The organism is Polaribacter sp. 2305UL8-11 (assembly GCF_058147165.1).
Genome location: NZ_JBYVJW010000008.1, coordinates 57,672 through 115,342 on the forward strand (window position 1 = coordinate 57,672; position 57,671 = coordinate 115,342).

The window sequence follows — 57,671 nt, forward strand, 5'->3', positions numbered from 1 at the left end:
ACATACTGCAGATGATGCTGGTGTAAATGGTCCAGATGCAGTTTTTGGCTGGGGATTGTTAAATACCAAAAAAGCTGCTGAAACTATTACTAAAAAAGGAAATCAAGCTAAAATAGAAGAATTAACATTAACCTCTGGTCAATCATACACTATTAATGTAGATTCTGATGGAACTAGTCCTTTATTAGCTTCTATTTCTTGGACAGATAGACCAGGTACAGCAAATACAACTGTTAATTCTACTACACCAGTTTTAGTAAACGATTTAGACATTAGAGTTTCTAAATCTGGCACTACATATTTACCTTATGAATTAACTGGAGCAACTACAAATGCAAAAAGAGATAATAACGTAGATCCTTTTGAAAGAGTAGATGTTGCAAATGCATCAGGAACATATACAATTACAGTTACTCACAAAGGAACTTTAACAGGAGGTAGTCAAAATTATTCTTTAATTGTAACAGGAATTACTGGAGCTCCAATAGTTTGTAATGCAACAGTTCCAACAGGAGTTGGTAGTACTAATGTTACTTCTTCAAGCGCATCTATAAATTGGTCTGCTGTAACAAATGCAACTTATGATGTTAGATATAAAGCAATATCTTCATCTTCTTGGACTACAAATGCTGTTACAACAACTTCTACAGTATTAAATGGTTTAGCAGCTTCAACTACTTACGAGGTTCAAGTAAGAAGCAAATGTGCTAGCGGAAATTCTAATTATAGTTCCTCTATAAACTTTACAACTCCTGCTGTTCAGGTAAGTTACTGTACATCAACTGGAAACACCTCTTATGCAACAGGAATAACAAGAGTTGTATTTGGTAGCATAAATAATGCAGATGGACCTGCAAAAAATGTAGGTTATGAAGATTTTACAAGTTTAAGTACTACAGTAAATCAATCTGCATCAGAAAACCTTACTGTAAGTGTAAACACTGATGGTAATTATAGAGTAGATGCTTTTGCTTGGATAGACTGGAATCAAGATGGCGATTTTACAGATAGTGGAGAAGCTTACGATTTAGGAAATATAAGTAACGTATCTAATGGTGCTCTACCAGTAAAAGCAATTTCAATTCCTTCTAATGCAAAATTAGGGAATACTAGAATGAGAGTATCTGCAAGATATAATGCAAACCCAACTTCTTGTTTAACAAATTTTGATGGTGAAGTAGAAGATTATACAATAAATGTTACTGCTACAACTGCAGACACAACTCCACCAACTGCACCAAGCAGTTTAGTTACTTCTAATGTTGCACAAACTACTTTAACTTTAAATTGGTCTGCATCTACAGATAATGTTGCAGTTACTGGATATGATGTTTACCAAGGAGCCACAAAATTAGGAAGTACTGCAAACACTTCTGTTAATATTACTGGATTAACAGCTGCAACAGCATATTCTTTTTCTGTAAAAGCAAAAGATGCTGCTGGTAATGTATCTACTTCTAGTAATGTTGTAAATGTTACCACTTTACAAAATGCGGTTTCTTACTGTGCATCTAAAGGATCTAGAGTTACTTATGAATGGATAGATTATGTATCTTTTGGTGGTATGACAAATTCTACTGGCGCAAATGGAGGTTATGGAGATTTTACATCAAAAGTTGCGAATGTTGCTAGAGGAAGTGTAAATCAATTGGTAGTAAGTGCTGGTTTTGCAAGTACAGCTTATAATGAGCATTTTACAGTTTGGATTGATTATAATAATGATGGAGACTTTACAGATAGTGGAGAAAAAATCGTTACTGGTAATTCTAGTAGTTCAGGAAACAGAACTGCAAACATTACAATTCCTTCTAATGCAACTTTAGGTCAAACAAGAATGCGTGTTTCTATGAAATACAATGCTGCATCAACTTCTTGTGAGTCTTTTGGAGATGGTGAAGTAGAAGATTATACCGTAAATATTACCTCTTCTTCTTCTAATTTAAATACTATTTTTGCTAGTGCTACAGGAGAAAGAATTACAAATAAGCAAGTTTTAGATTTAGTTGCTTTTCCAAACCCTGCAGAAAACTTTATTCAAGTTAAATTAAACTCTAAAGCAGACAATTTAACTTACAAAATTTTAAATATGCTAGGACAAGTTGTTAAAAAAGGAAGTTTAAACAAAAACAACATTAATGTTTCGACTTTTAAATCTGGTATTTATCTTTTAGAAGTTTATGATGGTCAGAAATCAATAAAAACTAAAATTATTAAAAAGTAATTTTTATTTAGTTAACAATAGTAGGTCTTAATAAATAGATTAAGGCCTACTTTTAGTCTTATTCAATTAAAAAATTATCTTAATAATTAAATGATTACAAAAACTCAAGTTAACACTTGGGTTTTTTGTTTCTTTGTAAAAAATACAATAGTGAATTATTTATCAGTAGAAAATATCTCTAAAGCTTATGGAGAACGTATATTATTTGAAGACATTTCTTTTGGAATAAACAAAGACCAAAAAGTAGCTTTTGTTGCCAAAAATGGAAGTGGAAAAACATCTATTTTAAATATAATTGCTGGTTTAGATGTACCAGATTCTGGGCAAGTTGTTAGTAGAAAAGGGATTTCTATTGCTTATTTAGCGCAAAAAGATGACATAAATCCAGATTTAACGATTGAAGAAACCATTTTTGCAACTGATAACAAAATATTATCCATTGTAAACCAATATGAAAAGGCCTTAAAAAACCCTGATGATGCAGATGCTTATCAAATTGCTTTTGAGCAGATGGAGCAATATAATGCTTGGGATTTTGAAACGCAATACAAACAAATTCTATCAAAATTAAAATTAGAAGACTTAACCCTTAAAGTTGGAAAACTCTCTGGAGGACAAAAAAAACGCCTTTCTTTAGCTATTGTTTTAATTAACAAACCAGATTTACTAATACTAGATGAACCTACCAATCATCTTGATTTAGAAATGATAGAATGGTTAGAAGCTTTTTTTGCTAAAGAAAAAATAACCCTTTTTATGGTTACTCACGATCGTTATTTTTTAGAACGCGTGTGTAATGAAATTTTAGAATTAGACGAAGGAAAAATATACAAATACAAAGGTAATTATTCATATTATTTACAGAATAAAGAAGAGCGATTAGCTTTAGAAGCAACCAATTTAGGCAAAGCTAAAAGTTTGTTTAAAAAAGAATTAGAATGGATGCGAAAGCAACCCAAAGCAAGAACTACAAAATCAAAATCAAGAATTGACGACTTTTATCAAATTAAAGAAAAAGCGCATCAACGTAGAAAAGATCATCAAGTTCAGTTAGAAATTAACATGGAACGTTTAGGAAGCAAAATTTTAGAGCTTCATAAAGTGTATAAATCTTTTGGAGATTTAAAGATTTTAGATGGTTTTGATTATGTTTTTAAACGTGGAGAACGTATTGGAATTATTGGAAAAAACGGAACAGGCAAATCTTCTTTTTTAAACATTATTACCCAAACTGCTCCTGTAGATGCTGGAAAAGTAATTTTAGGTGAAACTGTAAAATTCGGATATTATACACAAGCAGGAATAGAAATAAAAGAAGGGCAAAAAGTAATAGAGGTTGTTAAAGAATTTGGAGAAGAAATTCCTCTGACAAAAGGTAGAAGAATCTCTGCTTCACAATTATTAGAACGATTTTTGTTTGATAAAAAGAAACAATACGATTTTGTTGAAAAATTGTCTGGAGGAGAGCAAAAACGTTTGTATTTGTGTGCTGTTTTAATTCAGAATCCTAATTTTTTGATTTTAGATGAACCCACTAACGATTTAGATGTGGTTACCTTAAATGTATTGGAAAATTTCTTGTTAGATTATCCAGGAAACTTAATCGTAGTTTCTCACGATCGTTATTTTATGGACAAAATTGTAGATGCTCTTTTTGTTTTTAGAGGCAATGGAGTTGTTGAAAACTTTCCTGGAAACTACTCTGATTTTAGAGCTTATGATAGTTCTGCACCCAAAGAAGATAAAAAGGAAAAGGTTGTTGAAAAAGTTGAAAAGAAAAAGACAACATATACTTTAAGTTTTAATGAAAAAAGAGAATTTGGTGCTTTGGAAGTAGAAATAGAGAGGCTACAAAAAAAGAAATTGAAAATAGAAAAACAATTTTTAAACGTAGAAATAGAGCCAGATGACATTGCAAAAAAATCTGAAGAATTACAGGAAATTATTGATACTTTAGAACAAAAGGAAGAACGTTGGTTAGAACTTTCTATGAAGTTAGAAGATTAAACCCTAACAATGTTTTCTTCTCTTAGTAATTCTTGATTGTTGAATCGTAATAAAATTTGCGCGACTGCAATTGTATCTTTTTCGCAATAAGTAACAATTCTTTCTATGTTTTTTTCTTGGTAATATACTTTGGCAACTTCACTCCCATCAATATCATCTTTTGGTGATGGAATTCCTAAAATAGATGTTAATAATTTAAGTGATGTATAATGTTTATAATTTCCAAAGTTCTAAGGTATCTAAATGTGGAACTTCCCAAGGTTTTTTACCAAATAAATTCAATTTTTTAGGCAATTCTATTTGATGAATTATCATTCTTCTTGCAATGAATGGGAAATCGAATTCTTTTCCATTATGAGCGCAAAGAATATTACTTTTTTTTGCAAAATGTTTGTCTAATAGAACTTTAAAATCTGTAAGAATTTTGTGCTCATCATCACCAAAAAACGAAGTAATTCTTAATTGTTTTTTCTTTTCAACATCAACAAAATAGCCAACAGAAATACAGATTATTTTTCCGAATTCTGCCCAAATTCCTGCACGTTCGTAAAATTCTTCTGCTGTGTAATCTTCTTTTCTTTGGTATTGAGTTTTTTTACTAAAAAGTTCTTGAGTTTCTTTTGAGGTTTGATTCCAATTTTCTTTTTGAGGCACAGTTTCTATATCCAAAAAAAGGATATCATTCATTTTTACACTTAAGTTCATGGCAATACATTTTCTTTTTCTTGATTTAAAGATAGTAAAAAAATAAAAAAAGCTCCGAATTTACTTCAGAGCTTTCAAAATATTTTGATTGGTAGTATTTAAAAATACTATCTAATTACTAATTTTTTTGTTGCAGTTTTACCATTTTCAGTAACTTTTAAAATGTAGATTCCTGCATTTATTCCAGCAACATCTATATTCTGCTTATTTCCTGAAAAACGGGTAGTTAATACGTTTTTACCCAAAACATTAAAAATTGAAATTTGTTTTTCGCTTGTACTATTACTAGAAATTGTGAAATTATTATTTGTAACAGGGTTTGGATAAGTTGCAAAACCTAAAATAGAATTATTACCTAAAGAAGCTGTTGCTCCACTAGGTGCTACTTGAGACCATTTAGTACCAATACGTAACTCATCAAAATCTATACTAGGCGTTTCAGAAGAACTATCTTGTCTTAAGATAAACCTTCCTAAAGAACTTGGCACATCATTACCTGAAACTAGAGAAGATGCTGTCATTGAAGGTGGTGTATCTGTTCCAAAAGATGCTGCATCTGGGTTAATCCATAATCTTGCTGAATCTGCAGTAAAATCATAAGCTATTACAACAAAAACTGGTTCTGCAATATTTGCAGAAATATTTCTTGGATACACAACTTTGCTTGCTGTTCCATTTGCACTTATACCAATTTGGTAAGTCAAACCTTCATTTAAACCACCTGCAGTTATATCTTTTAACCAAAGTCTAGTTCTAAAAGAGCCTCCAGGTTCTCCAAGAACTACAAAATAACCTCCATTAGCATTGGATTTAAAATTATCCATATTTGTTACTTGAAATAAAAATGATGCATAAATGGTTCCGCTATTTGTATCTGTAAAAGACCTATAAGGATCACTACCTGAACCTGAAAGTTTTACAAAACCACCTGTTGGATCAGGAAATTGATTAGAATTATAATAGTTCCCCAAAATTGGATTTCCAGCACCATCATCATTAGTAAATATGCTAATATCATTTGGAGTACTAGCAGTAGAAGCATCTTGCCAATCATTACTAGAAATCAATGTACTACCTGCAGTATAGTTAAATGTTTCTTCAATTGGAAAAGGAATACAGTTTGGACTGAAAAGTGTTCTTGTAAAGTCGCAAGAACTAGTTGCGTCTCCAACAATCTTAATTTCAGTATTTGTACCTTCTGTCATTCCTGTAAAAGTAATTGTACCTGATGAAGTTGTACTAGGATTATCTCCTCCTACAGTTACTCCTGCTGGAGCTGTAATTGTATATGTTACTCCAGTATTTCCATCATTAAAAGCAATACTACCACTATAACCATCTGTTCCTGTTGTTAAAGCATTACAAGTTGTATTTATTGCTCCTAACTGTAAATTACAAGGTAAACTTACAGAAAACATTACTGTATCTGTTACATTAGGTACAATAGGGTTTCCTGAATTATCTACAAGTTCCATAAATATTGTGTAAGAATTCCCTGGTGCAACAGTTATTGTTTCGTCATCTACATTAAATTTATCTGGTTGAGCTACTCCATTAATTTTCCATTTAATGTAACCATCACCTGTACCACTAGCTGCAACATTAAAGTTATTAACTCCTATTAAAAGGCTTACAGTCGTTGTTGCTGAAACTGTAGCTCCATCTTTTGGGGAAGATATAGTTAATGAAGGAGATGTAGATGCTGTAGTTTTATATGATTTAGCAGGAAAAGGAGAACTAGCAGTTGCATTAGTAGTTTCTCCATCTAAGGAATTTTTCCCACTAAAATTCCAATCAGCAGGGTCAAAAGTAGTAGTAGAAGATTTTCCATCTTTTCTGTATGCCCATCCATCTAAATATTCCCAAGGCTGATTTGTTCCATCAGTTCCAACTGCACCAAAAGCATCAACAGCTGTTCCATTCTTATACAATAAAATTGGATCATCTCCATTAACTGATAAAACCCCATTTTCATATGTAGGATCAAATCCTAAAAAATCTTTAAATCCAGTGGAGTTATTACCTGGTGAGGAAACATAAATAAAAGTACCTGCATTAACAGCATCTGCAGGAAAAGTATACTCTGCTGCTCCTCCAGAAGGGTTACCGTTTGTAACACTTTCTATTCCATATATACTTAAATCTGCAATATTGTTTACAACATAAAGCTCTAGTGCTTTAGGAGTTCCTCCACTTAACGGTCCATCAATAACTCCTGTAATAATTAAATCTTGCCCAAGAGATAAAAAACTAAAACATAGGGTTAGTAATAAAGTAAAAAAGTAATTTTTTTTCATATAATATTTGTTTAAAAAATTTGTTTTGTAAATATATAAAATATTTCACTTTTCTACTTGTATTGTAGACATTAATTAATCGTTAAATATATATAACTAGTTTTTAAACAGTTATTTATATATTTTTACTATTGTTATTTTAATGTTAAGTTAAATACCATAGATTAAATGATTGTTAAGTAATTAAAAAGGTTGCATAATAATCGCTATTTTTGATTTTCATTGTATATACAAATTCAATTATGAATAAAAGTGATATTAAAATTTTATTGGTTGATGATGAACCAGACATTTTAGAAATTGTGGGTTACAATTTAAAAAGTGAAGGTTATCAAGTTTTTACTGCAAAAAATGGCCAAGAAGCTATTAAATCTGCTAAAAAGAATATTCCGCATTTAATTTTATTAGATATTATGATGCCAGAAATGGACGGAATTGAAGCTTGTGAAAAAATTAGAAAAGTAAAATCTTTAGAAAATGTTATCATATCATTCTTAACAGCTAGAGGAGAAGATTACTCACAAGTTGCTGGTTTTGAAGCAGGTGCAGATGACTATATTACAAAACCAATTAAACCAAAAGTTTTAGTTAGCAAAGTAAAATCTTTACTAAGAAGGTTAAAATCGGAAAAACAAGTAGATGAAACCTTTACAATTGGAGATATTGTTATAGATAGAGATGAGTATGTAGTTTATAAAGCTGGTAATAAAATTTCGCTACCAAGAAAAGAATTTGAATTATTTTCTCTACTAACTTCTAAACCAGGAAAAGTATTTAAAAGAGAAATTATTTTAGACACTGTTTGGGGCAATGAGGTTGTTGTTGGTGGTAGAACTATAGATGTTCATATTAGAAAACTTAGAGAAAAAATAGGAGACGATCATTTTAAAACTGTAAAAGGGGTTGGCTATAAATTTGTTTTAGAAGGAGCAGATAAATAAATTTGCTTAAATGAAATTTAAAAAAACTTACTCTTACGCACTTTGGTCAGCAGTATATCTTACTCTATTATCTGTTGTTATAGCTACAATTTCTTATTTTTTTATTGTAGAACACTTAGGCATAAGTGCAGTAATTATTTCTATAATTGTTCTTTTTATCATTTCCTTTTTTATCATTCAGTACAGAGCAGAACATTTTATTTATAGGCGTTTAAAAAAGATTTATAAAGATATTTCTATTTTAGATGTAAACGATTTAAAAAGTGAGTCTGTAACCACAGATATTGAAATTCTGTCTAAACAAATGCAAAAATTTGTTGAAGGAAAAAGACTAGAAATAAAAAGCTTAACAGAAAGAGATTCTTTTAGAAGAGATTTTTTAGGAAACGTAGCTCACGAACTTAAAACACCTTTATTTACGGTTCAAGGTTATATTTTAACCTTATTAGAAGGTGCTGTAAACGACAAACAAATTAGAACAAAATATCTAGATAGAGCTAACAAAGGTGTAGAAAGATTGGTGGCAGTTATTAAAGATTTAGATATGATTGCTAAATTAGAAACCGAGGGTATGAAACTAAATAAGGAGGTTTTTAATATTCTTGAATTGATTCAAAATGTTTTTGATTTGTTCGAAATGAAGGCAAAGAAAAGAAACATTACTTTAAAATTTGATAAAATTTATGAGTTCCCAGTTTTTGTAAGAGCAGATATAGAAAAAATTGAGCAAGTTCTTATAAATTTAGTGGTAAACTCTATTAAATATGGTAAACCAAATGGAACTACATTTGTTGGAGTTGATTCTTACAATGACAAAAAATTTATTGTAAAGGTTATTGATAATGGAGAGGGAGTAAAACAACAACATCTCTCGCGTTTATTCGAACGTTTTTATAGAGTAGATCAAAGTAGATCTAGAGAGCAAGGAGGTTCTGGCTTAGGTTTATCAATTGTAAAACATATTGTAGAAGCACATAATGAAAAAATTCTTTTAAAAAGTGTTTACAGAGAAGGATCTGAATTTTCTTTTACGCTAGAAAAGGCTAAATAAGTCTGAGTTTATTTTTGTTTCTATTGATTTTAAACCTTTATAGTTTTCTATTTCTGATAATTTATCTACTGTAAAATCTACTTCATTACAAAAAGGAGCCATATTTTTTTGCGATAAATAGTTGGCTAAATACTCTTGTTCATTTTGATTTTTAGTTGGAATCAAAAAAACCTTTTTCTCTAGAACAGCCAAATCCATAATAGATGAATATCCACTTCTACAAACCACAATTTTAGATAGATTTATTGTTTTTTGCAATTCATTAGTAAGCATAAAATTAAAAACAGTAATATTCTTTTCTATCGATTTTTTTTGTTGCTTTTCTACTTTACCTTGAATTAAAACAACATTTTTATCGGATTTTAAAAATTCTTTCTTCAATTTTTTCTCAAGAAAGGTTCTGTTAGGCTCAGGTCCAGAAAGTAGCATTAAAACATCAATATTAGTATTTAAATTTTCTTTTTTAAATCTGCTTAAAACCCCAATATATTTTCTTTTTTTTATTTTTTTAGTTGATGATAGTTCTCCTGAAAACTCAGCATTTTTAGTGTCTGGAATCCAGCATTCATCAAACTTATTTATAATTTTTTGATGTATATAACTGGTTATAAAACTGGTAAAACCAGAAAGCACTTTTAATTGATGAGTAATATAAATAGAAGTGATTTGAGTACTTCTTACTCCAAATCTATTATCAGAAATAATACCAATAATATCTTTATTTTCACTTATAAAAGCTTCAATTATTTTTTGCTCCTTTTTTACAGCAGCTAAAATTTTTGGTGCCTGAATAAGTAAGTTCAGTTTTAAATTTTTACCATAACTAATGTTGTAAGAAGGTAATTCTAAACTTTCTAAATCTGGAAATTCTTTTTGTAAAAAAGCAAGCGAATTGCCATCGGAAGCAATTATTGGCGTAAAATTATTTTCTAACAAAGCATTTATAATTGGCACACATCTAGAAGAATGACCTAACCCCCAATTTAATGGTGCAACAATTATTTTACCTTTCATTATGTTAAATCAAAACCAATATCTTTTCTATAATTCATTTTATCGAAAGAAATTTTATCAATACTTCTGTACGATTTTGCCAAAGCTTCTTCAATAGTATCACCAAAAGAAGTAACTGCCATAACTCTACCTCCATTGGTTACAACTTGGTTGTTTTTTATGGTTGTACCTGCATGAAAAACGGTAGATTCATTAACAGTTTCGAACCCAGTTATTTCTTTATTTTTTTCATAAGATTCAGGGTATCCACCAGAAACTAACATGACTGTAGTTGCCGTTTTTGGAGTAACAACAAAACTTTTTTCATCTAAATTCTGATTGGCAACTCCATCAAACAAATCAAACAAATCTGAAGTTATTCTAGGTAAAACGACTTCCGTTTCTGGGTCTCCCATTCTAACATTATATTCTACTACAGATGGATTCCCATTATCGTTCATTAATCCAATAAAGATAAAACCTCTGTAGTCTATTCCGTCTTTTTGCAGACCAGCAATGGTTGGTTTTACCACCAATTTTTCCACTTTATCTAAAAAAGCATCGTCTGCAAATGGTACAGGAGAAATGGCTCCCATTCCACCCGTATTTAAACCAGTATCTCCTTCTCCAATTCTTTTATAGTCTTTGGCAGAAGGCAAGATTTTATAATTCTTACCATCTGTTAAAACAAATACAGACAATTCTATTCCTTTTAAAAACTCTTCTATTACCACTGTTGTAGAGGCTTCACCAAATTTTTTGTTTGAAACCATTTCCTCTAACTCTGCTTTTGCTTCTTCTAAAGAAAAAAGAATTAACACCCCTTTTCCAGCTGCTAAACCATCTGCTTTTAAAACATAAGGAGGCTCAAGAGTTTCTAAAAAAGAAAAACCATCTTTTAGGTTTTCTTTTGTAAAAGATTGATATCTAGCAGTAGGAACTCCGTGTTTTTGCATAAATTTTTTCGAAAAATCTTTGCTTCCTTCTAATAATGCTCCATCTTTTTTTGGTCCAATTACAGGAATATTTCTCAAATCTTCATCAGCTAAAAAGAAATCATGAACGCCAGCTACTAAAGGTGCTTCTGGTCCAACAACAACCATTTTAATGTTATTTTCTAACACCGTTTTTTTAATTGCATTAAAGCCTATTGGATTTATATTAATGTTTGTTGCAATTTTTTCTGTACCTGCATTTCCAGGAGCTACAAATAGTTGATTTACTTTATTACTTTCTGATAATTTTAATGCAAAAGCGTGTTCTCTACCTCCAGAACCTAAAATAAGAATGTTCATTGTTTGTTATGTTGTGTTGTTGTAAATGCAAATATATTTTAAATTCTCGACGAAACTAAATTCCCCACTTCAAAAAATATTTTATTGCAGAAGAAGTATGTCTAAAAAAAAGTTTTAAATTTTTTGATGATCCTTGTTTTAAAACATGTGTTATCTCTTCTTTTGGATAATAGAGTTTCTTTTTACCTAATTGATCAATTTTTTTACAGATATCTACATCTTCCATATACAAAAAGTAACGCTCGTCAAACCCCTGAAGTTTAATAAAATCATTGGTATTATAGAGATGAAAACAACCTGTTATATATTCTGCGTAAAATGCTTCATTTAAATTTTTATCTCTGTAAGTTCCTTTAAATATTTCTTTTTTAAAAAGTGGTTTTAAAAAGGCAAATCTCCTCGCTAAAAGTTCTGAAACAGATGGATATCTTCTACAGGAATATTGGTGTTTACCATTAGGAAATAGGACTTTAGGAGCAATCATTGCTACTTTTTTATCTTTTTCTAATTCATTAATTAAAGTTGTAATAATTTTAGGTTGAAAAGATACGTCTGGATTCAATATTAGATGATAGTTTGAGGTTTGTTTAATTTTACTAGTAACCTTATTGTGTGCAGAACCAAATCCAATATTCTCTTCTACTGGTATGTATTCTATTTTATCATCAACAAAAACGTACTCAAAGAATTTTGTAGGTGTGTTATCTATTAAATATAACTTTTTATCAAAAGATATATTTAAAAAGCAATCTATAGCCTTATGCAAATCTGATAAATTCTCTTTAAATAAGACTATTGAACCAGTAATAATAATTTTATCTTTCATTTAATAGGCTTTTTCTTCCTTTGAGAAAATATTAAAAAAAGTTTGAGCTATAATTTTGATATCCAAAAAAAACGACCAATTTTCTATGTAAAAAATATCTAATCGAACTCTGTTTTCTATATCCGATTTATTTTTGACTTCACCTCTAAAACCACTAATTTGAGCTAAGCCAGTAATACCAGGTTTTACAGAGTTTCTAACTAAATAATTATCTATTTCTTTAGTATATTTTTTTGTTTGTATGTTAATATGTGGTCTTGGTCCCACTATACTCATATCTCCTAATAAAACATTAAAAAATTGTGGTAGTTCGTCTAAGCTTGTTTTTCTTAAAAATGCTCCTATTTTAGTTACTCGTTTATCATTTTTAGAAGCTGAAACTATATCTGCATCTAAATTTTCTTTCATAGATCTTATTTTATAACAATAAAATTGTTTCCCATCTATACCATCTCTTTTTTGTTTAAAAAAGAAAGTACCCTTTGAATCTGTTTTTACAATAACCCAAAGTATTGGTAACAACCAAGATAATATTAACAAACAAATTATTAAAGAGAATAAAACATCAAAAAACCTTTTTAAAATATGTGTTTCTATTTTTTCAAAAGGCAGGGGTTTTGGTTTTAAAATGGGTATTGTACCAAAGTATTCCAAAATAAAGTCTTTGCTATAAATTGCTTTATTTTCTGGTAAAAGTCTTAAATCTAGCTGGTTTTGTTCTGAGAATTTTGTTATTTCTATTAATTTTTTTGGACTTATTTTAGCTGGGTCGCAATAGATTTCATCAATATTATTGTCTATAATATATTTAAAAGCTAAGTCTGAAGAACCTAAATAATGTTTAGACTTATATGCTTTATCTGAAAAAAAGCCATAAAATCTATAACCTAAATCGTTTTTTTGATGAAATAAATCATTTAATTTTTTAGCAGAACCTATTTCTCCTAAAAGCACAATATTTCTAAAGTTTTTTCCTTCTGATCTGTATTTTTTCAAAAGGTAAAAAATTAAGAATTTAATAAAAGTTACTGAACAAAATATTACTGTAAAAACTATAGATTGCTTACTAACAACAATACCTTCTTTAAATACACTAAAATAACTAAGATACGCTAAAGAAAATATAAAGAATTGAGATATTAAAAGAGTTACTAGTCTACTTACATGTGTGTATCTATATACGTTATAATATTTTGTATAATAAGAAATAAATAACCAAAAAATAGATATATATATTAATAGTGATATATTTAAGTTTTCTTTATCTGAAAGAAAAAAAACAATAATATTAATTAACAATAAATCTATAATGATAATTAGCGGTCTAATTAGTATGGATTTCTTCTCTTTCAAATACAGTATTTATTTCTTTTAATTAATAATAAGGAAATAGTTATAAAAAAAACCATTCCTCTTTGTCTCCATAAAAATGATTCTGTAATACAGACCACTAATATTAGAATTATAAAGGATAATAAAAAATTATTTTTATTAATAATTGCTTCTCTAAAAATTAAACTAAAAACAAGTAACAACAATACTAAACCAAAAACACCTAATTCTGAAAAAATTTGAATATATTGGTTGTGATAGTTATAATTTAAGAAACCAGGATATAAATTATATTCTTTGTATTTATTATTTAAATTAGTTTGGGAATTATCTAAACCAGACCCCAATAAATAAATATATTTATTTTCTTGTAAAATTTCTATAAATACTTTGGTCTGAAAAGTTCTAAGACCAAAGCCAGTCCAAAGATATACATGCCCAAAATCTTTTTTATTTAAAACTTCATTAATTTTTGTTTTCTCAAACTCTATTTGTATTCTTTTAGATAAATTACTAAAAGCCGCAATAAATAAAATAGTAATAATAGATATTAAAATAAAAGTCTTTAAACTTATTTTTTTAAATTTTCTTTTTTTTAAGAAATAAAAAAAAGAAGTTAAAATTGTTATTGAGATAACAATCTTAGAAGATAATAATATTAAAAAGAAACTTAATAAAACTAATTTAAATAAATCTAATTTTGATTTATTCTTTTCTCTAAGAAAAAAGCTTAATGCAAAACTTACAAAAACAGATAAATAAATTGCATTTATATTGTTTAAATTATTACTGAGCTTATGATAAAACAAATAAGTTATATCATTATTTTTTAATGCTAAAACAACACCATAAAAAACACAATAAATGCCACACAAGACTAAAAAGTTAGAAAAAAAAACTAGGATTTTCTCCTTATTAATTTGTTTTTTTGATAAAAAAATAAAAATTAAAGGAATAGCCAAATAAGGTAAAAAACGGACGATCCCATTTTTTGTGTTTTCTAAGTTATTCGTCCACATTAAGGAAAGTAAAGATAAAAAGTATATAGATATTAAAGTTATAGCAACTTTATTAAAATACATTTTCTTTTTAGATACCATAAACTCATAAACAGAAAATAAAAAAAATAAAAAAATAGAGATACTGTTAACTGCAAATCTTCCTAAAATAGAAACCAATATAAGTATTAAAAATACCTCTGTAGTTTTATATTTTTTTATTTTTTGAAAGACATTCTTTAAAATAGGAAAGATAGCTACCATTTATTTTATTAATATCGTACTCGTTATTTATTTTTCTTTTGTTATTTTCAATTTTAAGATTCTCTTTTTCTTTACTCTTAGAATTTAAATAAAAACTAACGTCTTCAGAGTCATAAAAATAATAAGCATTTTCTTTAAGAACTGCTTTGTTAAAGATATTATTGTGTGCTATTATTAGGCTACTTGAACCCATGGCTTCTAATAAAGACGGATTTGTACCTCCAACAGAATGACCATGAAAGTATAAGTTACAAAAAAACCTTAAGGAATTCAACTCACTCTTATTATAGATACTACCAAGAAAAATTATTTCTTTATTACCAAGAAATTTTTCTTTGAGTTTTTTTCCAAAATTATTACTTTCATAATTTCCTACTACTAAAAAAGGAATTTTTGATTTACTTTTTGCTACACCATCTAAAATAGTTTCTACGTTGTTTTCTGGTTCTATTCTTGCTATTAGCATGTTGTAGCTTAACTTTTCTACATTAAATTTCTTTAATGTATTCTCATCAACATCAGCAGAAATTTTACTGCCATAAGCAATAAATTTAGAATTCTTTTTATATTTATTATCTATATATTTTTTTATTCCTTCAGAATCAGAAACTAAATAATCGCTATGTTTTGCAGCTAATCTTTCTGCAAATAATAAAAACTTCCTGACAAAAAAAGTGTATTTACTTCTTTTCCATTCTAAACCATCCATATTGGTAATTATAAGTGGTTTTTTAGGAAATAAAAAAGACCAAATAGAGCTACTTGTGTAACCTAATTGTAAAATGATATCTAAATTTCTTTTTTTTGTGTCTAAAATACAATTCTTATCATAGATAAATTGACCAATAGTACCCATTTTATCTTCTGGATCTTTGCAATGGATGATGTTTACTCCTTTAAAATTAGTTTTTTTATATGGATGGTTTGAAGAATTATAAACATATACCTCACAATTATTTTGAACTAAATAAACTGCTAAATACTCTGCAAACTGCTCAAAACCTCCATAATGATTTGGAATACCTCTAGTTCCTATAATTCCTATTTTCATTTCTCAATCAATTTATTATTATTAAAATTTATAGAATATAACAGCACCCCTAAAATAAAGGCATAAGGTTCCATATTATTATAAATCCCAGTTACAATTAAAGAGCTAAATAAATAATGTATTGATAGACCTGCAATTAAATTAAATGATAATTTTTGAATTGATGATTTTTTTTTAGTATAACAAAATAAATACAATGAAATTAGAAAAAATAGATATATAATTACTCCGATAAATCCTGATTTAAAAAACAGTGTTACATAACCATTATGTAAAACTGGAATATATCTTATTTTCTTAATTCCTAATGGAGCTGCAAATTTTAAATCTACTAGAGAGCCAAAGCCTTTACCTATAAAATAGTTTGTAGGTGTAGTTATTTGGGATATTGCCATACTTGCTTCGTAAGCTCTCCAATGGTCCCATAAATTAGCATGATTTTTAGTATCTAACTTTTTATTTGGAGAAAAAATTTCTGCTGGTGCAATTTTCATTTTATATAAAAAAGATTCTATCCCAGGTTTTCCTCTTTCAAACTCTCTACTAAATAAATAAACGTAAAAAAGACTAAACACTGTTAAAACTAAAATACCGTATTTAATTGACTTTCTAGTTAACTTTAAATATCCATAAGAAGCTAATAATAATATCGTAAATGTAACAATCATAGTTCTAGACAGGTATAGCAAAAAGGAAAGTGTAAATATTAAAAAAGTTATTCTTTTTAATAGCCTATTCTTTATTATGTTTATATCGTTATTCTTTTTTGAAATGATAAGCATAACAATAGCAAAAACTTCAATTTCATTAGAAATACCTCCAATTCTTCTAATATCACTAACAGAAGCAGTATTAAAATTGGTAAATAGAAATACATTAAAAATATGCTGAACAGCAAACAATAAAGAGATAAAAACAATAATTTTAATTATAACTTCGAAATCGTTTATTTTTCTAGAAATTAAATAACCTGCTAAAATTGCCAAAATTGGTCTAGAAAAATAAGACAAATCCTTTATCCAATTATATATCAAATACTCATTAAATATAGATGCTATTATAGATACACAAATTATAGCCATAAGAAAACTAATAAGTTCAATAAGTTTTTTGGATACCTTAGAAAAATAAAAAGCAATTGTAATTATATATAACAGATAATGAATTTCAAATATTGAAATTGAAATTAAAGCCCACAAGAGTAGAGCAAAATAAGTTTTATTAATATTTATTTTTAACAAACTATAAAAGTTTTTGAACTAAACTTTTTTCTAATATAAATGAAAGGCTAAGATACTGTTCTATTGTTAGAACTTATTATTTTGAGTCATTTTTTATCTCTTTATCAAGTAAAAAGATTATTTGTGTTTTAAAATTGATTTTAAAAGCTTTGCTGAGTTATACCAACTATATTTTTCTTTAATAATTTCTTGAATATCATTTAACTTTGAGTCATTTCCTTTATCTAAAATAGTATTTAACTTTTCTAAAAATAAATTACTATCATTTACATCTATAAAATATGGGTAGAAAAAAATAAAATCTTTCATAGCTGTTTTATTGTTTGTAAGAACTGGTATTTTTAATGCAGCAGCTTCTAATGGCGGAATTCCAAAACCTTCTGCAAAAGTAGGATAAACAAAAACTTTAGCTGCCTTGTAAAAACTCAATAAATCTTCATCTGAAATATTTTTAAGAATATGAATTCTCTTTTTTTGCTTATTACTTAACTTATCAAGAGTATTATCAAATATTTCATTTTCTATAGATTTTACGCCTATAAATACTAATTGAATTTCTTTGTTGTTTATTTCTAAAAATACTTTTAATAAAGCCTGCTGATTTTTTCTAGGCTCAATTCTACTTACATATAATATATAGTTTTTAATTTTATATTTATTTTCTATATATTCAACAAATTCTTGTTTATTATAATTTATAAAAAAATTTTTGTTAACTCCATTAGGTGTAATTAAAATATCTTTTGCTTTAAGTTTATAATATTCTTTTATTCTTTCTTTTGAATACTTAGATACAGTTATCAAAAAATCGCTATTAATAGCACTATATTTAAACAAAAAATTTCTTTTTAACCTATATGTAAAAGAAAAGTAATTTTTAAAATCATTAAATAAAATATCATGAATAGTTACAATATATTTACATTTTTTTGATTTAATAAAAGGAATAACATATTGAAAATGAGCAAAGTCAAATTTATTCTTGGAAATCATTATAGGGATTTCGAAAAACATTCTTAAAACTCTACTTCTTTGTTTAAAATAAATAAATTGTATGTTTTTAAATTCTGAAAATTCTTTTTCAATTTTTAAATCTTTAAAACAACCAATAAATATTAAATCACTTGGGTTTTGTTGGGCATATTCTTTATAAAGCTCTCTAATATAGGTTTTGGTTCCTTGATGTTCCTTATTTAATAAATAACCATCAACAAATAATTTCATTTTATATGTTTTTGATTATTTTTGCTGGCACACCTGCAATTAATACATTATTAGGAAAAACGTCTTTTACTAGAGCACCTGCAGCCACTACACAGTTATTACCTATAACTGCTCCATCTAAAAAAGTACATTTGGCACCTACCCAAACATTATTACCAATTTTAATTCCTTTTGAAGTTACTCCTTGGTTTCTTATTAATTGATTTTTATCTAAAAAATTATGATTTTGGGAATGAAAAGAAACATACTCTCCCATAATAACATCATTACCAATTCTTATACCTCCTGCAGCTCCAAAAAAAGCAAATTTACCAATCCCAGAATCACTACCAAAATTAAATCCTTTTCCATACTTAGAAAAATGACCTGTGCAACTAACTTCAGAATATGCTCCTATTTTAGAGTTCTTTCCTATAACAAGTTTTTCTTCACAAAATGCATCTAATATTACATTACTCTCAATAGTAACATTTTCTTCTAAAAAAATATTTTTCTTATTTAACAACTTCACTTTTCTTCCTAAAAAGACACGTTTTCTGTAAAATAATAGACCTCTAAACAACATCCAAAACCTCTTATAGACGATATAAAAAATAAATTTATTCGGAATTTTATAATCTATAGTATATGTTTTCCCAAAACGCTTTAAAAGTTTTTGAAAAGTAGATTTCATTTTTTAATTTTTTAAGAGACTTTTTTTTGTTTTTAGTAAAAACAAAGCTAATGTTTTAAATATCTTAAAATGTTTTTTAACATATAAAATATAACCATCTATTAACAATATTTGTTTTGATGAATTAAATCCTCCATAATGTAAATAAGATTGACTAGAATCATAAACTCTTTTCTTATTTAATTTTGATATTTTTTTACAAAAATCTACGTCTTCTACATACATAAAATAATCTTCATCTAGTCCTTTTACTTTTAAATAAAGATCTTTTAGTGTTAATAAAAAAGAACCTTGGATCCAATCTACCTCATTTATTTTTTTTGAAAAAATACCGTTAGCAAAACCCTTTTTGTTTAGAAAAAGTTTAGAAAAAAATGCAAGATTTAATAGGGTAGGAAATTTACCCGCAGATTTATTATATTTTAAATCTTTATCTAACATTTTAATTCCTAAAAGTCCTATTTCTTTATCATTTTCTAAAATATTTATTGAAATAGATACATCACTTAACAATATTGTATCATTATTTAATAAAAGAACATATTTGCCTTTAGCATTTTTAACTCCTAGATTGTTTCCTTTTGCAAAACCAAGATTTTTTTGACTCTCTATAAGTATTAAATTTGGATAATTATCCTTTATAATTTTAACACTATCATCTACAGAACTATTATCAACAATTATAATTTCAAAATTTATTGATTTACATCTTTTATAAATAGAATCAATACAATTTTTTAAATATTTTTCTCCATTATAATTTACTATAATAATTGATAGTTCTTTTTTATTCATTTAAATTAAACTATTTTTTTTGTAAAATAATAGCAAATGAATCTCCCCTAGCTTTTTTGTTAAGCTCATTTGCTTGTGTTTTAAATTTTTTAATTTGAGCTTTAGTAAAACTGTTTTTCTCAAAATTTTCAGATTGTACTAAAGGAATATCTTTTGTATACATTTCGCTTCCAATAAATTGAAAACTAGTTGAATCGTAAATTATTTTTTTTACGTCTAAATTAACTTTTTCTGCTAATAAACACATACTTTCTTTCGAGTGTATAAAAAAATGTCTTGGAGCATCTAACTGCACCCAATTTTCTCTGTAATGCTCCCAAGCATAAGAGGATGTAGTTGGAATACGGATAATACAATAACCTCCAACATTTAATAGTCTTGTAACAGATTCTAAAGTTTTTAAGGGGTCTTGCAGATGTTCAAAAGAATGATGGAAAAGAATAATATCTTGTTTACTTTTTAAATTATGGATAGACTTTTTTAAAACTTTAAATCCAGAACTGTATTTGATATTCTCTTTTAAATATGGATCAATTCCTAATAAATTTTTAAAACCTAATTTTTGTAGTTGGTCTAAAAAAAATCCATTACCACAACCAACATCTAAAATTCTATTATTCTTTTTTATTTGTATTTCAGATAAAGCTCTAAACTCTTCTCTTGGAAATTTAGAATACATTAACTTACCTATAATACCTCTATTAAATATTGCGTAACTATTTCTTTTTTTCTTTAAAAAAGAACTTATTATACCTTCTTTGTTTAAAGCAACATCGTAACTGTAATAATCAGAAGGATAATATTTCTTCATATTATTAGGTATTTTAGATATTTGTAAACAATTACATTTCTTGCACTGAAAATAACCAAATTCCTCCCTAAAACCAAACATCATTTCCTTAACCTTATATTCTTTAATGTCTTTAGAGTTTCCACATATCTTACATTTCATATCGTTCTTTATTTTAAGGAAAAAGCTTTTTAAAAGTGAAGATAGTTAATTATTCAGTAAAACTTCTTTAATTGTCTCCCACCTATTTACCCAATTATGATTCGTTTTTACTTCTTTATAATTTTTTTCTATTAATGAGTGATATTTTGAATAATTATCTAAGATTGATAATATTTGCTTTTCTGGGTTATTTTTATCTATTTCTATTATGGGGTTATAGCCAAAGAGTTTAATCATTTCTTTTGGTGCATAACCTAATATTAAGCATTTTGATGCCATAGATTGCAAATAACGAATGGTCATAGTTTCAATATATCCTGCACGTTCTGGGTGTGTAATATTAGAAGGTACGCAAATAGAAATTTTAGTATTTGCCAAACCTTCTATAAGTTTTCTGCGAGTTGGAAAAATTAGATTACCATCTTCTTTAACATATAAATAGTTTTTTTTGTTTTCTTCTAAGAGTTTTACAATTTGATTGTGATAAGATTCATATCTTCTACCTAGAGATAAAACATCAATAGTTTTATTTTTGTACTCATAAAATTTATAATTATTTAGTAATATTCCTTCTGGAACCCAAAAACAATTAGTTTTAGAAACCCTCTTCTGTATATCTTCTGTTGCTTGAGAAGATGTAAAAAAAGCATTTTTAACTTTAAAAAAATTGAGAAACTTAACAATAGTTTTTTGGTTTTTTGGCCAGGCATCAAATAAAAAAAGACTTTTGGTTTTTTGAATGAAAAAAAAAGGTAAACATTTTGCAAAATCTGGCCCCATTAGAACTGCAAAAAGAACTGGTTTGGGAGGCTTTTGTTTGCTATGATTATATTTTTTTTTCTTGGAAAAAAGATTCCATAAATGAAACATTATTTTTGATAACTTTTTATTTACTTCGTTTACAGAAGTTACTGACTTATCTAATAATATAACTTCCTCAAATTCTTTAACTGTATCTAAAGATACATGATAATTATATTTTTGTTTTATCAATTTCATTTAAAATATTATTTTTTCCTAAGTGGTTTTGATAGAAAAAATAAAAAATTTTTATATTTATCTGAAAGAAATTTTCTTAGCTTATTAGGTGTTTTGTAACTAAAGTTTTCATCTTTAATGTATAGAACAGGTAAATATTTAATCTTAAATTTATGGTGTGTAAAATACAGTTGCATAAGTCTTTCTGACATAAAGCCAAAAATTCTTTTATCATAATCATAAACAGGTATTTTTACTCTTTTTTCAACTTCAAAAAGAATATGAAAAAGCCATTCAGAATATGTGTTCATTATTTCTCTTGAAGAAATAAACATATTGTAGTGAATTAATTTATTATTGTTGTGAGATGTGTTTTTCCAAGACTGTAAATAATCTGGATATAAATCTTTAATTGTTTGTGTTAGAATTTCATAATCTATAACAGAATGGCTATAGCCATAAATTTGCTCAACACTTAATTCATAAACTTTGGGTTTTGCTAAAATAACATCAAATTTAGAAAGATATTTAGCTATAATTTTTTTTGAAAAAACTTTTTTCTTAAATTCTGTCTCAGAAATATATCTAATATCATTAATCTTATCTGTATTGTTTTGAATATCAAAATATCTTCTGTAATGAAAAAGCCCATAATAAGCTGAACTTTCATTTTTCCATGCCCAATACATAGCTGTTAGTTCACAATAGTTTTCATTTTTATGAGAAATTGAATCACCTGTATCATCTCCTAAGTAACCTAAATCTTTCTGAAAACTTTTTCCTACTTGTATGGGTTGAAAGTATTCTTCTTTTGGCTCATCAAATTTTTTGTGAGTAGCAATATATATTTTTAAATCTAATTCCACTTAATTATTCTTCTTTAACTTTTTTTAAAGCAGATGCAATTACTTGATGCATATCATAATATTTATACTCTGCTAATCTACCTCCAAAAATAACATTATTTGTTTTTGATGCCAGTTTTTTATATTGCTGATAAATTTTAGAGTTTTTATCATCATTTACTGGGTAATAAGGCTCATCTCCTTTTTCCCATTCTTTTGGATATTCTTTAGTTATAATTGTTTTCTTTTGAGTACCAAACTCAAAATGTTTATGCTCTATAATTCTTGTATATGGTGTTTTTGCATCTGTGTAATTTACGACTGCGTTACCTTGGTAATTATTAGTTTCTATAGTCTCATGATTAAACTCTAAACTTCTATATTCTAATTTCCCAAATTTATAATCAAAATATTCATCAATCTTACCTGTAAAAACAATTTTATCTGCTAGTTTTTCAAATTTATCTTTTTCTTTAAAAAAATCTATTTCGGTTTTTGCCTCAATGCCTTTTAGTAAACCTTCTATTAATTTATTATATCCTCCTAAAGGAATTCCTTGATATTTATCATTAAAATAATTATTATCAAAATTAAAACGAACGGGTAATCTTTTTATAATAAAAGCTGGTAATTCTGTTGCTTTTCTTCCCCATTGTTTTTCAGTATAACCTTTTATTAGTTTTTCATAAATATCTCTGCCAACCAAAGAAAGGGCTTGCTCTTCTAAGTTTTTAGGTTTTTTTATATTTAAACTATCTACTTGTTCTTTTATTTTAGTTTTTGCTTCTTCTGGTGTTTTTACTTTCCACAATTGATAAAAGGTATTCATATTAAAAGGCAAATTGAACAAATCTCCTTTATAATTTGCTATTGGTGAATTTGTATATCTATTAAATTCGACAAAAGAATTTACATAATCCCATATTTTTTTATCGTTTGTATGAAATATATGTGCTCCATATTTATGAATATTAATATCTTCTTTTTTTTCGCAATAAATATTACCTCCTAAATGATTTCTTTTATCGATAACTAGACATTTTTTATTTTTTTTTGTCATTTCATGAGCAAAAACTGAACCAAATAAACCAGCACCAACTATTAAGTAATCGTATTTCATTTTTTAAAGTTTAAAATTGGAATCCAAATATTTTTCAGAAAAAATTCATCTTTTATTAATAGTAAACCTAAAACATAGGAAAAAACACTTAACAAAAATGTTAGAAGAAGGTATGTGAATCCTTCTAAAAAAAGTTCTAAAGTATAGCTTATAGGAATAATTATTAGGGATAATAAAAAATAACTAAATATATATTTTATTGGAAAATTAAATTTCATTTCTTTTCTTGCAAAGTAAAAGGTAAGTATCGTTATTACAAGTTCTGTAACTATAATTGTGTAAGCAGCACCTTTTGATTTTAATTTTGAAATTAAAATAGCATTTAAAATAATACTAACAATTGCTCCAATAATTACTGCTATCATTAGTTTTTTTTCTTTGTTTGCTGGAACTAATATTTGTAAACCAAAAACATTACTTAAACCAATTAGAATTATAGCTGGTGTTAATATTAAAAGTAATTTAGACGAATATGCAAACTCCTTTCCTGCAAAAACGTAGATAATTTCATTTGAGAGACAAATTAATAATAGACTTATAGGCAATGTAATTATAAAAATAAATCGTAGTGACTTTGTAATAATTTTCTTTGATTCTTCTATTTTCCCTTCTTTAATATATAAAGACAATTTGGGTATCAAAACTGTTCCTAAAGAAGTAACAACTATTAGTATAATTTTTACGAGTTTACTTGCAGGAGTGTATAGACCTACTTGATATTCATTAGAAAAATAGTTTAAAAAAACAACATCTAAATTTATATATATACCTATTGCTAATTGAGTACTAAAAAGAATTAAAATTGGTTTTAAGTGCTTCTTGAAGTTTAGATTTGTAAATTTTAATTTAATAAACTTAAATACATATATGGTACTAATAATAGCAGCAATTAATGTTGTAAAAACTATAATTAAATAATATAGCCAATATTGATTTTGAGTTTTTAAAAAAACAAAAAGTAAAATTAGCATTAAAATTTTAGTCAAAAAGTTAATAACTGTAATAAATTTATAATTTTCCATCCCTTGAAAAAACCAATTATACATGCTCATTAATCCACAAACATGAATAAATGAGACTAGTTTAATTATTTCTTCATTTTTAAATGTATCTGTTAAAAACAGCCAAATAGAATAAAAAATTAAAGTAAAAATCATCCAAAATATTTGAATGAAAAATAATTCAGAAAAAATTTTTGAGAGCTTTTCTTTGTCTCCTCTTACTTTTGCTATCTCTCTAATACCATAAATAGGTATTCCTAAAGAACCTATTAAAGCAAAAATTGCAGTAAGTGAAGTTGCAAAACTAACTAGACCTATTCCTGTTGGCCCCAAAATCCTAGAAACATAAGGAAATATTAAAATTGGAATTATTAGATTGGTAAAACCTAATAAATTATTATAAATAAAATTCTTTTGTATTAAATTCAATTTTTATTGTTGTAAATATTTAATTTTTTAAGAACTTTATCTTTATCAGACAATACAATTTCATTGTTTTCTAATTTCCAATCTATACCTAATAATTCATCATCATAAATAACACCATCTTCTGCTTCTTTATAATAATAATTATCACACTTATAAGAAAAAATAGTATTGTTTTCTAATGTTGCAAAGCCATGCAAAAAACCTCTTGGCACAAATAATTGTTTATTATTTTTTCCTGTTAATTCTATAGAAAAATGTTTACCATAAGTTGGCGAATCTTTTCTAACATCTACTGCAACATCTAAAACGCTACCTTGAATTACTCTTACTAATTTTGCTTGAGCATATTCTCCTTTTTGCAAGTGTAAACCTCTTAAAACTCCTCTTTGAGAAATAGACTGATTATCTTGAACAAAATTCACTTTTAATCCTGTTTTACCTTCAAAAAGCTTTTGATTAAATACTTCAAAAAAATTACCTCTTTTATCTCCAAAAATAGTTGGTTCTATTATAAAACAACCTTTTAAAAAAGTTTCTGTTACTTTCATTAAATTTTTAGTAAATTTTTAGAATACCCACTTTTTAATAATGGTTTGGTTATTGCTATCATTTCTTGTTTATCAATAAAACCTGCTCTAAATGCAGCTTCTTCAATAGAGCCAACTTTTAAGCCTTGTCTTTCTTCAATTACTTGTACAAATTGTCCTGCTTGCATTAAAGAATCAAAAGTACCAGTATCTAACCAAGCTGTTCCTCTATCTAATATTTCTACAGATAATTTTCCTTTTTTCAAATAGACATTATTTACTTCTGTAATTTCTAATTCTCCTCTTTTACTTGGTTTTATATTTTTTGCAATTTTTACAACCTCGTTATCGTAAAAATAAATACCAGGAACTGCATAGTTAGATTTTGGTTCTAAGGGTTTTTCTTCAATAGATAAAACGTTATTATTATCATCAAACTCTACTACACCATATCTTTCTGGATCATTTACATGATAGGCATAAACAATACCTCCTTCTGGATTGTTATTGGCTTTTAATAACTTTGCCAAACCAGAACCATAAAAAATATTGTCTCCTAAAATTAAAGCAACTTTATCTTTTCCAATAAATTTTTCTCCTATTATAAATGCTTCTGCCAAGCCATTAGGTTTTTCTTGCACTTCATAGTTAAAACTACATCCAATTTTTTTTCCATCACCTAGCAATTTTTTAAATAAAGGTAAATCTTGTGGAGTAGAAATAATTAATATTTCTTTAATTCCTGCAGAGATTAGTGTAGATATTGGATAATAAATCATAGGTTTGTCATAAACAGGCATTAATTGTTTGCTTACAGCTAATGTTAATGGGTGTAATCTTGTACCTGAACCTCCTGCTAAAACTATTCCTTTCATTATATATTGTATTTTTTTAAATACCAGTTAATGGTTTTTAAAATGCCACTTTCAAAATTTTCTGCAGCTTGCCAAACCAATTCTTGTTCTATTTTAGAGGCATCTATAGCATATCTAAAATCATGACCTGGCCTATCTTTTACAAAATTTATCTGGTTTTTATATGAGCTTTCCTTTGGATGAATTTCGTCTAAAATTTCACAAATTTTATTGGCTATATATAAATTATCTCTTTCATTATTCCCACCAATATTATAGGTTTCTCCAAATTTTCCGTTTTTATACACCAAATTTATTCCTGAACAATGGTCGCCTACAAATAACCAATCTCTTATGTTTTTTCCATCACCATAAATAGGTATTTTTTCTCCAGAAATTGCTTTTCTAATAATGGTTGGAATTAATTTTTCGTTATGTTGTTTTGGTCCATAATTGTTAGAACAATTTGTGGTCACTACATTCATCCCATAGGTATGAAAATAACTTCTTACCATAAAATCTGATGATGCTTTAGATGCACTGTAAGGGCTGTTAGGTGCATAAGCTGTATTCTCTGTAAACAAGCCTGTGTCTCCTAAAGTGCCATAAACCTCGTCTGTAGAAACATGCAAAAATCTGGTATTTTCATAGCCTTCTTTATATTCATTTGGAGCTGTCATCCAGTGTTTTTTTGCAACATCTAAGAGGTTAAATGTGCCAAAAATATTAGTTTTTATAAATGTGTCTGGATTTTTAATAGAATTGTCTACATGAGATTCTGCTGCAAAATGAATGACTCCTTTAAAATCATATTTGTTAAATAATTCTTCTACCAATTCTCTATTACATATATCTCCTTTTACAAAAGTATATCTACTATTATTTTCTACTTCTTTTAAATTAGTTACATCTCCTGCATAAGTAAGTAAGTCTAAGTTTACCACTTTACAGTTTTTGTTTTCTTTTAAAAAATAAGGTATAAAATTAGAACCAATAAAACCTGCTCCTCCAGTTACTAAAATTGTATGCATTTTTAGCTTTTATAATTGTTTAAATAATTATTTAACTGAATTAACAACAGAATAACAATCATTAAAGAAGCCCCTACTATAGCCAATAAAAAAGCATAATTTTTAGTAACTCCTTTTATTTGATAGCCTATATCCTGAAAGTTTGAAATAACATTTATTACTTCATATTTATTAGATTTTTCTTCTGCAATATATTTTAAGTCTGAATTAATTTTTTTGTTGGTTTCAAACAATTCTATTTCTTTTGTTGTCTTTTTTTCTCCACCCAAATCTATACTTGTTCCAGAAGATGTCTTTTTTGCTTCTTCAATCATTACTTGCATATAAACTTTCCTCAAAGAGTCTATTTGCACTAAATTTTGTCTATAAACAGAGTCTGTTCTATTTAAGTTTTCATTAGTTAATTCTTTAATTCTATTGAAATATTTATTTTTAACTATTGATGAAATAATGACTTCTCCTAAACTTTTAAAAACATCATTTTTTTCTGCAATTACATTTATTTTATGAACTTTGTAATCAAAATCTGAAAATGATGCTTTAAACACATCATACTTGTAACTTTTTACAGTAGTTGTATCTACATCTAAAATAAAATCATTGTATGAGTTTATAATATCGTTTTCTGTTTTAATAGGTTCTATTGTAAATTTTTTAAGACTCGCAGCTGTTTTTTTGTCTATATTAAAGGTTTTTACCAAACCAGCAGTATCTTTTTGTTTTACTAAATCATTGTAATAATTAATGTTGTTGTACAACTGTCTAGAACTTTTAAAGTTAGGGTTTACTAATAAATCAGACCCATACAGATCGTTCTTTTTTACTTCTAAAAAAATACCAATAGCTCCTCCAATAATTGTTGCAATTCCTATTTTTACAATATTTGTTTTAAAAAAAATTAAAATGGTAATTATAAAATGAAATATTCCTTTAAAAATATTTGCAATAAAATTGAAAAATTTTGAAAACCCTTTACCTATGATTACAAATAAAGAACCTAAATCTACTTCTTCTTCGTTGTTTTTTTGATTTGTTGACATTGTTATTGTTTGGTTATAAACTGTCTATAATATTATTAAAAAATTTGTTCTAATATTTTTTGAGTGATGGCATAAGTGGGTGTTACTCCTGTCATACCTAATCCTCCTGATGCTAATGTTGCTCCTGTTTCTAAAGGATTATCTGATGCATAATATGCATATCTTACTTTTACATCCTCAGAAATATTTCCTCTAATTTTAGAGGCAGATTGTATGGCTTTTTGATAATGTGCTCCTTCCATTTCTAAACCGATTACATTCCATGTTGAATCATGAAAAAACTTTAATAAATCTTTGTTTTGTAAAGAGGTTCCTAAAACAGAAATCATAGATCCATCAAAAACTTGCACACCAAAACCTTCTAAATCTTCTTTAGATAACTCATTTTTAAAAGGATAATTGTCTGCAGTACCTTCAAAAATATGCGAAGAAGGAATCATAATGTCTCCTTTACCTCCTTCTAAAATTCCTGCTTTACCCATTATAGAAACAGATTTTACATCTAAATGATTCTTTTTCTTACTGTTTTTATAAGGCTTTAAAAGCTCGTCCATAGTTTCATAAGCTTGCTCTCCAAACGCATAATCCATCACAATTATTACTGGATTTTCATCAACAGAATGCATTTTTTGAAACGGAATGTTATCAAAATTAATTTTATCAGTATCTATAACCTGAACATTAATATTTGTACCTGATGTGTCTTTGATGTAAATCAAACCATTTTCTGATGCATATTCTTTCACTGCTTTCTGCAATGGCTTACTATCTGCATTACTTAATAATTGGTATAATTCAAATCCACTGTGTTTTTTAGCTTCTTCTGGCAAGGCATTGTGTGCATAAATCGAATTTAACACACTATGCATATTGGCACTAATAATATGAATAGGTCTTTTTAAAAGTTTGTTTTCTTTTAAAACTTTTTTAATATTATTCGCCCAAATATCACCATAAATATGATGCCCTATTTCTTCTATTAAAACAGAACTGAATGTGATTTTACGTTTTTTATTATCTAAAACCTCATTAATTCCTAATTTTCCTAACCAATAAATTAGTTGGAAAAATCGATCCTTATTTTCTTCAGTAGAAAATGCTTTATGGATATTTAAAACTTCATCAAAAGTTCTTCCTAAAATATTGCTTAAATGTGCTACAGCAATTTCTCTTTCTTCTTCAGAAATTTGTTTATGATGAATAACAATATCCTCTAAATACTTCCATTCTCTAATAAAATCAGTACCCTCGTTAATGGTAACTCTACTTTGAATTTTATGTGATTCTATAAACAAAAAAGTTAAGTGGGTAAGAATATCGTAAATTTCAGAACGTCCTCTAGTTATCTCAATATTCATTTGGTCTTTGTCTATCCTGTAACAATTTCTTCTTCTTTTTGGAGGAATAATTGCTTCGAAATGAGAATTTTTATAACCTTCATCTGTTGTTAAGCTGATAAATTGACATTCTTCAATTCCTTTAGGAAGTCTTTCTATAACATAGATTAAACCATTTAATTCAATCCTTTCTTCTGCAATTGAGCCGTAAATTTCTGGACGAAGTAATAGTAAAGACTTTCTTAAAGTTTCTCCAGAAATTCCCATTGGTTTATAAAAACCTCTGCTAAATAAATGTCGCATAGAAATGTATAATTTTTCTATGGAATTTCTCGATTCTTGTGCTCGAGTTCTATCTATTTTTTTGAGTTTGGACATACTAAAATTTGGTTTACAAAGATAAAATTATTTAGCGGATAACAAACCTTTATATTTAGCTTGGTCTTGTAGTAATTTTACTGCTTCTTTTATGGTGTTATCATTCTTTAAATTATACTTATACAAACCTTCTTTATAAAAAAATCTATTTAAAATTTCTTCTTTTATCATTGTGTTGATAATGTCTTTATTTTTTGAAATTTCATCAATTTTTGTGTCGAATAATTTTTCTTGAATTTTCTCGTATTCTTTTGCAATATTTTGCATCTTAGAAACCTTATATGCTTCTTTAAACATTGCTTCTTGTTGCGTTACAAAAGTGGTGTCCGATTTTAAATAATTGGTAAATTTTTTAAACTCAGAGTCTTTAAAATCAAAATCATCTAAAGAGTTTATATTTGGATTTGCATAAAAGTAATCTGTTGCAAAATTAAAAATAGCTCTAGAACTTAATAATCTTTTAGTGGCTTCTGTTCTTTTTGATTCTTTAATAATTACATCTGGTAAAACACCTCCACCATCATAAACAGTTCTCCCATTTGCAGTTTTAAACTCATTTATTCCTTGGTCAGAAAACTTAGGTACTGTTCCGTCTTTTTTTCTATTGGCATAATCTAATTCTTGAATACACCTTCCACTTGGAGTGTAATATTTAGAAATGGTTACTTTTAGCTGCGTTCCATAAGTTAATTCTCGGTAACGTTGTACCAACCCTTTTCCAAAAGAGCGTTGTCCCATAATTACAGCTCTATCGTAATCTTGTAAAGAACCACTTACAATTTCTGATGCAGATGCAGAGCGTCCGTTTACTAAAACTACAATCGGAATTTCTAAATCTAATGGTTTATTGGTACTTCTGTAAGTGTTGCTCCATTTTTTAACTTTTGCTTTTGTACTTACTATTTTTTTTCCTTTAGGAAGGAAAAAGTTAGAAATATTGATAGATTCTAACAAAGAACCTCCAGGGTTAGAGCGAAGGTCGAAAACCAATTTTTTCATACCTTCTTTTTTTAATTTTTTGAAGGCTTTTTTTACTTCTGATGAAGCTTTATTATTAAATCTTGTTAAAACAATATAACCAGTTTCTTCATCAATCATTTCTGCAAACGGAACAGGATTTACAACTACTTTATCTCTTGTAATTTCTTTTTTAATTATGTTTCCTTGTCGCTCAACTTCAATAGAAAACTTACTATTTGGAGTGCCTTTTAAAAACATAGAAAGTTGATCTCTTTCCATATTTTGGAGCGATTGACCATCAACAGAAATAATCATATCACCCGCTTTTAAATCAGATTTATCTGCTGCAAAACCTTTGTAAATTTCTCTAATCTGAATTCCTTTTTTTGTGTAATACACAGAAATTCCAATGCCTCCATACTCACCTTCTCTTCTAATTCTGGCATCTTCTACATCTTGCTCATTATAGAAATTTGTATACGGGTCTAAATCTTTTAAGGTGTTTTTTATAGCCTTATCTGTAATATCTGCAGGATTAATTTCATCTACATAATACATGTTTAATTCCTTAAATAAGGTATTGTAAATTTCTATTTGTTTTGCAACTTCAAAGAATTTAGACTTGAATGAAAACGATAAAAAAATCGTTCCAACCAACAGTACTAAAATTATTTTTTTTGAGATTTTAAACTTCATCTTGTATCTTTTTTACTTCGTTGATAAACAACGTTAATAATTTTTCCATTTTTAAGAATAGCTCATCATATTTCCATTCTTCTCTACCAATATACGAAATCATAAAAATATAAGGTTTGTCTAAATTATCATACACCATTTCTTTTTGCAAACGATAACATTCTCTCATCAATCTTTTTATTCTATTTCTATGCACAGCTAACTTAAAGTTTCTTTTAGCAACAGAAACTCCCACTTGTGCAGGAAAACTAGAAGTATGTTCAGTCTGTAAAAAAACCATTCTTAAAGGAAATGCTTTTACAGAATTCCCTTCATTGTATAGCCTTTCAATTAGTTTTCTACTCTTTAATCGTTCTTCTTTTCCTAAAGTATGCTTCATTAATACAAACTTAAAAGAAAACAATAACTTTTTATGAGTTTCTAGTGGTTAACTTTAAAAAAGTTGTGTATTTTTAATGCATATATAAACATTATTTTCAATCATTAATTGTTGAATATTAAACAATAATTAATAAATTTGTTGAAATTTATACTTTTAAAAGATGAAACCAGACTTATTTCAAGCTCCTGACTATTATAATTTAGACGATTTATTAACTGAAGAACACAAATTGGTTCGTGAAGCTGCTAGAGATTGGGTAAAACGTGATGTTTCTCCAATTATCGAAGAATATGCTCAAAAAGCAGAGTTTCCAACACAAATTATTAATGGTTTGGCAGAAATTGGTGCTTTTGGTCCTTACATTCCTGAAGAATATGGAGGAGCAGGTTTAGATCAGATTTCCTATGGATTAATTATGCAAGAAATAGAACGTGGAGATTCTGGAGTTCGTTCAACAGCTTCTGTACAATCTTCTTTGGTTATGTATCCTATTTTTAAATATGGAAATGAAGCACAGCGTAAAAAATATTTACCAAAATTAGCTTCTGGAGAATGGATGGGTTGTTTTGGGTTGACTGAACCAAATCACGGTTCTAATCCTGCAGGAATGGAAACCAAATATAAAGATATGGGAGATCATTATCTTTTAAATGGTGCAAAAATGTGGATTTCTAATGCGCCTTTTGCGCAAGTGGCTGTTGTTTGGGCTAAAAATGAAGAGGGAAGAATTCATGGTTTAATTGTAGAACGTGGAATGGAAGGTTTTTCTACACCAGAAACACATAACAAATGGTCTTTACGTGCATCATCTACTGGAGAATTAATTTTTGATAATGTAAAAGTGCCTAAAGAGAATTTATTACCCAACAAATCTGGATTAGGAGCGCCTTTAGGTTGTTTAGATTCTGCACGTTTTGGAATTGCTTGGGGCGCAATTGGTGCTGCAATGGATTGTTATGACACAGCTTTACGTTATTGTAAAGAACGTGAACAATTTGGAAAACCCATTGGTCAGTTTCAACTACAACAGAAAAAATTAGCAGAAATGATTACCGAAATTACCAAAGCACAATTATTGGCTTGGAGATTAGGAACATTAAGAAACGAAGGAAAAGCTACTTCTGCACAAATTTCTATGGCAAAACGTAACAATGTAGAAATGGCAATAAAAATTGCACGCGAAGCAAGACAAATGTTAGGTGGAATGGGAATTACTGGCGAATATTCTATTATGCGTCATTCTATGAATTTAGAAAGTGTTATAACTTATGAAGGAACACATGATATTCACTTATTAATTACTGGTTTAGATGTTACTGGCTTAAACGCTTTTAAATAATTTCTTATTCAAATAACCTCAAAGGTTTTAAAACCTTTGAGGTATTTTCTTCGTATACATAATTAAACGTATACACTTATGAAGAATATTATTTACACGATACTTTGCTTTTCTTTTTTTATAACTTTTTCATGTTCTAGTATTAATGATTCAATGTTAGTAATAGAAGAAGATATAACTATGGCTAGTGATACTATTGCAGATGATAATACAAACAATAGTATTAAAAAATTTAAACTTTTAGCGCTTGGAGACAGCTATACCATTGGACAAAGTGTTTGTAAAAAATGTAAATTTCCAGAGCAATTAGCAGATTCTCTCTTAAAAAAAACAGAAAACAAAAGTAGTTTTCCTTTAAAAATAATTGCAAGAACAGGATGGACTACTACAGATTTAATCAGCGCAATCGACTCAGAAAATTTAGATTCAGATTATAGTTTTGTTACTTTATTAATTGGAGTAAACAACCAATATCAAAATAAATCATTTTCTGTATACGAAGATGAGTTTCCAAAATTAGTAAATACTGCCATTAAATCTGTTGATGGAGATTCTAACAAACTAGTAGTTTTATCAATTCCAGATTATGCTTTTACTCCTTTTGGTAATGGAAATACTAAAATTTCATCAGAACTCAAACAATACAATAACTTTGCAAAAAACTACTGCAACCAAAATAACATTACTTTTTTAAATATTACAGATATCACCCAGCAAGGATTAACAAATACTACTTTAGTTGCTAACGATGGTTTGCATCCATCTAAAGAAGCATACACTAAATTTGTTGAAAGACTTTTACCTATAACTTTAGAAAAATTAGGCTTAAAATAGCGCATCATATTTTTTCTTTTTTATAGTTAAATACTCAATCGTATTCGTAAATTCTGATGATTACATGATATTTGACAGGTTTTTTTTTGAGGTCATAGTTTAATTTTGTTGTAGTAATATAACTAACATCAAGTAAAACATCATGCAAGAATCAAGAAAAGATATTGTTCAGTTTATTAATTTACAATTAGCTTCTTTAGGACAACCTACTTTTAAAGATGTTAAAGGCAAATTTTTAGACCCAAAGTTTGAAGAATTAACAAGCGGACTTGTAAAAAGTTTACAAGAAAAATCGAGATTATTATCTAATCATCATTCTCCTGTAGATGCCAGAATTCAAGAATTTATAGATGATTATTTAAAAGAAATAAACATAAATAAACCAATTGTTTTACCAAATAACACATTAATTTTATCAAAAAAAGGACAAGCAAGAGAGGTTAGTTTACCTCCAGATGGAGATTCTTTTAAAAGCGATTTGGTAACCTCTAGCAGAGTAAAACAAGGAATTTTAAACAATCCTTTACACGATAAAAGAACCACAAAAGGCACTTTTCATATTGTTGAAGGAGATTTACCTGTACCATTAGACAAGTTTGAAGTACCAAAAGTAACTTTTGCTCATTTCTTACATGCAGCTTTTAATCCTTCTGATGATTTAAAAATCCTTCCTTTTACTTCCAATCAAGAAGAAAAAGCAAAAGTGATGGCTTCTATGTTATTAAGACCTACTGTTTGCCCAGAAGTAAAAGAGGTAATTTCTAAAAAATCTTTAGAAGTACGTTTTTTTGTTCCTGGAAACTTGGTAAGTAATTTAGATTTTGTTGAATCTATTTTTGGAAATGCTGGAGATCCAAACTTAGCGCAAAACGATGCTGCTTTAGATACAGAACATTGGACAGGACATACAGGTTGTATCATTTTAGCTCCACAATTAAAAGAGTTAAAAAAGAAAGATGTTGGCTTACCTCATTTTAATGATGCTACTGAGCGTCAAAGAAAAGACGGAATGTGCTGGAAAGATGAGAACGAACTGTATAATAATAGTGGCGCTTTTAAAATTACTTGTAGAGATGACAGAGGTGTTGTTATCACTTTAATTGCAGATAATTATTACGGATATTCTAAAAAAGAAATAAAAACTCAAATTAGTTATTCTGCCAACCTTTTTGGTTTGGTTGAAGAAGAACACGCAGGTGGTGCAATTGCTTTTGCAAGAAGAGTTATGGGAGATACTTTAGATGGTAAAGACTATTCTGAATTCCATAATTTCCAGCATACTTTTGAAGGCGTAAAACAACTTCTAGGTGATACGATTGATGTAAAACCAGAAAATTATGCAGTAGATAAAAAGTATCCAAACATTATTTATATTCCTGAGTTTGCGTATGTAAACATCAACACAAATAGTATTACTTGGATGCACAATAGTAGAGAGCAAAAATTAACTTTATCTCCTTACAAAACATACGTACATCCAACAGGAAACAAATTTAAATTAGAAAAACACAAATCTGTAGATTTATGGAGAATTGTAGATACGTTTGCAGAAGGCGTTTTCTGCCACAAACCTTGTACAGTTTCTGGTGGTGGTAAATCTGAGATTTCTAAATCGATGCAAAATGCGATTACGTATAGTAATTTTAACATTCAAGATATAGAAGAAGACTTTAAGAAAGCTGATGAAATTATAGAGTTTAATTACTCAACTCGTTGGAAAGTTAAAGACCCAAACAGACCTAAATCTAGATCTTTTTTAAGTGAAAAACGTTCTTTAAGTTCTGCTGTAAAATTATTAATTCCTTCAGAAGAAAACTCTGATGAGTACAATGAATTCCTAGAAAATATTCCAGTACACATCCGTTCTTTAGTACTTTTTGTAAAAAGGTTGTACAGACAAGCACATGGTACTTTAAACTGGAAAGATTACATGTCTGTAGAAATTATCAACGGAAAAAAAGGAACAGGTCTTTTACACAACAACACACCAGTTGTTGGTAGTTATGTAAGAATTGGTTTTAACCAAAAAGGAAACTGGATGTTAAATAAATTACGTTCTGACTTTTCTCCTTGTGAAAAAATCCAAACAGAAGATGACATTACAGCATCTATAACTTTACCTAGAGAACAATTATCAAACTTAAATCCAGAATTTACCAATAAGAGTTTAAAATTATTAACCAACTGCGAAGCGCATTTATTTCAAAGACCAGATGAAGCTGTAGTAAGAGGTTATGATAAAGGTGCAGAATTAGATTTGGTTACAGAAGGCCGTTTTTTAACCAATTATGAATTGTTGAAAAAAGAAGATGCCATTGTTTTATATGAAGACACCATCAACTTTGACAAATACACACAACCTGTAAAAGATTTTATTGAAAGTATTGTAAAAAGCGATAAAGAAGAAGAATATTTTGTAGTGCCTTCTCATACAAGAATTGTAAATGGAGAGCCAACTAAAAACCCACGTTATTTAGAGCCTAACAGGTTTGTAAACGAAACTGAAGCTTCTTATTTAGGAGATTTAGGTGTGCGTTTGGTAAGAAAAATTAAATTAAATGAACCTATAAATCATGTGGTAAATGCAGTTTTGCCTGGAAGAAGAAATAACCCTGTAGATAAAGCTGCTGGCATTCGTCCTTTAGCGGTTTACAACCCTATTCATTACCAAGAAACACCAGAATTATTTATGGATTTTATCTGTAGTTTAACAGGTAAATCTCCATCTACAACTGGAGCAGGTTCTGAAGGCGCTTTAACAAAAGCACCCTTTAATATGCTAACACCAACATCAGATTTAAATAATGCCTTGCTATCTCATATTTTAACAGAATCTAACGGATTTAGCACAGCTGCTGGTTATGTTGGAGCAGAAAATAAAATTGATCATGATGTAAGTTTATTAATTCCTGAAATTTGGGCAAGATTAGAACCAATTGATAGAGATCCTAAAGCACTAATTGCAAATGGTTCTCTAGAAAAAATTGAAGATTTTGATTATGAAGGAGAAACTATTTTAGCAAGTAGATTAGGATATAGAATTACCAAAAACTTTTCTTACAGATGTTTAAATAGGATTTTTGATGAACCCAATGCTGTCTTTAGCGAAAGAATGTTAAAACCAGAGTTACAAGGTTTAGAAGATTACGTAGACGGAATCAAAAACATTGTAGAAGCGCAACAAAAAGTAGCTTTAAACTATTTTGAAGATGGTAGTATAGATGCTGCAATTCCTCCTTTAAAAGTGTTATTACACATTATGGCTTATGGAAATTATGAAGGAAAAGACATTAGCGATCCTGAATTACGTAAACTATTTAGTAGAGAATATGTTGTAAATAGCGATTGGTACAAAGAAAGATTGCAATTAAAGCAGCAAAAAGACATTGCTTTTTATGGAAATCAAATAAAATATTTAGAAGATTTTATTGCAAATCCAAACAATACAGCTTTAATTTTTGAAATGAATATAAATAAACGTTTAGAAAATGTAAAACAACTTTATAACAAAGTTAAATCTGAAAGTTATTTAAAAAGTTTAAACGGAACTATAGGAGCAGATCCTTTATGTAGAAAAAAATAATATTTGAATTAAGAGGCTGCTTTTAGCAGCAAATTAGGGCATCGCTTACAGTTGATGCCCTTTTTTTTATACTTATTACAGCATTTACTTTTTGGTGTAATACAATTAGCAGAACAACTATTGTCGCAAACAGTAACGTTTGACATTGAGATTGTAGCCTTTTTTTCTGTATAAAAAACAATCATATTAATTAAATATGATGCAAATATAAGTGTTTATTTAGAATAAATAAAAATAGTAGATTTATTTTTTAATCATTTTAACAAATAATTCTCTTCCTTTTCTATTTCCATAAGAATTGTAACAAGGTTCAAAAATTTCTAAATTAAAGTAGGGTTTAAAATATGCTATATACTCTTTTTTAGTTCCTCCAAAAGGAGGTCTATCTTTATTTAAGGGCACATTAAATAAGACACAAACAATTTGTCCTTTTTTGTTAAGAATTTCATTCATTTTTAAAGCGTATTTTTCTCTTAAATTAGGGTTAATTGCACAGAAAAAAGTTTGTTCAATAATCAAATCAAAAGTATCTTTTAAATCAAAAAAATTACCTAAAATTAATTGTGAATTAGGAAAATTAGGAACTCTATTTTTTATATTTTCTATAGCTGTTTTAGACAAATCAACAACAAAAATATTTTGAAAACCTTTGTTAAAAAGATATTCTGCTTCGTAAGAATTTCCACCTCCAGGAATTAAGATTTTTAAATTTTTATCTTCCAATTGATTAAAATAAGCTTTTAATGGTGTTGAAACTTCTCCCAAATCCCAACCAATATCATTATTTATATAACGATTATCCCAAGCTTTTTCAGATAAATCCATTAATATTCAGTTTAAATTAACAATTTAATAGAATGACTTTTATCATTTCCCTACCAACAAAATAGGCTTTATATTTGCAATCTAGTTCAAAATAAACATTTTTTATGGAAACTTTAGTTACTGCAAAAAAAAATCTAAATGAAAAAGGGTTTTTAGATATTAAAACTCCAAATATTGATTACAAATCTGAAATCTTACGATTAAAGAAAGAAAAAAATGCAGTTATTTTAGCTCATTATTATCAAATTGATGAAATTCAAGAAATAGCAGATTTTGTTGGTGATAGCCTGGCTTTAGCACAACAAGCTGCAAAAACTGATGCAGATATGATTGTTTTTGCAGGTGTGCATTTTATGGCAGAAACTGCAAAAATTTTAAACCCAGATAAAAAAGTGTTGTTACCAGATTTGTTGGCAGGTTGTTCTTTAGCAGATTCTTGTCCACCAGAAGAATTTTCTGCTTTTAAAGAAAAGCATCCAAACCATAAAGTAGTAACATATATAAACTGTTCTGCAGAGATTAAAGCATTGAGTGATATTGTTTGTACATCATCAAACGCAAGAAAAATTATTGACTCTTTTCCAGAAGACCAACCATTAATTTTTGCTCCAGATAGAAATTTAGGAGACTATTTAAACAAAGAAACAGGAAGAGAAATGTTACTTTGGGATGGGGCTTGTATGGTTCATGAAGCATTTTCTATGGAAAAATTAATAGATTTATATAATGAGCATCCAGATGCAGAATTAATTGCACATCCAGAGTCAGAAGCACACATGCTTAAAGTTGCTAAATATATTGGCTCTACTTCTGGACTTTTGAATCACGTTAAAACTAGCAAAAAGAAAAAATTTATTGTAGCTACAGAAGCTGGTATTTTATATCAAATGTTGTTAGAAAACCCTGATAAAGAAATTATTCCTGCACCTGCAAAAGAAGACAATACCTGTGCTTGTAGCGAATGTGCCTATATGAAAATGAATACAATGAAAAAATTGTATTTGTGTTTAGAACACGAACTACCAAACATTGAGGTAGATAGAGATTTGGCTAAAAAAGCCATCATTCCTATTCAAAGAATGCTAGACATTTCTAAATAATTTTTTATGCAGTCTAATCAAAAAATACATACTACAGATTTTTTAGTGATTGGTTCTGGAATTGCTGGGTTAACTTTTGCTCTAAAAACAGCTACAAAATTTGCTGATGCAAAAATTACCATCATTACAAAAAACGAACAAAGCGAATCGAATACCAAATATGCACAAGGTGGTATTGCAACTGTTTACAACAAAACTGTAGATTCTTTTGAGCAACATATTAAAGATACTTTAATTGCTGGTGATGGTTTGTGTGATGAAGAAGTGGTTAGAATGGTGGTTAAAGAAGCTCCTGATAGATTGCAAGAATTAATTGAATGGGGTACAAAATTTGATAAAAATGAAGAAGGTGATTATGATTTAGGTAGAGAAGGTGGGCATTCTCAAGACAGAATTTTACATCACACAGATATTACAGGCGCAGAAATAGAACGTGCTTTGCTAGCTCAAGTAAATGCTCTAAAAAATATCAATTTTTTAACCTATCATTATGCTATTGACTTGATTACAGAACATCAAGTAAAGCAAAAAAAAACCAAAAGAAACTCTAAAATTTCTTGCTTTGGTGCTTATGTTTTAGACATTAATAAATCTGAAGTAAAAACCTTTGTGAGTAAATTTACCATATTGGCTTCTGGTGGAAATGGACAAGTTTATGAAACTACTACCAATCCAATTGTAGCTACTGGTGATGGAATTGGAATTGCATACAGAGCCAAAGCAGAAATTTCTGAAATGGAGTTTATCCAGTTTCATCCAACAGCATTATATAATCCTGGAGAATATCCTGCCTTCTTAATTTCTGAAGCTGTTAGAGGTTTTGGTGCAAAATTAAGAGATTTTGATGGTCATTTTTTTATGCATAATTACGATGAAAGAGAAGAATTGGCATCTAGAGATATTGTTGCAAGAGCTATTGATAACGAATTAAAAAAGAGCGGAAAACCACATCTTTATTTAGATTGTACGCATTTAGATATGGAAAAATTTACAGCTCATTTTCCAAATATCACCAAAAAATGCAAATCTTTAAATATTGATGTTTCTAAAGATTACATTCCTGTTGTACCTGCATCTCATTACATTTGTGGTGGTGTAACTGTAAATAAAAAAGCAAAAACTTCTATCAAAAAATTATATGCTTGTGGTGAAGTAACCAAAACTGGTTTGCATGGAGGAAACAGACTAGCTTCTAACTCTTTATTAGAAGGATTGGTTTATGCACATAATGCTTTTAAAAATGTTTCTAAAAAATATAAAAAAGCAAAACTTCCTAAAAATGTTCCTGCTTGGAATGATAGTGGTGTTGTTAAAAATATGGAAAACATATTAATTACACATGATAGGAATGAAGTAAAAACAATTATGACCAACTACGTTGGAATTGTACGCTCTAACGAACGTTTAAAACGAGCAGAAAAACGCTTACAAGTTTTGTATGAAGACAATAAACGTTTGTATGATTATTCTGAACTTTCTGTAGAATTATGTGAGTTGAGAAACTTAATTACAACTGCCTATTTAATTACACAATTTTCTAAAAAAAGAACAACAAATTGTGGTGGTTTTTATAGTTTAGATTGTGTGGATGCTATTGAGAAAGTATAGCTATCAAATCATTTTTTTGCACAACTCCAGATTGCCTCCAAACCTGTTTCCCAGATTTATAAATAATTAAAGTAGGTACACCTCTTACTTGATATTTTGCTGCTAAAGATTTATTTTTATCAACATCAATCTTTATTATGGAAACTTTATCTCCTAGAGTATCTTTTACTTCTTTTAAAATAGGACTCATTGTTTTACATGGGCCACACCAAGTTGCAAAAAAATCTACTAAAACTGGTTTTTCTTGATTGATTATTTCTGTAAAATTCATTGTTATTTTCTATGATAATTTCAAAATTAAGAAAAATAGATTTCTAAAAATAAAAAATCCGAGTTACAAACTCGGATTTTCTAAACTAAACTATTCTTATAACTCTTATGGTTTCTTATCGCTATTCACCAACAAAAATAACGCAGTAACTAAACCTACAACAACTAATGCAAATACACCAATCATGAAAGTGCCATTTGTCCAAGAAACCAGGGGGGTAAGGTTAAAAAAATTCATCTCTATTTATTTAAGTGTAAAGATAATAGCAAGTTTTTGTTTAAAATATGACAAAAGTCAGTTTTTAAAAATTTACGTTTAAAATATCTCCACTTAATTGCAATAGTTGTATTTCAATTAATTTGGCATCGTACTTTGCATTGTTAAATGCAGTTTTAGAATTGATTAAATTAATCTGTGCTTGCCTAAATTCTATAGAAGACACTTGCCCTAATTTGTAGCGTTCTTGTGTTCTATCAAAATTATTTTGAGTGGTTAACACATTGGTTTCTTGCGCTTTTAAAATAAATAATTGGTTTTTATAATTCTCCCAAGTGTTTTTTAAATTGTTTTTTATATTTATTTTTTGTTGCTCTAATAATATTTGTTGATTGTCTAAAGCTATTTTTGCATTGGCTATTCTTGTTTTTCTGGTTCCACCATCAAAAATATTCCAAGTTAAATTTAAGCCTGCGTTTAAACCATCTGAAGTAATTAATCTTGCTCCAAATGGGTTGACTAAATTTTCGTTTTCTGTTCTATTAAAACCATAAGATGCATTAAAACCCAATGTTGGAAAATAATTTGCTTTATTTACTTTTAAATTAAACTCGCTAATGGCAATGTTCTTTTTATTCTGATTCAGCAATGAATTGTTCTGTAAAGTTTTTTGTTGTAGGTCTTCAAAATTCATCATTTTATCAAAATCAACTTTAGTTTCTACTTCATAGTCTACATTTTTTTCTACACCTAAAATTACATTTAAACCACGTTTTGCATTGTTTAATTGTTGGCTTGCATTAATTAAAGTAATGCTATCATTATTTACATCAACCTCAGCATTTAGTAGTTCTAATCTGGTAGATTGTCCATATTCATATTGATATTTTGCACGTTGCAATCTACTTTTAGAAATGGTAAGAGCTTGATTTAAATTGTTTTTATTTTCTGACAATCTTGCAATTTGAAAATAAATAGTAAACAGCTGTAAATACGTATTTTCTATGGTTTCTTTGGCTTGTAATTCTGACAAGTTGTACTGTTCTTTAAGCTGTTTATAATTATATTTTCTACCTAAACCATCAAAAATAGTATAGTTTAAACCCAAAGATGCTGAGTATGTTTTGGTAACAACTCCATTACCAACTCTTTCATTATCTGCTCCTGTATTTGGATCTGTAAAAACAATGGTTTGATTGTTTCTGCGATAATCTGCACCAGAGTTAAGTGTTGCTGTTGGCAAATATCTGCTGTTATAAATACTCGAATTATTTTTAGCAATTTCCAAATTATTATTCGCAACTTTAATTCCGAAGTTATTTTCTAAAGTAATTGCAAGTGCTTCTTTTTTTGTTAAAATTTCTTGCGAAAATAATTGTGATGTTATGAAAAATAAAATCACTGTCACTTCTAGTGATTTTTTTGAGGAACAATAAAAAATAGTATCGAGAAGTCTGTATATTCTCGATAGTTCTACTGAGCAAAGTCGAAGTACAAATTTCACTTCTTTCATCAGTGAAATCCACTCGAATTGACAAACTTGAAATAAAGTCGTAAAATATTTTTTATTCAATTTCATAAACTTCAGGTTTTGGGTTTACAAACTTTTTCTCTTTATCATTATCTTCATCATATTTAGATTCTTTAATGGCTCTTTCTACTTCTTCTTTGGTTATTTTGTTTCCTGTTCTTAGCCATTTTGCATTTACTTTTATAGCATTAGAAACAGACAACATCATTGGCAACATTATTAAGGTTAAAATGGTTGCAATTGCAATACCATAAGCAATAGAAATTGCCATAGGAATTAAAAATTGTGCTTGTCTACTTTTTTCAAAAATTAAAGGTGCTAAACCTGCAACTGTAGTTAATGTTGTTAAGAAAATGGCTCTAAAACGAGATTGACCTGCTTTTACCAAAGCCTCATCATACTTTATACCTTCTTTTAAATAACTATTAAATTTCCCTATTAATACTAAACCATCATTTACCATAATTCCTATTAAAGCTATGATTCCTAAAAAGGATAAAATTCCGATAGAAAAATTATGAATATAATGCCCCCAAATAACACCTATCATGCTAAAAGGAATCATAATTATTAATAAAACTGGTTGGCTGTAAGAACGGAAGGTGAATGCAATTACAATATAAATTAACAGTAAAATAATGGGACCTACAATATTTATAGAATCTGTGGTTTTTTTGGCTTCTCTATTTTGCCCTTCGTAAATTGGCTTTACAGTTGGGTATTTAGACAAAATTTCTGGCATAATTACCGTTTTTATATTGTCTAAAATATCGGTTTCACTTGCTGTTAAATCTTTTAAATCTGCAGTTACTTGAATTTCTCTTTTTCCTTCTAAATGATTAATGGCAATATCTCCTCTTTCAATTTCATAAGTAGCAATTTCAGAAAATGGAATTCTTGTTCCATTTGGAGCTACAATTCTCATATCATCTAAATCTTTTATAGAAGATCTGTCTTTTTTATCATAACGTACCCAAACTTTTATTTCGTCTTGCCCACGTTGAAAACGTTGTGCTTGAAAACCGAAAAAACCTGCTCTAACTTGAGACATTATAGACTGTAAATTCAATCCTAATAAATAGGCATTGTCTTTTAAGTTGATGCGAACTTCTTTGATTCCTGCAGGATCATTATCAGAAACATCTTTTAAAACTGGGTTGTTTTCTAGTGCTTGTTTTAGCTCATTTTTTACAGCTTTTAGCTCTCTAATATCATTTCCAAGCAAAGAAACTGCAACTGGACTTCCTCCAAAATTACCTCCAGAACCAAAAGTTAAACTTTCTACTCCGTAAACTTTACCAACTTTTTGTTGGATAGAATTTGTAATTTCTGGTGATGAAAAATCACGCGCTTCTCCAGGTAATAAATTTACAGTTAAAGTGGCATTTGCACTTCCTGGACCTACTCTTTTAATTACATTTTCTACTATATTTATATTGCCAGTTTGTTTTTTAGAATACTCATCATTTGTAATCCACACTTTTTCTTCGATAACAGAAATGATAGAATCTGTAATTTTTTCGTTAGTTCCTTGTGGCATATTTAGTGTAATCTGCACGCGATCACTGGCAATTCTTGGAAAAAAAGAACTTTTTATAACACCACCTCTTAATGCAGAAAAACTAATTAAAAGTGTTGCCACAAAAAGACAAAAAATAAAGAATTTATTTTTTAAAGAAAACTTTAAAAATGGCACATAATAATTATCTCTAACTTTCCCTAAAAAAACATCTGCTTTTGCATTTATTTTTTTGAAAAAGCCATCAATACCATTTGATTTTTTTACAACGCCATTTTCCATTCTTTTTCTATCTAAAGCTTTAGAATGGGCAATATGTGCAGGTAAAATTATTAACGCTTCTATTAAAGAAACACTTAGTGTTAAAAGCACAATTGTAGAAACTTCGCCAAAGAAACTACCTATTCTACCATCCACAAAAAAGAAGGTAGAAAAAGCGATAATTGTGGTTAAAATTGCAGAAACAATTGGTGGGATTACCTCTAAAGTTCCATCTATGGCTGCATTTATTTTAGATTTTCCTAAGTCGTAATAATGATGGTAAATGTTTTCTCCAATTACAATTCCATCGTCTACCAAAATTCCGATTACAATAATCATCCCAAATAGTGATAAAACATTGATGGTAACATCAAATTGAGCTGCAAAAATAAACATCCCAAAAAAGGCAACAGGCAGACCAAATGCTACCCAAATTGCCAAACGTAAATTCAAGAAAAGTGCTAAGAAAAAAAGAACTAATAAAATACCAACAACTCCGTTTTCTAACAATAATTTTGTTCTTCCATTTAAAGTAATAGAAGCATCACTAGAAACATTTAATTGTACATTTTGTTGTTTTTGATTGAATTCATAAATATATTCTTTAATCTTATCTGCAGATGAAATTAAGTCTTCATTATTAGTATTGCTAACAGTTACATTTATTGCCAAATTGCCATTATAATACAATCTGTCTGGGTTTTCTGACCAAATATCATTTACAGAAGCAATATCTTTTAGACGAATAATATTACCATTTTGTTCTGTTCTAACAATTAAATTCTGTAATTCTACTCCATAATAAGAGCGATTACTGGCTCTAATTAAATAGTCTTCTTCTGCTGTTTTTATGTTTCCACCTGTTATTAAAAGATTCGAATTTCTAATGGCATTAGAAACCTCTGCAAAAGACATGTTAAAAGCACGTAAATCATTCTCACGAACTGCAATTTCTATTTCTTCATCTGGGAAACCAGAAATTTCAACCTGAGAGATTCCATCAATTCCACGAATATCATTTTCTACATTTCTTGCATATTGTTTTAAGGATTTTAGCGAAACATTTTCTCCACTAACTGTAAAACTAATAGTGGGTCTTATACTTTCTACCTTTGCAATAACTGGGGGTTCCATACCAGATGGAAAAGAAGGAACTCTGTCTACTGCGTTTTTTACATCCGATAAAACTACGTCTATGTTTTTTCCTTTTTCTACTTCTACATTTACGCTTGCTGCGTTTTCTCTAGAGACAGAAGTAACTCTTTCTACACCAACAATTCCTTTTAAATTATCTTCAATTTTAAGCACAACACCTTCTTCCATTTCTGCTGGAGAAGCTCCTGGATAAGCTAATGTTATTCTTATGAGTTGCGAATCTACCAATGGAAAAAAAGAAGATTTCATGCTTAAAACTCCTACCAAACCAAAGATGATAAATGCAAAAATCATCACATTTACTGCAACAGAATATTTTATAAAATAAGTAATTATTTTTCTCATTTATGCTGAATTTACTTGTACTGAATTCATTTCAGTATTTCAGTATCTATTACTTCTTTTTATTAATCTTAACAATCATCCCATCAAAAGCTCCAGGTAAAGCTTGTGTAAGAATTTTATCATTATTTTTTAGCCCCTTAATTATTACTTTTTCTGCCCCAAAATAAACAGGATTTACTTTTAGTAAACTAAGTACAGAATCATTTTTAACAGTATACACAGCTGTATTATCTATTAATAATTTTCTTGGAATTTCTATTGCTTCTAATTCTGATTTTGCAATTAATTCTGCCTCTAAAAACATACCCTCTTTTAAATCTGGGTGTTTTACATCTATAAAAGCTTTTATGGTTTGCGATACTTGGTCTACTCTACCATTTACACGAACTACTTTACCAGTGTATTTTTTAGTTTTTTCTAAGTTTGTTAATGTTACAGAGTTGCCTACTTTTAGCAAGTCTGCAAATTTTGCATTTATAGAAACCTCCATCTCGTAAATGTCTGTGTCTATAAATTCGCCCAATTTTTGTCCAACTCTTACCAAAGTTCCAGGGCTTACCAAAGCTTCTGTAAGAATTCCAGAGAAAGGTGCTTTAATTTGATGTTTAGAATACCTAACTTCTAAATTTTTTACATTGTAATACGCAGTTAAAATACCTCTACCAGAAATAAAGTACTTTTCTTTATCAGAATTAAACTCAGGTAATTTTGGGGTTGTTTTTTTCATTGTAAATCCTTTTAAATAATCTTCCCATTTTTTAAATTGGGTTGGATAATCTAAACGAATATCTGGCATTATAGCTGTAATTAAATTGTATAAATTACTTTTTTGAGACTGCAAACTTGCATAAAATTCATCACTGGTAATGCTTAACAAAGTTTCGCCTCGATAATATTTTGTACCTGCTTTAAATGCTTTTTTAGAAGATTTTAAAACTCCTTGAACTTCAGAAAAAATATCTATTTTATTTTTTGCAATTAAATTACCACTTGCTTTTAAAATAATAGGAATTTCTTTATTTTCTACATTCTTTACAAAAACTGTTTTTATTTGTTTTTTAAAAGTTGGCCTAGGTTTGTTATTCTTTTCTACCAAGCGATTACCAAAATATATTGCGCTTACAATAGCTAAAACTCCTAGAACTGCTAGAATTATTTTTCTCATAATTAGTTAGTTGTACTTTCTTTAGAACTAAAAAAGAAAGATTTAATAGTTCTTGCAAAGATACTTTTTAGACATAACCTTATTTTGTTTGTTTAAATCAACTTTGTTAAAGAAATGTTATAATTAGATAGTTTTAGATGTTTTTTTAACAAAAAAGATCTAGAACTATCTATTCTTCTTTTTTTTTTTGGTGTTTTCAATATTGATATTTTACTTAAAAAAACCTTATTTAGATTTGTTATAAATAATTTGCGTACTTCATTTCTACTAAATATATTTGCCGAAAATATATTATTTATAATTAGTCTAAATAAAAATAAATGAAAAATCAATTCTTAACATTCGTTTTAATGTTTGCAAGTATTCTAACTTTTGGTCAGAATGCAAAAATTACTGGAATCATTCAAAGTAACTCTAAACTACCATTGGCTGAAGTTACAGTTTTAATTAAAAACACAACAAAAGGAGCACAATCAAATGAAAATGGCGTATTTGAAATAGGAAATATTAAAGAAGGAAATTACGTCTTATCAATATCTTATCTGGGTTTTAAAACTAAAGAAATTAAAATATCTGTTTTAAAAAATGAAATAAAAAATCTTGGAACTATAACCCTTTTTGAAGGAAATGAAATCTTAAGCGAAATTATTATTAAAGGAAATAGAACCAATAAATTTTCAAGAAAAATAACTGCTTATGTTGCAAAACTTCCTTTAAAGGATATCGAAAACACACAAGTTTATAGCACAGTAACCAATGAACTATTAGAATCTCAAATTGTTACAAATTTTGATGATGCACTAAAAAACACAGCTGGTATAGAACAACTTTGGACTTCCACAGGAAGAGGTGGAGATGGAGCAGGATACTATTCTTTACGTGGTTTTTCTGTGCAACCTCAATTGGTAAATGGTTTGCCTGGTTTAACAAACGGAACTATAAATCCTGCAAATATTGAAAGAATTGAAGTGCTAAAAGGGCCTTCTGCAACTTTATTTGGAAACGCAGTAAGTTCTTATGGTGGTCTAATAAATGTGGTTACAAAAAAACCTTTTGTTGGAACTGGTGGCCAAATTTCTTTTACTTCTGGTTCTTTTGGTTTGAATCAAATTATTGGTGATTTTAATACTGCTTTAAGTGAAGAAGATCATATCTATTTTAGATTAAATACTGCTTATACTTCGCAGCAAAGTTTCCAAGATGCAGGTTTTATGAAATCGTTTTTTGTAGCTCCTTCTCTTTCTTACAAAGTAAACAACAAATTGTCTTTCTCTTTTTATGCTGAAATTACGCAAGCAGAACAAACAAACCCAACATTTTTATTTTTAAACAGATCTGCTCCTCAAAAATCTAACAACTTAACTGACTTGGGTTACAGTAACAAACTATCATTTACCAGTAACGATTTGACTTTGAAAAATCCAAATCAGAATTACAGGTTAGAAATGGACTATAAATTGTCTGATAGTTGGAAATCGCAATCTTTAGTATCTAAAAGTACAACTTCAACTACTGGTTATTATTCTTACTTATTCGATTTTGGGACCTTTGCTACTGATACATTTACGAGATACATCAACAAACAAAACTCCAATACACAAACCACAGACATTCAACAAAATTTTATTGGAGATTTTAAAATTGCTTCTTTAAGAAATAGAATGGTTATTGGTGCAGATTATTTTTCTGCTACAGAAACTAACAATAGCACTGGTTATGCTTTTTATGGAAACGTAACTCCAAGTGGAGATACAAATGGAGACAATCCTTTTACACCTGTAGTAGAAACAGATGCTTATCCTTTATCTACTTCTGGTGTAGATGCAGCTTTGGCTTCACAAGGAGTTTCTAATGCAAAATCTAAGTATGAAATTTATAGTTTGTATGCTTCTGATGTAATAAATATGACCAATAATTTTTCTGCAATGGTTGGTTTACGTTTAGACAGATTTGTAAATGAAGGTGATGTTGCAAATACCACAGACAATTTTAATCAAACAACAATCTCTCCAAAATTCGGATTATTATATCAACCAATTCAAAATAAATTATCGCTTTTTGCAAATTACCAAAACGGATTTACAAATGTTGCACCACAATTAGTTGGAGATCCAAATGCAGGACCTCAAACATTAAAAACGTTTACTCCAGAAGAAGCAAATCAATTTGAATTTGGTTTCAAAACCAACTTGTTTAAAAACAGGTTAAATACAACCCTAAGTTATTACGATATTAAAGTTACAGATAGGGTTATTACAGATCCATCATCAGCATTTAATAAAATTCAAGGAGGAGAAGTTGTTAGTAAAGGCTTCGAAATTGAAGTAAATGCAAACCCTGTAAATGGTTTAAATATTAGAGCAGGTTTTAGTAATAATGACAGTAAAACTACAAAATCTGACAATAAACAAATTCTAAATAAACGCCCCTTAGAAGCTGGCCCAAAAAACTTATACAATCTTTGGGCTAATTACGAATTTCAAGAAGGAAATTTAGAAGGTTTTGGAATTGGTTTTGGATTTAATGGAGCAAGTGAACGCGCAGCAATAAACTACACTTCTACAGGCGATTTTATGTTGCCAAGCTATACAATTGCAAATTCATCACTTTTTTATCAAGCAGAAAAATATAGAGTCGGTTTAAAGGTAAACAATATGTTTAATAAAGAGTACTATAAAGGTTGGACAACTATAAATCCACAAGCTCCAAGAGCGGTTTTAGCAAACTTTACTTATAAATTTTAAGGAATTAATCTTCAACAAAAAGAGCACCAATTAACAGGTGCTCTTTTGTTAGTATCATTATATATTATGACAACAAAAAAAATAATTTTTCAGCTTCATAAAATACTTGGTTTGGCTACAGGTATTGTCGTTTTTATTGTTTCTATAACAGGTTGTTGTTGGGCTTTTAGAGACGAAATTGAAAGTTTATATGATGATTATAAAACAGTAATTCCAAAAGAAACAGCAATAATTACAGTTACTGAAGCAAAAAATATTGCGAAAGAAATTTTTCCTAACAATCATGTTCATGGAACTCTTTTTAAAAAACAAACTGATGCTGTAGAAGTAATTTTTTATGATGCAGAACCAGAATTTTATCAAAGTGTATTTTTAAATCCATATTCTGGAGAAGTAATTCAAATTGATGATCATTTATCAGGATTTTTTGCATTTGTTTTAAAAGGACACATGCGTTTGTGGTTGCCTAAAGAAATTGGAGAACAAGTTGTTGGTGCATCCATTTTAATTTTTATTTTAATTACAATTTCTGGCTTTATTTTATGGATTCCTAAAAAGCGTAAAAACCTAAAACAACGTTTAAAATTCGATTGGAAAAAAACCACAAAATGGAAGCGAAAGAATTTCGATTTGCATACAGTTATTGGTTTTTACATTTGTGCTTTGGCGTTAGTTATTGCTTTTACGGGTTCTATTATGTCTTATAATTGGCTTAAATATGTCGTTTACAAATCTACTGGAGGACAAAAAGAAGTCTTCTTCGAAGTTCCGAAAAACATTTCTATTTCTAAATATAAAACTATAAAACCCATAGATTTATTAATACCAAAACTCCAAAAAGAAAATCCAAATGCAGAAAGTTTTGAACTGCATTACCCAAAAACTGATGAAGAAAGTATTTATGTAGAAGTTTCTAATACAAAAGGTATTTATTACAATTCAGATTATCGTTTTTTTGATCAAAACACACTTAAAGAAATTGAAACTGAAGCAATTTATGGTAAATATAAAAATGCGACAGTACAAGATAAAATATTAAGAATGAATTACGATATTCACATAGGTGCAATTGGCGGACTTGCAGGAAAAATAATTGCATTTATAATAAGCTTACTAACAGCAACTTTGCCAGTAACAGGTGTACTTTTATGGTATGGAAGAAAATATAAAAAGAAACATTAGTATTTTCTTATTACACTAAAATTTCTAAAATCACTTTTTTTTAGCATCTTTATCTTTCCAAATATAAAGAATGTCTTCTAATTTTAGAATTTCTCGTGCTTTTAAAAATGCAAAAAGAGTTTGTTTTAATGCAGATTCTAAATTTGTGTTTTTTAGCGATTCTCATAGAGGAAATAATGGTTTTGCAGATGATTTTGCAAGAAACAGAAACATGTTTAAACATGCTTTAGAGCATTACTACAACAATGGTTTTACCTATATTGAGTTAGGAGATGGAGACGAATTGTGGGAAAACAGACGTTTTGAACGCATTTTTAGAGCCAACAAACATATTTATATGTGGCTCAAAAAATTTCATGAAGAAAACAGGTTGCATTTTATCTGGGGAAATCATGATATGAAATATAAAAACCCAGCAGTAATTCGTAAAAATTTACACTATTATTACGACTCTGTATCAGACACAAAAAAAGAATTGTTAATTGGAGCTTCTTTTTCTGAAGCCATTTTTTTAGAAGATGAAAACACAGGAAAAGGTATATTCTTATTGCATGGACATCAAGCAGATTGGTTTAATTATGTGTTTTGGAGGTTGAGTAGTTTTTTGGTAAAAGTACTTTGGAAACCTCTGCAAATATTAGGTTTTTCTGACCCAACTTCTCCTGCTCAAAATTTTAAAGAACGGATAAAAGTAGAATACAAACTAGAAAAATGGATTCAAGAAAACAACAATCAAATGATGATTACTGGGCATACACACAGACCTCGTTTTCCTGAAAAAAATGAAATTCCGTTTTTTAATGATGGTAGTTGCGTACATCCAAGATCTATAACAGGAATTGAAATAGAAAACAACGAAATTTGTTTGATAAAATGGCACATTATCACAAAAGAAAACGGAACTATGCAAATAATTAGAACTATTTTAGAAGGCCCAGAAAGTTTAACACATTATATGCATTAATTTGATTTTTTGTAAAAACACAAATACTGCTTTATTTTATAATTCTATTGATGAAATTCCTACTAAAACTTGGGAAATTCTCGATTGTGAAAACAATGTGTATTTTCATCCAGCTTTTTTAAAATCGATTGAAAAAAACCATCCAAAAATTACTTTTTCTTATATTATTTTGGTTGATGATGATGAGTTTCCCATTGCATTTTCATCAATTCAAATCGTAGATTTTTACATGAATTCTATTCAGAATGATTTCGATTTTTTAAAAAATTTAGGCAAAAAACTACGCATTTTAAAAGATAGCAAACCTTTACAATTACTAATCTCTGGAAACACTTTTGTAAGTGGAGAACATGGTATTTTTATAAAACAAAATCAAGACAAACAAAAAGTGATTTTAGAATTGGCAAAAGCCATTAATCATTTTGTAAATTCTAATAAAGAATTAAAAAACAAGATTGATGCTTATCTACTAAAAGACTTTATAAACGAATCTTTATCTATTACAAACGAATTAAAAAGCGTGAGTTACAATCCGTTTTCGGTAGAGCCCAACATGCTTTTAAATATTGATGAAAATTGGCAAATTTTTGATGATTATTTAGCTTCTATGAAAACCAAATTTCGTGTAAAAGCTAAAAAAGCATATTCGCAAAGTAAACCAATTAATATTGTAGAAATAACCTCAGAAAATATTGATGTAAAGCTTGCTGAAATGAGCGCTTTGTATAAAAAAGTAGCAGAAAGTGCTAACTTTAATTTAAGTAATTTTAATTTAGAAACCTATAAAGGTTTTAAAGAAAAATTTGGAGATAACTATATTTTAAAAGCATTTTATTTGCAAAATAAATTGGTTGGTTTTATGTCTGGAATCATCAACAATAATTCTTTAGATGCTCATTTTGTAGGAATTGATTATACATTAAACAGAGAATATGCAATCTATCAAAGAATGTTGTATTCTTATATAGAAATTGCCATTAATAAAAAGTTAAAAACCATTAATTTTGGAAGAACTGCAAGTGAAATAAAGAGTTCTGTGGGTGCAATTCCACAAGATTTGACCATGTATCTTCGTCATAAAAAGACCATAACAAACAAAATATTAAAGTTATTTTTGCAGAGAATTCAACCAACACCATTTCAACAGAAATTTCCATTTAAAAAATAGCAATAAATGCAAACGAGTAAAGAATTAATAGCTCTTTTAGATTTAAAAGATTTAGGAGAAAATAATTTTAGCGGAAACAGTTACACTATTGGAAGTCCACATGTTTTTGGAGGTCAAGTTTTAGCACAAGCTGTAAATGCGGCTTATAGAACTATTCCAAAAAATAGATTTATAAACTCTTTGCATTCCTATTTTTTAGAAGCTGGAGATTTAGCAGTTCCAATAAATTATCATGTGGCAGAAATGAGAAATGGAGGCAGTTTCTCGACAAGAAGAGTTACTGCAAGCCAAAATGGAAAAACTATTTTTATTATGGCAGCTTCATTTCATATTAAAGAAAATGGTTTTGAGCATCAAGCAACTTTTGATTCAACTTTAAAACAACCAGAGGAATTATTAAGTTGGGATGATATGCTTGCTCAGTTTGGCGATTTTTTACCAAAATCTACCAAAGCTTTTTTAAGTGTAAAAAGACCTATTGAATTTAAACCAGTAAGAGTTCCAAATCCTATGGATCCAAAAGATTTACCTGCAAACGAGCAAGTTTGGTTTCGTTTAAAAGGAAATCATAAAGGTTTAGATATTAGAACGAAACAAGAAATTCTTACGTATATTTCTGATTATAATGTTTTAAATGCTGCTTTTAACCCAAATGCGAGTGCATATAATTTTGGAAATACGCAAACTGCAAGTTTAGACCATTCTATGTGGTTTTTTAGAGATTTCGATTATAATGATTGGATGCTTTTTTCTGCGGAATCTCCTAATTCTTTTGGTGCAAGAGGTTTGGCAAAAGGTAACATTTTTACTAGAGATGGAAAATTGGTTGCTTCTTTTGCACAGGAAGGATTGCTGAGACCGAAAAAATAAGTAGGCAGTTTTTTAGTCTTCAGTTGGCAGTAGCAATGTGCATCTCGTAAAAAAAAAGTAGGCAGTTTTTTAGTAAGCTGTATGCTGTATGCTGTATGCAATGATAAAACAATCTAACAAATGTCATTTCGACTTTATGGAGAAATCTTAACTTTGAAACTAAAATTTAAAAAAATATGAATCCATTTACATATATCTTAACCACAAACGGTTTGCTATTTTTAATCAGTATTATTTTTTGGAAATTTCCACCAAAAAAAATAAATAGTTTATATGGTTACAGAACACATAAAGCAATGCAAAACCAACAGATTTGGGATTTTGCAAACAGCGTTTTTAATAAAAACTTACTAATTTATGCAGGTATTTCTTTTTTAGGTGGTTTAGTTTTTGCCAATTTTGCGACAGTTACACTTTCTTGGCAGCCTATGGTTTTGGTATTGCTTTCTGTTTTAGTTAGTATCATAAAAACAGAACGTGCTTTAAGCGATAATTTTACTGAGGAAGGGAAAAAGAAATAATAAGTTATTGATTGATTAATTTCTAATTAAAAATACTTTGTTTTTTGTTATAGTTTTAATTTACAATGGTATCTATCAAATTCATTATTATAACATAAAAAAAGTATTGTAAAAGGTATAATAATACTTAAATAAGAGATATCAAAATAACTATTATACAAGCTATTATAAAATCCATCTTTTATAATTACAACTAAAAAACTAAGAAATAATAAATAAGAAAAAATGATAGCAGAATAATATAAAAGTTTTCGAATATTTTTAACTCTTTTGGCTATAAAAAAAGAAAAAATAATAAAAAACACCTGAACAATTTTAGGTGCAAATTTTGTTTGATGGTTAAATGGGTTATGAGTTATAACTATCTCCTTATTAGGTAAATTTAATAGAATTGGTAAAGAAATTAAAATTAAAAAACTTAAGAAACCTATAAAAAATTTAAACTTGATTCTTAAATTGATTTTTGTAAAATCGTTAAACAAAAATAGTATTAAGGGAATTATTACTACACCTCTAGTTAAAACAAAAAAAGCACAGAAAAAAGATAATAATATTGGTTTTTTAAAGTAATTCTCTTTGTAATATTTATCCCAAAAAATTATAAATAATATCAATAAAAAAATATTACTTAACAAATCACTTTTTGCAACTATTTCCCATAAATAGGCAGGTGACATAATTAGTAAAAAAAGGAAAAGCACTTTTCTGTTCATAGAAACCTTAAATTTACAAACAGGTAAACCTATCATTAAAAAAACAAATGGTTGTAAAAGACTAATATTGCCTAAAAGATAAAATGGTAAACCTATATAAAATAAACCTGGTAAATTAGAAGATGTTTTTCCTAAATGATCTTTTAGTGTGTAAGGGTATTCTCCATTCAAAATCCCCTGAATAGTTACATTCATTGCAGACCATCTGTCCGTATTTAATTGATTGCCATCTACATAAATATTAATAATAATAAAAACAACAAAAATTAAAAACCATACAACTAAAAATAAATAATTATTAATATATCTATTTATTGAGTTTTTAAATTTATTGATTAAGCATACACCAAAAAAAACAGATAGAATATAAAAAATTAAAATAGTATTTTCGGATAAAAAAAACTGTCTATTTGCATATTTTAAAACAAAAAGGCAGTTGACAACAATATAAAGAAATAGTAAAGATTTTTCTTTATTAATAAACTTAATAAGGTTTTTCATCAAAAACAAAAATAGATTAATTATTATTCATTAAAAATTAGCCACAAAAGAAAGTGACAAATTTCTACCAGGTGCAGCAACACCAGAGGCAAATTCTATATAGTGTTCATCTAGTAAATTGTCTAATCTTGCCTGTATAGAAAAATTATCTGAAACTAAATAGTTTCCATTTAAACCAATAGTCATCCAACTTGGAGAGCCGTAAAACTTATCTACATCATTGGTTGCATTTGTATCTATAATTGGTGTTAAATCGTGATTGTCTATACCTTCTGTAAAATTAAAATCTTCGATATCTTTTTTACTGTTAAATCTTATGTTGGCTCCTAGCTCAACACTATTTTTTTTATAATTGATTTCAAACTGACCAAATAAAGGTGGTATAGAAGACATAGGTTCTTTTGTATCGTAAGTTCTTCCTTTTGTATAAGTAACAAAACCAGAGGTATTTATGGTATTGGAAATTTTACCTAAATAATTCATGGTATAACCAAAAATATAGGCAGTTCCTTTATTTTGATTGGAAACTGCGTTGCCAAACTCGCCATCAAATTCTACTTGTTGTCTAGAGCCATCTGCATTTAAAACAAAATCTCTCTGTATATAATTATCTAACAAAGTATAGTATAAATTGGCTCCTAATCTAAATTTTCTGTTATTAAAATATTTTTGAATTCCAATTTCAGAACTGTAAGCAAACTCAGGGTTTACATTAATATTAGGTACAGTTACATTACCTGCTTTTTCTCTAACTCTACCTACATCATCTATATTTGGAGAACGAAAACCAGAAGATAAAACTGTGTTAATTT

45 protein-coding genes and 1 pseudogene (2 of these 46 cut by a window edge) are annotated in these 57,671 nt (G+C 28.1%); 15 read left to right on the top strand and 31 right to left on the bottom strand.

What is annotated here, in order from left to right:
* Together ACY2RW_RS08975 and ACY2RW_RS08980 are read left to right on the top strand one after the other, a co-directional pair.
* Positions 1-2,221: the 3' portion of a GEVED domain-containing protein gene (locus ACY2RW_RS08975; RefSeq protein ID WP_490122384.1), read on the top strand. It extends 1,178 nt beyond the left edge of the window; the window shows 2,221 of its 3,399 coding nt (coding positions 1,179-3,399); its start codon lies off the left edge, out of view; the stop codon is at positions 2,219-2,221.
* 150 nt (positions 2,222-2,371) lie between these two features.
* Positions 2,372-4,228, top strand: coding sequence for an ABC-F family ATP-binding cassette domain-containing protein (locus ACY2RW_RS08980; protein ID WP_490122385.1), 1,857 nt, complete (start codon positions 2,372-2,374; stop codon positions 4,226-4,228).
* Here the strand turns inward: ACY2RW_RS08980 and ACY2RW_RS08985 are convergent.
* Positions 4,225-4,933: pseudogene (locus ACY2RW_RS08985) on the bottom strand (3'-5' exonuclease). The gene ACY2RW_RS08980 and the pseudogene ACY2RW_RS08985 overlap by 4 nt on opposite strands.
* A gap of 107 nt (positions 4,934-5,040) precedes the next feature.
* Positions 5,041-7,230 (bottom strand): T9SS type A sorting domain-containing protein, encoded by a 2,190-nt coding sequence (locus ACY2RW_RS08990; RefSeq protein WP_490122386.1) that lies wholly within the window; start codon positions 7,228-7,230, stop codon positions 5,041-5,043.
* A 242-nt stretch (positions 7,231-7,472) separates the two neighbouring features.
* On the opposite strand from ACY2RW_RS08990, the gene ACY2RW_RS08995 reads away from it, so the two are divergent.
* The gene (locus ACY2RW_RS08995) at positions 7,473-8,171 is read left to right on the top strand and encodes a response regulator (protein ID WP_490122387.1); all 699 of its coding nucleotides are present in this window, start codon (positions 7,473-7,475) and stop codon (positions 8,169-8,171) included.
* 10 nt (positions 8,172-8,181) lie between these two features.
* On the top strand, positions 8,182-9,222 hold the full coding sequence (locus ACY2RW_RS09000; protein WP_490122388.1) for a sensor histidine kinase: 1,041 nt from the start codon (positions 8,182-8,184) through the stop codon (positions 9,220-9,222).
* Here ACY2RW_RS09000 and ACY2RW_RS09005 read toward each other — a convergent pair.
* From ACY2RW_RS09005 to rnpA, 22 genes are all read right to left on the bottom strand, one after another.
* Positions 9,205-10,236: a glycosyltransferase gene (locus ACY2RW_RS09005; protein ID WP_490122389.1), complete on the bottom strand. Its 1,032-nt coding sequence runs from the start codon at positions 10,234-10,236 to the stop codon at positions 9,205-9,207. The genes ACY2RW_RS09000 and ACY2RW_RS09005 overlap by 18 nt on opposite strands.
* Positions 10,236-11,510 carry a phosphoribosylamine--glycine ligase gene (gene purD, locus ACY2RW_RS09010; RefSeq protein ID WP_490122390.1) on the bottom strand — a complete coding sequence of 425 codons (1,275 nt, stop codon included), beginning with the start codon at positions 11,508-11,510 and terminating at the stop codon, positions 10,236-10,238. Before purD ends, ACY2RW_RS09005 begins: the two co-directional genes overlap by 1 nt.
* A gap of 55 nt (positions 11,511-11,565) precedes the next feature.
* Entirely contained in the window at positions 11,566-12,336 is a 771-nt protein-coding gene (locus ACY2RW_RS09015) for a glycosyltransferase (protein WP_490122391.1), read from the bottom strand.
* Positions 12,337-13,689, bottom strand: a complete 1,353-nt coding sequence (locus ACY2RW_RS09020) for an exopolysaccharide biosynthesis polyprenyl glycosylphosphotransferase (RefSeq protein WP_490122392.1) — start codon at positions 13,687-13,689, stop codon at positions 12,337-12,339.
* Positions 13,686-14,750 carry an O-antigen ligase family protein gene (locus ACY2RW_RS09025; RefSeq protein WP_490122393.1) on the bottom strand — a complete coding sequence of 355 codons (1,065 nt, stop codon included), beginning with the start codon at positions 14,748-14,750 and terminating at the stop codon, positions 13,686-13,688. The genes ACY2RW_RS09020 and ACY2RW_RS09025 overlap by 4 nt, the downstream gene beginning before the upstream one ends.
* 124 nt (positions 14,751-14,874) lie before the next feature.
* A complete protein-coding gene (locus ACY2RW_RS09030) occupies positions 14,875-15,981 on the bottom strand; it encodes a DUF1972 domain-containing protein (protein WP_490122394.1) in 1,107 nt (368 codons plus the stop codon).
* Positions 15,978-17,063, bottom strand: a complete 1,086-nt coding sequence (locus tag ACY2RW_RS09035) for a hypothetical protein (RefSeq protein WP_490122395.1) — start codon at positions 17,061-17,063, stop codon at positions 15,978-15,980. Before ACY2RW_RS09035 ends, ACY2RW_RS09030 begins: the two co-directional genes overlap by 4 nt.
* Before the next feature lie 276 nt (positions 17,064-17,339).
* Positions 17,340-18,446: a glycosyltransferase family 4 protein gene (locus ACY2RW_RS09040; protein WP_490122396.1), complete on the bottom strand. Its 1,107-nt coding sequence runs from the start codon at positions 18,444-18,446 to the stop codon at positions 17,340-17,342.
* A gap of 1 nt (position 18,447) precedes the next feature.
* Positions 18,448-19,119: an acyltransferase gene (locus ACY2RW_RS09045; protein ID WP_490122397.1), complete on the bottom strand. Its 672-nt coding sequence runs from the start codon at positions 19,117-19,119 to the stop codon at positions 18,448-18,450.
* Between the two features lie 3 nt (positions 19,120-19,122).
* The gene (locus tag ACY2RW_RS09050) at positions 19,123-19,914 is read right to left on the bottom strand and encodes a glycosyltransferase family 2 protein (RefSeq protein WP_490122398.1); all 792 of its coding nucleotides are present in this window, start codon (positions 19,912-19,914) and stop codon (positions 19,123-19,125) included.
* A gap of 10 nt (positions 19,915-19,924) precedes the next feature.
* Positions 19,925-20,866, bottom strand: a complete 942-nt coding sequence (locus ACY2RW_RS09055; RefSeq protein WP_490122399.1) for a class I SAM-dependent methyltransferase — start codon at positions 20,864-20,866, stop codon at positions 19,925-19,927.
* Between the two features lie 45 nt (positions 20,867-20,911).
* The gene (locus tag ACY2RW_RS09060) at positions 20,912-21,865 is read right to left on the bottom strand and encodes a hypothetical protein (protein WP_490122400.1); all 954 of its coding nucleotides are present in this window, start codon (positions 21,863-21,865) and stop codon (positions 20,912-20,914) included.
* A gap of 8 nt (positions 21,866-21,873) precedes the next feature.
* The gene (locus ACY2RW_RS09065) at positions 21,874-22,710 is read right to left on the bottom strand and encodes a DUF4422 domain-containing protein (RefSeq protein WP_490122401.1); all 837 of its coding nucleotides are present in this window, start codon (positions 22,708-22,710) and stop codon (positions 21,874-21,876) included.
* A gap of 4 nt (positions 22,711-22,714) precedes the next feature.
* Positions 22,715-23,809 (bottom strand): UDP-galactopyranose mutase, encoded by a 1,095-nt coding sequence (glf, locus tag ACY2RW_RS09070; protein WP_490122402.1) that lies wholly within the window; start codon positions 23,807-23,809, stop codon positions 22,715-22,717.
* On the bottom strand, positions 23,806-25,239 hold the full coding sequence (locus ACY2RW_RS09075) for a flippase (RefSeq protein WP_490122403.1): 1,434 nt from the start codon (positions 25,237-25,239) through the stop codon (positions 23,806-23,808). The genes glf and ACY2RW_RS09075 overlap by 4 nt, the downstream gene beginning before the upstream one ends.
* On the bottom strand, positions 25,236-25,787 hold the full coding sequence (gene rfbC, locus ACY2RW_RS09080; protein ID WP_490122404.1) for a dTDP-4-dehydrorhamnose 3,5-epimerase: 552 nt from the start codon (positions 25,785-25,787) through the stop codon (positions 25,236-25,238). The genes ACY2RW_RS09075 and rfbC overlap by 4 nt, the downstream gene beginning before the upstream one ends.
* The gene (gene rfbA, locus ACY2RW_RS09085; RefSeq protein WP_490122405.1) at positions 25,787-26,641 is read right to left on the bottom strand and encodes a glucose-1-phosphate thymidylyltransferase RfbA; all 855 of its coding nucleotides are present in this window, start codon (positions 26,639-26,641) and stop codon (positions 25,787-25,789) included. The genes rfbC and rfbA overlap by 1 nt, the downstream gene beginning before the upstream one ends.
* Positions 26,641-27,651: a dTDP-glucose 4,6-dehydratase gene (gene rfbB / locus ACY2RW_RS09090; protein WP_490122406.1), complete on the bottom strand. Its 1,011-nt coding sequence runs from the start codon at positions 27,649-27,651 to the stop codon at positions 26,641-26,643. Before rfbB ends, rfbA begins: the two co-directional genes overlap by 1 nt.
* A 2-nt stretch (positions 27,652-27,653) precedes the next feature.
* The gene (locus ACY2RW_RS09095) at positions 27,654-28,691 is read right to left on the bottom strand and encodes a hypothetical protein (protein WP_490122407.1); all 1,038 of its coding nucleotides are present in this window, start codon (positions 28,689-28,691) and stop codon (positions 27,654-27,656) included.
* Positions 28,692-28,726: 35 nt separating this feature from the next.
* On the bottom strand, positions 28,727-30,406 hold the full coding sequence (locus tag ACY2RW_RS09100) for a DUF6909 family protein (protein ID WP_490122408.1): 1,680 nt from the start codon (positions 30,404-30,406) through the stop codon (positions 28,727-28,729).
* Positions 30,407-30,433: 27 nt separating this feature from the next.
* Positions 30,434-32,062 (bottom strand): S41 family peptidase, encoded by a 1,629-nt coding sequence (locus ACY2RW_RS09105; protein WP_490122409.1) that lies wholly within the window; start codon positions 32,060-32,062, stop codon positions 30,434-30,436.
* A complete protein-coding gene (gene rnpA, locus ACY2RW_RS09110; protein WP_490122410.1) occupies positions 32,052-32,441 on the bottom strand; it encodes a ribonuclease P protein component in 390 nt (129 codons plus the stop codon). The genes ACY2RW_RS09105 and rnpA overlap by 11 nt, the downstream gene beginning before the upstream one ends.
* A gap of 163 nt (positions 32,442-32,604) precedes the next feature.
* Between rnpA and ACY2RW_RS09115 the strand changes: the two genes are divergently transcribed.
* The 3 genes from ACY2RW_RS09115 (at position 32,605) to ACY2RW_RS09125 (ending at position 38,200) form a co-directional block, all read left to right on the top strand.
* A complete protein-coding gene (locus tag ACY2RW_RS09115; RefSeq protein ID WP_490122411.1) occupies positions 32,605-33,783 on the top strand; it encodes an acyl-CoA dehydrogenase family protein in 1,179 nt (392 codons plus the stop codon).
* Between the two features lie 153 nt (positions 33,784-33,936).
* On the top strand, positions 33,937-34,617 hold the full coding sequence (locus ACY2RW_RS09120) for an SGNH/GDSL hydrolase family protein (RefSeq protein WP_490122412.1): 681 nt from the start codon (positions 33,937-33,939) through the stop codon (positions 34,615-34,617).
* Between the two features lie 142 nt (positions 34,618-34,759).
* Positions 34,760-38,200 (top strand): PPi-type phosphoenolpyruvate carboxykinase family protein, encoded by a 3,441-nt coding sequence (locus tag ACY2RW_RS09125; RefSeq protein WP_490122413.1) that lies wholly within the window; start codon positions 34,760-34,762, stop codon positions 38,198-38,200.
* A 243-nt stretch (positions 38,201-38,443) separates the two neighbouring features.
* Here ACY2RW_RS09125 and ACY2RW_RS09130 read toward each other — a convergent pair whose 3' ends face one another.
* Positions 38,444-39,025, bottom strand: coding sequence for a methyltransferase domain-containing protein (locus ACY2RW_RS09130; protein WP_490122414.1), 582 nt, complete (start codon positions 39,023-39,025; stop codon positions 38,444-38,446).
* A 104-nt stretch (positions 39,026-39,129) separates the two neighbouring features.
* Between ACY2RW_RS09130 and nadA the strand changes: the two genes are divergently transcribed.
* Complete coding sequence (gene nadA / locus ACY2RW_RS09135) at positions 39,130-40,125, top strand: quinolinate synthase NadA (RefSeq protein ID WP_490122415.1); 996 nt, start codon at positions 39,130-39,132, stop codon at positions 40,123-40,125.
* A 6-nt stretch (positions 40,126-40,131) separates the two neighbouring features.
* The gene (nadB, locus tag ACY2RW_RS09140; protein WP_490122416.1) at positions 40,132-41,733 is read left to right on the top strand and encodes an L-aspartate oxidase; all 1,602 of its coding nucleotides are present in this window, start codon (positions 40,132-40,134) and stop codon (positions 41,731-41,733) included.
* Here nadB and trxA read toward each other — a convergent pair.
* From trxA to ACY2RW_RS09160, 4 genes are all read right to left on the bottom strand, one after another.
* Entirely contained in the window at positions 41,717-42,004 is a 288-nt protein-coding gene (trxA, locus tag ACY2RW_RS09145; RefSeq protein ID WP_490122417.1) for a thioredoxin, read from the bottom strand. The genes nadB and trxA overlap by 17 nt on opposite strands.
* Before the next feature lie 301 nt (positions 42,005-42,305).
* Positions 42,306-43,622: a TolC family protein gene (locus ACY2RW_RS09150; RefSeq protein WP_490122418.1), complete on the bottom strand. Its 1,317-nt coding sequence runs from the start codon at positions 43,620-43,622 to the stop codon at positions 42,306-42,308.
* Positions 43,623-43,785: 163 nt separating this feature from the next.
* Entirely contained in the window at positions 43,786-47,031 is a 3,246-nt protein-coding gene (locus ACY2RW_RS09155) for an efflux RND transporter permease subunit (protein WP_490122419.1), read from the bottom strand.
* Between the two features lie 49 nt (positions 47,032-47,080).
* On the bottom strand, positions 47,081-48,196 hold the full coding sequence (locus ACY2RW_RS09160) for an efflux RND transporter periplasmic adaptor subunit (RefSeq protein WP_490122420.1): 1,116 nt from the start codon (positions 48,194-48,196) through the stop codon (positions 47,081-47,083).
* Positions 48,197-48,516: 320 nt separating this feature from the next.
* On the opposite strand from ACY2RW_RS09160, the gene ACY2RW_RS09165 reads away from it, so the two are divergent.
* From ACY2RW_RS09165 to ACY2RW_RS09190, 6 genes are all read left to right on the top strand, one after another.
* On the top strand, positions 48,517-50,940 hold the full coding sequence (locus tag ACY2RW_RS09165; protein WP_490122421.1) for a TonB-dependent siderophore receptor: 2,424 nt from the start codon (positions 48,517-48,519) through the stop codon (positions 50,938-50,940).
* A 66-nt stretch (positions 50,941-51,006) separates the two neighbouring features.
* Positions 51,007-52,122, top strand: coding sequence for a PepSY-associated TM helix domain-containing protein (locus tag ACY2RW_RS09170; protein WP_490122422.1), 1,116 nt, complete (start codon positions 51,007-51,009; stop codon positions 52,120-52,122).
* Between the two features lie 70 nt (positions 52,123-52,192).
* Positions 52,193-53,086, top strand: coding sequence for a metallophosphoesterase family protein (locus ACY2RW_RS09175; protein ID WP_490122423.1), 894 nt, complete (start codon positions 52,193-52,195; stop codon positions 53,084-53,086).
* A 1-nt stretch (position 53,087) separates the two neighbouring features.
* The gene (locus tag ACY2RW_RS09180; protein ID WP_490122424.1) at positions 53,088-54,254 is read left to right on the top strand and encodes a GNAT family N-acetyltransferase; all 1,167 of its coding nucleotides are present in this window, start codon (positions 53,088-53,090) and stop codon (positions 54,252-54,254) included.
* 6 nt (positions 54,255-54,260) lie between these two features.
* Complete coding sequence (locus tag ACY2RW_RS09185) at positions 54,261-55,124, top strand: acyl-CoA thioesterase (protein WP_490122425.1); 864 nt, start codon at positions 54,261-54,263, stop codon at positions 55,122-55,124.
* Positions 55,125-55,300: 176 nt separating this feature from the next.
* A complete protein-coding gene (locus ACY2RW_RS09190; RefSeq protein ID WP_490122426.1) occupies positions 55,301-55,645 on the top strand; it encodes an SdpI family protein in 345 nt (114 codons plus the stop codon).
* Positions 55,646-55,692: 47 nt separating this feature from the next.
* Here the strand turns inward: ACY2RW_RS09190 and ACY2RW_RS09195 are convergent, their stop codons facing one another.
* Together ACY2RW_RS09195 and ACY2RW_RS09200 are read right to left on the bottom strand one after the other, a co-directional pair.
* Positions 55,693-56,859, bottom strand: a complete 1,167-nt coding sequence (locus tag ACY2RW_RS09195) for a hypothetical protein (protein ID WP_490122427.1) — start codon at positions 56,857-56,859, stop codon at positions 55,693-55,695.
* Positions 56,860-56,889: 30 nt separating this feature from the next.
* Positions 56,890-57,671: the end of a TonB-dependent receptor plug domain-containing protein gene (locus tag ACY2RW_RS09200; protein WP_490122428.1), read on the bottom strand. The gene runs 1,711 nt beyond the window's last position; 782 of the gene's 2,493 nt are visible here — the last part of the coding sequence; its start codon lies off the right edge, out of view; the stop codon is at positions 56,890-56,892.

Coding starts and splice junctions, on each gene's coding strand:
- ACY2RW_RS09190 (WP_490122426.1), top strand. CDS start 55,301: ATGAATCCATTTACATATATCTTAACCACAAACGGTTTGCTATTTTTA.
- ACY2RW_RS09105 (WP_490122409.1), bottom strand. CDS start 32,062: ATGAAGTTTAAAATCTCAAAAAAAATAATTTTAGTACTGTTGGTTGGA.
- ACY2RW_RS09030 (WP_490122394.1), bottom strand. CDS start 15,981: ATGAAAATAGGAATTATAGGAACTAGAGGTATTCCAAATCATTATGGA.
- ACY2RW_RS09040 (WP_490122396.1), bottom strand. CDS start 18,446: ATGAAATTATTTGTTGATGGTTATTTATTAAATAAGGAACATCAAGGA.
- ACY2RW_RS09125 (WP_490122413.1), top strand. CDS start 34,760: ATGCAAGAATCAAGAAAAGATATTGTTCAGTTTATTAATTTACAATTA.
- rfbA (WP_490122405.1), bottom strand. CDS start 26,641: ATGAAAGGAATAGTTTTAGCAGGAGGTTCAGGTACAAGATTACACCCA.
- ACY2RW_RS09175 (WP_490122423.1), top strand. CDS start 52,193: ATGTCTTCTAATTTTAGAATTTCTCGTGCTTTTAAAAATGCAAAAAGA.
- ACY2RW_RS09165 (WP_490122421.1), top strand. CDS start 48,517: ATGAAAAATCAATTCTTAACATTCGTTTTAATGTTTGCAAGTATTCTA.
- ACY2RW_RS08995 (WP_490122387.1), top strand. CDS start 7,473: ATGAATAAAAGTGATATTAAAATTTTATTGGTTGATGATGAACCAGAC.
- ACY2RW_RS09045 (WP_490122397.1), bottom strand. CDS start 19,119: ATGAAATCTACTTTTCAAAAACTTTTAAAGCGTTTTGGGAAAACATAT.
- ACY2RW_RS09170 (WP_490122422.1), top strand. CDS start 51,007: ATGACAACAAAAAAAATAATTTTTCAGCTTCATAAAATACTTGGTTTG.
- ACY2RW_RS09115 (WP_490122411.1), top strand. CDS start 32,605: ATGAAACCAGACTTATTTCAAGCTCCTGACTATTATAATTTAGACGAT.
- ACY2RW_RS09155 (WP_490122419.1), bottom strand. CDS start 47,031: ATGAGAAAAATAATTACTTATTTTATAAAATATTCTGTTGCAGTAAAT.
- ACY2RW_RS09100 (WP_490122408.1), bottom strand. CDS start 30,406: ATGTCCAAACTCAAAAAAATAGATAGAACTCGAGCACAAGAATCGAGA.
- rnpA (WP_490122410.1), bottom strand. CDS start 32,441: ATGAAGCATACTTTAGGAAAAGAAGAACGATTAAAGAGTAGAAAACTA.
- ACY2RW_RS09160 (WP_490122420.1), bottom strand. CDS start 48,196: ATGAGAAAAATAATTCTAGCAGTTCTAGGAGTTTTAGCTATTGTAAGC.
- ACY2RW_RS09195 (WP_490122427.1), bottom strand. CDS start 56,859: ATGAAAAACCTTATTAAGTTTATTAATAAAGAAAAATCTTTACTATTT.
- ACY2RW_RS09130 (WP_490122414.1), bottom strand. CDS start 39,025: ATGGATTTATCTGAAAAAGCTTGGGATAATCGTTATATAAATAATGAT.
- ACY2RW_RS08990 (WP_490122386.1), bottom strand. CDS start 7,230: ATGAAAAAAAATTACTTTTTTACTTTATTACTAACCCTATGTTTTAGT.
- ACY2RW_RS09015 (WP_490122391.1), bottom strand. CDS start 12,336: ATGAAAGATAAAATTATTATTACTGGTTCAATAGTCTTATTTAAAGAG.
- ACY2RW_RS09120 (WP_490122412.1), top strand. CDS start 33,937: ATGTTAGTAATAGAAGAAGATATAACTATGGCTAGTGATACTATTGCA.
- ACY2RW_RS09000 (WP_490122388.1), top strand. CDS start 8,182: ATGAAATTTAAAAAAACTTACTCTTACGCACTTTGGTCAGCAGTATAT.
- ACY2RW_RS09060 (WP_490122400.1), bottom strand. CDS start 21,865: ATGAAATTGATAAAACAAAAATATAATTATCATGTATCTTTAGATACA.
- ACY2RW_RS09055 (WP_490122399.1), bottom strand. CDS start 20,866: ATGAAATGTAAGATATGTGGAAACTCTAAAGACATTAAAGAATATAAG.
- ACY2RW_RS09025 (WP_490122393.1), bottom strand. CDS start 14,750: ATGTATTTTAATAAAGTTGCTATAACTTTAATATCTATATACTTTTTA.
- glf (WP_490122402.1), bottom strand. CDS start 23,809: ATGAAATACGATTACTTAATAGTTGGTGCTGGTTTATTTGGTTCAGTT.
- rfbC (WP_490122404.1), bottom strand. CDS start 25,787: ATGAAAGTAACAGAAACTTTTTTAAAAGGTTGTTTTATAATAGAACCA.
- rfbB (WP_490122406.1), bottom strand. CDS start 27,651: ATGCATACAATTTTAGTAACTGGAGGAGCAGGTTTTATTGGTTCTAAT.
- ACY2RW_RS09185 (WP_490122425.1), top strand. CDS start 54,261: ATGCAAACGAGTAAAGAATTAATAGCTCTTTTAGATTTAAAAGATTTA.
- ACY2RW_RS09005 (WP_490122389.1), bottom strand. CDS start 10,236: ATGAAAGGTAAAATAATTGTTGCACCATTAAATTGGGGGTTAGGTCAT.
- ACY2RW_RS09035 (WP_490122395.1), bottom strand. CDS start 17,063: ATGGCTATAATTTGTGTATCTATAATAGCATCTATATTTAATGAGTAT.
- nadA (WP_490122415.1), top strand. CDS start 39,130: ATGGAAACTTTAGTTACTGCAAAAAAAAATCTAAATGAAAAAGGGTTT.
- ACY2RW_RS09050 (WP_490122398.1), bottom strand. CDS start 19,914: ATGAATAAAAAAGAACTATCAATTATTATAGTAAATTATAATGGAGAA.
- nadB (WP_490122416.1), top strand. CDS start 40,132: ATGCAGTCTAATCAAAAAATACATACTACAGATTTTTTAGTGATTGGT.
- trxA (WP_490122417.1), bottom strand. CDS start 42,004: ATGAATTTTACAGAAATAATCAATCAAGAAAAACCAGTTTTAGTAGAT.
- purD (WP_490122390.1), bottom strand. CDS start 11,510: ATGAACATTCTTATTTTAGGTTCTGGAGGTAGAGAACACGCTTTTGCA.
- ACY2RW_RS09095 (WP_490122407.1), bottom strand. CDS start 28,691: ATGTCAACAAATCAAAAAAACAACGAAGAAGAAGTAGATTTAGGTTCT.